The 57345-nt window shown below is 47.5% G+C and carries 60 protein-coding genes, 1 tRNA gene and 2 pseudogenes (1 of these 63 only partly in view); 40 read left to right on the top strand and 23 right to left on the bottom strand.

Going from position 1 to position 57345, the window contains the following annotated elements:
* From ACRPK8_RS12500 to ACRPK8_RS12420, 17 genes and pseudogenes are all read left to right on the top strand, one after another.
* Positions 1-83, top strand: the end of a protein-coding gene (locus tag ACRPK8_RS12500; protein WP_432238507.1) for a mannitol-1-phosphate 5-dehydrogenase. 1060 nt of this gene lie to the left of the window's left edge; only the last 83 of its 1143 coding nucleotides appear in the window; the start codon falls outside the window, past its left edge; its stop codon occupies positions 81-83.
* Between the two features lie 238 nt (positions 84-321).
* Positions 322-1119 carry a hypothetical protein gene (locus ACRPK8_RS12495; protein ID WP_432238506.1) on the top strand — a complete coding sequence of 266 codons (798 nt, stop codon included), beginning with the start codon at positions 322-324 and terminating at the stop codon, positions 1117-1119.
* Positions 1120-1188: 69 nt separating this feature from the next.
* Positions 1189-1713 carry a TraR/DksA C4-type zinc finger protein gene (locus ACRPK8_RS12490; protein WP_432238505.1) on the top strand — a complete coding sequence of 175 codons (525 nt, stop codon included), beginning with the start codon at positions 1189-1191 and terminating at the stop codon, positions 1711-1713.
* Positions 1714-2028: 315 nt separating this feature from the next.
* The gene (adh, locus tag ACRPK8_RS12485; protein ID WP_432238504.1) at positions 2029-3549 is read left to right on the top strand and encodes an aldehyde dehydrogenase; all 1521 of its coding nucleotides are present in this window, start codon (positions 2029-2031) and stop codon (positions 3547-3549) included.
* Between the two features lie 22 nt (positions 3550-3571).
* Entirely contained in the window at positions 3572-3934 is a 363-nt protein-coding gene (locus ACRPK8_RS12480) for a DUF779 domain-containing protein (RefSeq protein WP_023468555.1), read from the top strand.
* Positions 3935-4124: 190 nt separating this feature from the next.
* Positions 4125-5135, top strand: a complete 1011-nt coding sequence (locus ACRPK8_RS12475; RefSeq protein ID WP_432238503.1) for a S66 family peptidase — start codon at positions 4125-4127, stop codon at positions 5133-5135.
* Positions 5136-5150: 15 nt separating this feature from the next.
* Positions 5151-5492 (top strand): hypothetical protein, encoded by a 342-nt coding sequence (locus tag ACRPK8_RS12470; RefSeq protein ID WP_432238502.1) that lies wholly within the window; start codon positions 5151-5153, stop codon positions 5490-5492.
* Positions 5493-5510: 18 nt separating this feature from the next.
* The gene (locus ACRPK8_RS12465) at positions 5511-6443 is read left to right on the top strand and encodes an alpha/beta hydrolase (RefSeq protein ID WP_432238501.1); all 933 of its coding nucleotides are present in this window, start codon (positions 5511-5513) and stop codon (positions 6441-6443) included.
* Positions 6444-6485: 42 nt separating this feature from the next.
* Positions 6486-6569 (top strand) — tRNA-Leu (locus tag ACRPK8_RS12460).
* Between the two features lie 200 nt (positions 6570-6769).
* Complete coding sequence (locus tag ACRPK8_RS12455) at positions 6770-7534, top strand: transporter substrate-binding domain-containing protein (protein WP_432238500.1); 765 nt, start codon at positions 6770-6772, stop codon at positions 7532-7534.
* A gap of 30 nt (positions 7535-7564) precedes the next feature.
* Positions 7565-8209: an amino acid ABC transporter permease gene (locus ACRPK8_RS12450; protein WP_432238499.1), complete on the top strand. Its 645-nt coding sequence runs from the start codon at positions 7565-7567 to the stop codon at positions 8207-8209.
* Entirely contained in the window at positions 8206-8934 is a 729-nt protein-coding gene (locus tag ACRPK8_RS12445) for an amino acid ABC transporter ATP-binding protein (protein ID WP_432238498.1), read from the top strand. The genes ACRPK8_RS12450 and ACRPK8_RS12445 overlap by 4 nt, the downstream gene beginning before the upstream one ends.
* 472 nt (positions 8935-9406) lie before the next feature.
* Positions 9407-9987: pseudogene (locus tag ACRPK8_RS12440) on the top strand (transposase); the annotation flags it as partial.
* Between the two features lie 290 nt (positions 9988-10277).
* Positions 10278-13118 (top strand): 2-oxoglutarate dehydrogenase E1 component, encoded by a 2841-nt coding sequence (locus ACRPK8_RS12435; protein ID WP_432238497.1) that lies wholly within the window; start codon positions 10278-10280, stop codon positions 13116-13118.
* 35 nt (positions 13119-13153) lie between these two features.
* Positions 13154-14407 (top strand): 2-oxoglutarate dehydrogenase complex dihydrolipoyllysine-residue succinyltransferase, encoded by a 1254-nt coding sequence (gene odhB, locus ACRPK8_RS12430; protein WP_432238496.1) that lies wholly within the window; start codon positions 13154-13156, stop codon positions 14405-14407.
* A 158-nt stretch (positions 14408-14565) separates the two neighbouring features.
* The gene (locus tag ACRPK8_RS12425) at positions 14566-15465 is read left to right on the top strand and encodes a glycerophosphodiester phosphodiesterase (protein ID WP_432238495.1); all 900 of its coding nucleotides are present in this window, start codon (positions 14566-14568) and stop codon (positions 15463-15465) included.
* A 216-nt stretch (positions 15466-15681) separates the two neighbouring features.
* Entirely contained in the window at positions 15682-16125 is a 444-nt protein-coding gene (locus tag ACRPK8_RS12420; RefSeq protein ID WP_432238494.1) for an Rrf2 family transcriptional regulator, read from the top strand.
* A gap of 47 nt (positions 16126-16172) precedes the next feature.
* On the opposite strand, the gene mnhG is transcribed toward ACRPK8_RS12420, so the two are convergent.
* From mnhG to ACRPK8_RS12385, 7 genes are read right to left on the bottom strand one after another with little or no spacing between them, the layout of a single operon-like run.
* The gene (gene mnhG, locus ACRPK8_RS12415) at positions 16173-16559 is read right to left on the bottom strand and encodes a monovalent cation/H(+) antiporter subunit G (protein ID WP_432238493.1); all 387 of its coding nucleotides are present in this window, start codon (positions 16557-16559) and stop codon (positions 16173-16175) included.
* Positions 16543-16779 carry a Na(+)/H(+) antiporter subunit F1 gene (locus tag ACRPK8_RS12410; RefSeq protein WP_432238535.1) on the bottom strand — a complete coding sequence of 79 codons (237 nt, stop codon included), beginning with the start codon at positions 16777-16779 and terminating at the stop codon, positions 16543-16545. Before ACRPK8_RS12410 ends, mnhG begins: the two co-directional genes overlap by 17 nt.
* 47 nt (positions 16780-16826) lie before the next feature.
* The gene (locus ACRPK8_RS12405; protein ID WP_432238492.1) at positions 16827-17303 is read right to left on the bottom strand and encodes a Na+/H+ antiporter subunit E; all 477 of its coding nucleotides are present in this window, start codon (positions 17301-17303) and stop codon (positions 16827-16829) included.
* Between the two features lie 3 nt (positions 17304-17306).
* Entirely contained in the window at positions 17307-18794 is a 1488-nt protein-coding gene (locus ACRPK8_RS12400) for a Na+/H+ antiporter subunit D (RefSeq protein ID WP_432238491.1), read from the bottom strand.
* Positions 18787-19128, bottom strand: coding sequence for a Na(+)/H(+) antiporter subunit C (locus ACRPK8_RS12395; RefSeq protein ID WP_432238490.1), 342 nt, complete (start codon positions 19126-19128; stop codon positions 18787-18789). The genes ACRPK8_RS12400 and ACRPK8_RS12395 overlap by 8 nt, the downstream gene beginning before the upstream one ends.
* Position 19129: 1 nt before the next feature.
* Positions 19130-19570 (bottom strand): Na(+)/H(+) antiporter subunit B, encoded by a 441-nt coding sequence (locus ACRPK8_RS12390; RefSeq protein ID WP_432238489.1) that lies wholly within the window; start codon positions 19568-19570, stop codon positions 19130-19132.
* Positions 19567-21972 carry a Na+/H+ antiporter subunit A gene (locus tag ACRPK8_RS12385; RefSeq protein WP_432238488.1) on the bottom strand — a complete coding sequence of 802 codons (2406 nt, stop codon included), beginning with the start codon at positions 21970-21972 and terminating at the stop codon, positions 19567-19569. Before ACRPK8_RS12385 ends, ACRPK8_RS12390 begins: the two co-directional genes overlap by 4 nt.
* Positions 21973-22329: 357 nt before the next feature.
* Between ACRPK8_RS12385 and ACRPK8_RS12380 the strand changes: the two genes are divergently transcribed.
* Positions 22330-22584 carry a hypothetical protein gene (locus ACRPK8_RS12380; protein WP_432238487.1) on the top strand — a complete coding sequence of 85 codons (255 nt, stop codon included), beginning with the start codon at positions 22330-22332 and terminating at the stop codon, positions 22582-22584.
* A gap of 259 nt (positions 22585-22843) precedes the next feature.
* On the opposite strand, the gene ACRPK8_RS12375 is transcribed toward ACRPK8_RS12380, so the two are convergent.
* Positions 22844-23137: a hypothetical protein gene (locus tag ACRPK8_RS12375; RefSeq protein ID WP_432238486.1), complete on the bottom strand. Its 294-nt coding sequence runs from the start codon at positions 23135-23137 to the stop codon at positions 22844-22846.
* 243 nt (positions 23138-23380) lie between these two features.
* Positions 23381-24094: a YebC/PmpR family DNA-binding transcriptional regulator gene (locus ACRPK8_RS12370; RefSeq protein WP_432238485.1), complete on the bottom strand. Its 714-nt coding sequence runs from the start codon at positions 24092-24094 to the stop codon at positions 23381-23383.
* Between the two features lie 193 nt (positions 24095-24287).
* On the opposite strand from ACRPK8_RS12370, the gene ACRPK8_RS12365 reads away from it, so the two are divergent.
* Positions 24288-26063, top strand: coding sequence for a glycoside hydrolase family 13 protein (locus ACRPK8_RS12365; protein WP_432238484.1), 1776 nt, complete (start codon positions 24288-24290; stop codon positions 26061-26063).
* Positions 26064-26136: 73 nt separating this feature from the next.
* On the opposite strand, the gene ACRPK8_RS12360 is transcribed toward ACRPK8_RS12365, so the two are convergent.
* From ACRPK8_RS12360 to ACRPK8_RS12335, 6 genes are all read right to left on the bottom strand, one after another.
* Positions 26137-27339, bottom strand: coding sequence for a DUF1015 domain-containing protein (locus tag ACRPK8_RS12360; RefSeq protein ID WP_432238483.1), 1203 nt, complete (start codon positions 27337-27339; stop codon positions 26137-26139).
* A gap of 14 nt (positions 27340-27353) precedes the next feature.
* Positions 27354-28511 carry a phosphoglycerate dehydrogenase gene (locus ACRPK8_RS12355; protein WP_432238482.1) on the bottom strand — a complete coding sequence of 386 codons (1158 nt, stop codon included), beginning with the start codon at positions 28509-28511 and terminating at the stop codon, positions 27354-27356.
* Positions 28512-29576, bottom strand: a complete 1065-nt coding sequence (gene serC, locus ACRPK8_RS12350; RefSeq protein WP_432238481.1) for a 3-phosphoserine/phosphohydroxythreonine transaminase — start codon at positions 29574-29576, stop codon at positions 28512-28514.
* A 126-nt stretch (positions 29577-29702) separates the two neighbouring features.
* Entirely contained in the window at positions 29703-30068 is a 366-nt protein-coding gene (locus ACRPK8_RS12345; protein WP_432238480.1) for a DUF4440 domain-containing protein, read from the bottom strand.
* A gap of 84 nt (positions 30069-30152) precedes the next feature.
* Positions 30153-30353, bottom strand: coding sequence for a cold-shock protein (locus ACRPK8_RS12340; protein WP_023468529.1), 201 nt, complete (start codon positions 30351-30353; stop codon positions 30153-30155).
* 242 nt (positions 30354-30595) lie between these two features.
* Positions 30596-30844 (bottom strand): hypothetical protein, encoded by a 249-nt coding sequence (locus ACRPK8_RS12335; protein ID WP_432238479.1) that lies wholly within the window; start codon positions 30842-30844, stop codon positions 30596-30598.
* A gap of 153 nt (positions 30845-30997) precedes the next feature.
* Between ACRPK8_RS12335 and ACRPK8_RS12330 the strand changes: the two genes are divergently transcribed.
* From ACRPK8_RS12330 to egtD, 5 genes are all read left to right on the top strand, one after another.
* Complete coding sequence (locus ACRPK8_RS12330; RefSeq protein WP_432238478.1) at positions 30998-31555, top strand: GNAT family N-acetyltransferase; 558 nt, start codon at positions 30998-31000, stop codon at positions 31553-31555.
* Positions 31542-32048 (top strand): NUDIX domain-containing protein, encoded by a 507-nt coding sequence (locus tag ACRPK8_RS12325; RefSeq protein WP_432238477.1) that lies wholly within the window; start codon positions 31542-31544, stop codon positions 32046-32048. The genes ACRPK8_RS12330 and ACRPK8_RS12325 overlap by 14 nt, the downstream gene beginning before the upstream one ends.
* A gap of 159 nt (positions 32049-32207) precedes the next feature.
* Positions 32208-33191: a GMP reductase gene (gene guaC / locus ACRPK8_RS12320; RefSeq protein WP_432238476.1), complete on the top strand. Its 984-nt coding sequence runs from the start codon at positions 32208-32210 to the stop codon at positions 33189-33191.
* Positions 33192-33313: 122 nt separating this feature from the next.
* Entirely contained in the window at positions 33314-34591 is a 1278-nt protein-coding gene (gene egtB / locus ACRPK8_RS12315) for an ergothioneine biosynthesis protein EgtB (RefSeq protein WP_432238475.1), read from the top strand.
* The gene (gene egtD, locus ACRPK8_RS12310) at positions 34591-35547 is read left to right on the top strand and encodes an L-histidine N(alpha)-methyltransferase (RefSeq protein WP_432238474.1); all 957 of its coding nucleotides are present in this window, start codon (positions 34591-34593) and stop codon (positions 35545-35547) included. The genes egtB and egtD overlap by 1 nt, the downstream gene beginning before the upstream one ends.
* 92 nt (positions 35548-35639) lie before the next feature.
* Here egtD and ACRPK8_RS12305 read toward each other — a convergent pair whose 3' ends face one another.
* Positions 35640-35969: a hypothetical protein gene (locus tag ACRPK8_RS12305; protein WP_432238473.1), complete on the bottom strand. Its 330-nt coding sequence runs from the start codon at positions 35967-35969 to the stop codon at positions 35640-35642.
* 28 nt (positions 35970-35997) lie between these two features.
* Positions 35998-37116: an NAD(P)/FAD-dependent oxidoreductase gene (locus tag ACRPK8_RS12300; RefSeq protein WP_432238472.1), complete on the bottom strand. Its 1119-nt coding sequence runs from the start codon at positions 37114-37116 to the stop codon at positions 35998-36000.
* A 284-nt stretch (positions 37117-37400) separates the two neighbouring features.
* Between ACRPK8_RS12300 and ACRPK8_RS12295 the strand changes: the two genes are divergently transcribed.
* The 3 genes and pseudogenes from ACRPK8_RS12295 to ACRPK8_RS12285 all read left to right on the top strand — a co-directional run bounded on the left by ACRPK8_RS12295 (position 37401) and on the right by ACRPK8_RS12285 (position 39324).
* A complete protein-coding gene (locus ACRPK8_RS12295; RefSeq protein WP_432238471.1) occupies positions 37401-37949 on the top strand; it encodes a hypothetical protein in 549 nt (182 codons plus the stop codon).
* A gap of 277 nt (positions 37950-38226) precedes the next feature.
* Positions 38227-38403: pseudogene (locus ACRPK8_RS12290) on the top strand (CorA family divalent cation transporter); the annotation flags it as partial.
* Between the two features lie 12 nt (positions 38404-38415).
* Positions 38416-39324, top strand: coding sequence for a LysR family transcriptional regulator (locus tag ACRPK8_RS12285; RefSeq protein WP_432238470.1), 909 nt, complete (start codon positions 38416-38418; stop codon positions 39322-39324).
* A gap of 277 nt (positions 39325-39601) precedes the next feature.
* On the opposite strand, the gene ACRPK8_RS12280 is transcribed toward ACRPK8_RS12285, so the two are convergent.
* Positions 39602-43192 (bottom strand): dynamin family protein, encoded by a 3591-nt coding sequence (locus ACRPK8_RS12280; protein WP_432238469.1) that lies wholly within the window; start codon positions 43190-43192, stop codon positions 39602-39604.
* 119 nt (positions 43193-43311) lie between these two features.
* Positions 43312-44736 carry an NAD(P)H-binding protein gene (locus tag ACRPK8_RS12275; protein WP_432238468.1) on the bottom strand — a complete coding sequence of 475 codons (1425 nt, stop codon included), beginning with the start codon at positions 44734-44736 and terminating at the stop codon, positions 43312-43314.
* A 160-nt stretch (positions 44737-44896) separates the two neighbouring features.
* Between ACRPK8_RS12275 and ACRPK8_RS12270 the strand changes: the two genes are divergently transcribed.
* Both ACRPK8_RS12270 and ACRPK8_RS12265 read left to right on the top strand, forming a co-directional pair.
* Complete coding sequence (locus ACRPK8_RS12270) at positions 44897-45283, top strand: hypothetical protein (RefSeq protein ID WP_432238467.1); 387 nt, start codon at positions 44897-44899, stop codon at positions 45281-45283.
* A gap of 264 nt (positions 45284-45547) precedes the next feature.
* Positions 45548-46897, top strand: coding sequence for a phenylacetate--CoA ligase family protein (locus ACRPK8_RS12265; RefSeq protein ID WP_432238466.1), 1350 nt, complete (start codon positions 45548-45550; stop codon positions 46895-46897).
* A gap of 59 nt (positions 46898-46956) precedes the next feature.
* On the opposite strand, the gene ACRPK8_RS12260 is transcribed toward ACRPK8_RS12265, so the two are convergent.
* Complete coding sequence (locus ACRPK8_RS12260) at positions 46957-47811, bottom strand: effector binding domain-containing protein (protein WP_432238465.1); 855 nt, start codon at positions 47809-47811, stop codon at positions 46957-46959.
* A 172-nt stretch (positions 47812-47983) separates the two neighbouring features.
* Here ACRPK8_RS12260 and ACRPK8_RS12255 point away from each other — a divergent pair, with 172 nt between their 5' ends.
* The 3 genes from ACRPK8_RS12255 to ACRPK8_RS12245 all read left to right on the top strand — a co-directional run bounded on the left by ACRPK8_RS12255 (position 47984) and on the right by ACRPK8_RS12245 (position 50774).
* A complete protein-coding gene (locus tag ACRPK8_RS12255) occupies positions 47984-49336 on the top strand; it encodes a phenylacetate--CoA ligase family protein (protein WP_432238464.1) in 1353 nt (450 codons plus the stop codon).
* A 109-nt stretch (positions 49337-49445) separates the two neighbouring features.
* Positions 49446-50177, top strand: a complete 732-nt coding sequence (locus tag ACRPK8_RS12250) for a DUF5694 domain-containing protein (RefSeq protein WP_432238463.1) — start codon at positions 49446-49448, stop codon at positions 50175-50177.
* A complete protein-coding gene (locus tag ACRPK8_RS12245) occupies positions 50178-50774 on the top strand; it encodes a hypothetical protein (RefSeq protein WP_432238462.1) in 597 nt (198 codons plus the stop codon).
* Here ACRPK8_RS12245 and ACRPK8_RS12240 read toward each other — a convergent pair.
* Positions 50756-51679 (bottom strand): zinc-dependent alcohol dehydrogenase, encoded by a 924-nt coding sequence (locus ACRPK8_RS12240; protein WP_432238461.1) that lies wholly within the window; start codon positions 51677-51679, stop codon positions 50756-50758. The two genes, ACRPK8_RS12245 and ACRPK8_RS12240, sit on opposite strands and share 19 nt — an antisense overlap.
* Before the next feature lie 125 nt (positions 51680-51804).
* On the opposite strand from ACRPK8_RS12240, the gene ACRPK8_RS12235 reads away from it, so the two are divergent.
* Genes ACRPK8_RS12235 through ACRPK8_RS12220 form a run of 4 tightly spaced genes read left to right on the top strand, consistent with a single transcriptional unit; the run spans position 51805 to position 53540 of the window.
* Positions 51805-51972 (top strand): hypothetical protein, encoded by a 168-nt coding sequence (locus ACRPK8_RS12235; RefSeq protein ID WP_432238460.1) that lies wholly within the window; start codon positions 51805-51807, stop codon positions 51970-51972.
* Between the two features lie 12 nt (positions 51973-51984).
* Positions 51985-52395: an RDD family protein gene (locus tag ACRPK8_RS12230; RefSeq protein ID WP_432238459.1), complete on the top strand. Its 411-nt coding sequence runs from the start codon at positions 51985-51987 to the stop codon at positions 52393-52395.
* Complete coding sequence (locus ACRPK8_RS12225; protein WP_432238458.1) at positions 52385-53110, top strand: alpha/beta fold hydrolase; 726 nt, start codon at positions 52385-52387, stop codon at positions 53108-53110. The genes ACRPK8_RS12230 and ACRPK8_RS12225 overlap by 11 nt, the downstream gene beginning before the upstream one ends.
* Entirely contained in the window at positions 53082-53540 is a 459-nt protein-coding gene (locus ACRPK8_RS12220) for an NUDIX hydrolase (protein ID WP_432238457.1), read from the top strand. Before ACRPK8_RS12225 ends, ACRPK8_RS12220 begins: the two co-directional genes overlap by 29 nt.
* A 54-nt stretch (positions 53541-53594) precedes the next feature.
* Here ACRPK8_RS12220 and ACRPK8_RS12215 read toward each other — a convergent pair whose 3' ends face one another.
* Complete coding sequence (locus ACRPK8_RS12215) at positions 53595-54344, bottom strand: SDR family oxidoreductase (protein ID WP_432238534.1); 750 nt, start codon at positions 54342-54344, stop codon at positions 53595-53597.
* A gap of 123 nt (positions 54345-54467) precedes the next feature.
* On the opposite strand from ACRPK8_RS12215, the gene ACRPK8_RS12210 reads away from it, so the two are divergent.
* Both ACRPK8_RS12210 and ACRPK8_RS12205 read left to right on the top strand, forming a co-directional pair.
* A complete protein-coding gene (locus tag ACRPK8_RS12210) occupies positions 54468-54857 on the top strand; it encodes a thiol-disulfide oxidoreductase DCC family protein (protein ID WP_432238456.1) in 390 nt (129 codons plus the stop codon).
* Between the two features lie 321 nt (positions 54858-55178).
* On the top strand, positions 55179-55592 hold the full coding sequence (locus ACRPK8_RS12205) for an RrF2 family transcriptional regulator (RefSeq protein ID WP_432238455.1): 414 nt from the start codon (positions 55179-55181) through the stop codon (positions 55590-55592).
* Positions 55593-55660: 68 nt separating this feature from the next.
* On the opposite strand, the gene ACRPK8_RS12200 is transcribed toward ACRPK8_RS12205, so the two are convergent.
* Complete coding sequence (locus ACRPK8_RS12200; RefSeq protein ID WP_432238454.1) at positions 55661-56044, bottom strand: VOC family protein; 384 nt, start codon at positions 56042-56044, stop codon at positions 55661-55663.
* A 138-nt stretch (positions 56045-56182) separates the two neighbouring features.
* On the opposite strand from ACRPK8_RS12200, the gene ACRPK8_RS12195 reads away from it, so the two are divergent.
* On the top strand, positions 56183-56995 hold the full coding sequence (locus ACRPK8_RS12195; protein WP_432238453.1) for an MBL fold metallo-hydrolase: 813 nt from the start codon (positions 56183-56185) through the stop codon (positions 56993-56995).
* Positions 56992-57345, top strand: a 354-nt coding sequence (locus tag ACRPK8_RS12190) for an AAA family ATPase (RefSeq protein ID WP_432238452.1), incomplete at its 3' end; no start/stop codon positions are given. The genes ACRPK8_RS12195 and ACRPK8_RS12190, both read left to right, overlap by 4 nt.

Here is a 57345-nt window from a genome sequence, read left to right as displayed (position 1 = left end):
AGTTATCCGCAAAGGATGCATTAGGTTCGCGCATAATCGAGCATTACGAAGCAATGCAAAATCCAGTCAACTCGATTGCCTGACTAACGATACTTTTGATGGTGTCTTTCGTGATAAGCGGAAGACACTTTTTTGTTGTTTGTAACATAGCTTTTAAAGAAAATAAATCGATTTTAAAAAATCTATTATCACAATTTGATTACAATTTGTATATTAAATATGGAATATTCGGAAACGAATATTTCGTATTGAAAATAAATTGTACGCTATAGAAACGGAACCTCTTTATTCCGATTTTTCAGGTAAGAGAAGGTGAATGATATGTTGAATTACAAAGTAAATGTATATAGATTAAACGGAGCTCGACCAAAAACGTCGAAAGGAGCGAGCCCGAAACACCTGATTTATTCAAGTCAGTTCTTATCGCGTACGCCGGTTCATTTATTGCATCAACTCATTTTGAACCGGTTGCTGGTCGAACAGGAAAAGAATCCCGGTTTGACGTATACGATTGAAGTCAACACGGTTCTCGATCAATTTGTGGTTGACGTTCGGGTCTTCTCGACAGACCAAGTCAGTATCCAAGTCGAGCGGGACCTAATCGAAATCATTGAGCAAGAGGAAGTCCGACATATTCCAGCGCTTGAGATTGGAAAACCAGATTTCGCCGAGTTCGCACATCTCGTTTTAAAAGTAAAAGACTCGGGTTCTCGTCTGTCTCAAGAAGATACACAACGGATCTTTAACGAATCTGGCGTCCGAGGTCGTATTATTTTGCACAAGGAACGAATTGACAGCCACGAACCGTCGCATTCGATTCAATTACTGATCGGCGGTGCTGAGAAATGTCTGTACAGCTTGTCACAGTATCAACTGGATCCGCTTTTTCGTAAACATGGGTTGGCAATCCAATCACTGAACCTGTTGCCGTTTGACTTATTCTTGATCCGTGACAAAGTCGCCATGCTGTCTTCTGCAGATGCGTCCCGCCTTTGGATTGATGATATCTCGACATCCAAAAATGGTCGGTCCCATCAAATCTGCTTTAACGACGGGAACGAATGCATGACGGTCGTCTGTGATTTACATGGTTCGATTCGTTCTTACAAATGCTCGTAAGGGTTTAACTCTTTGCTGATTAGGATACATTCTTTACAGAGGTTCTAATCGAGAAGGAGTCGATCAATCATGTTATCGAAACAACAAACCGAAGAGTTTAAACAGCGTCTGCTAAAAGAAAAAGAACAAACGACAACAAACATCGAACAACGGGAAACGGATTACGATGAAGGTGAATTGTCGAGTTATGATAATCATCCAGCAGATTCTGGGGATGAACTATTCCTTAGAGAACGCGATCAGGCGATCACAGACATGCAGGAAGATATGTTATCGGATGTAGACCGTGCACTCCAAGCAATTGAAAACGGAACGTATGGTGTTTGTGAAGTGTGCGGAAAAGATATTGAAATCGAACGGCTCGACATCATACCGGAGACATTACTCTGTGCAGAACATGCGCAGGAGGAATCGGAACAGCAGGAAAATGATCCGAATGCGCGCCCGAGTGAGGAGGATGTCCTCGACCCTTCCGTGACAGCACGTGGAAAAGACATCGATGGTGATACGGATGGGTTCTCAAAAGTCAGCGACTTCGGAAGTTCGGATACGCCTTCCGACCAAGAAGACGGTATTGATCCGACTCGTACATGATGAAAACAGCTCCTAAGGGATAGAGACGTTGAACGGATGACAAAATGCAAGTTTTCTCTTATTAGGGAAACTTGCATTTTTTATTCGTCATGAATCATGTTCCTTAAGAAGCAATTGCGAGTATATACGAGACGCCTCGTTTGTTTTAAATCGTGCTAGGAAAAAAATGAAACAAATTAAACGGAATTTTTTGACTTTTCATATAATTTTGATACGATGGTATCGAGAGGGCTGTTTTAGCCTATTTTAAAATGTAAGCGCATACAAGCAACCGTCTCACTGCTTGACCATTTTAGTTGAGGGAGGAAATAACGTATGATTTATGACATTCCGAACAAGCAAGGGTCAAAAGTACAGTACAAGGAACGGTATGAAAATTACATCAATGGAAAGTGGACTGCGCCGGTCGGGGGAGAATATTTTGATAATGTAACACCTGTCACCGGTAAAGTATTATGCCAAGTCGCTCGTTCAGGTAAGGAAGACATCGAACTCGCTCTTGACGCAGCACATGCGGCAAAAGAGGCATGGGGGAAAACGTCTGTAACGGAACGCTCCAACATTTTAAATAAAATCGCAAATCGGATGGAAGAAAACCTCGAGATGCTCGCTTATGCGGAAACGCTTGAGAACGGAAAAGCGGTCCGGGAGACACTCAATGCGGATTTACCGCTTGCGATCGATCACTTCCGTTATTTTGCCGGCGTCATCCGTGCCCAAGAAGGTTCGGTCGGTGAACTCGATCAAGACACGGTCGCGTATCACTTCCACGAACCGCTCGGTGTCGTCGGTCAAATCATTCCGTGGAACTTCCCACTCCTGATGGCGGTCTGGAAACTGGCGCCAGCGCTCGCAGCAGGGAACTGTGTCGTCTTGAAACCAGCAGAACAAACACCAGCGAGTATCATGGTCCTGATGGAACTTGTGGAGGATCTATTACCGCCTGGTGTCGTCAATATCGTCAACGGCTTCGGTCTTGAGGCAGGAAAACCACTCGCCTCAAGCAAACGGATTGCAAAGATCGCCTTTACGGGTGAGACGACGACAGGACGCTTGATCATGCAGTATGCTTCGCAAAACTTGATTCCGGTCACACTCGAACTTGGCGGGAAATCGCCGAACATCTTCTTTGAGGACATCATGCAGGCAGACGACGCCTTCTTCGATAAAGCAATCGAAGGATTATTGATGTTTGCGCTGAATCAAGGAGAAGTCTGCACATGTCCGTCACGTGCGTTGATTCAAGAATCGATTTACGAGCCGTTCATGGAACGGGTTCTTGAGCGCGTCAAAGCCATCAAGGTCGGTAACCCGCTTGATGCCGACGTCATGATGGGAGCGCAAGCTTCGAACGAACAGATGGAGAAAATTCTTTCGTATCTCGAAATCGGTAAGTCCGAAGGTGCAGAATGTCTCGTCGGCGGAGAACGCAACATGCTCGAAGGAGATCTTGCAGAAGGTTATTATATCCAACCAACGATCTTCAAAGGTCACAATAAAATGCGAATCTTCCAAGAGGAAATTTTCGGACCGGTCCTATCGGTCACGACATTCAAGACGGAAGAGGAAGCGCTCGAAATCGCGAACGACACCCTGTACGGTCTTGGAGCAGGAGTCTGGACACGCGATATGAACCGAGCGTATCGTTTTGGTCGGGCAATCGAAGCAGGGCGCGTCTGGACGAACTGTTATCACCAATACCCAGCCCACGCAGCGTTTGGCGGATACAAAATGTCCGGTATCGGTCGAGAAAACCATAAGATGATGCTGAATCATTATCAACGGACGAAAAACCTGCTCGTAAGCTACAACCCGAATAAACTCGGTTTCTTCTAAGTCAGAAAGGACGTGGATGCAAATGGTGGAACGCGTTCAGGCGACGGCAGCGTGTCTTGAATTAATTGATCAGTTGAGAGAAAAACATGGACCGTTGATGTTTCATCAATCCGGCGGCTGCTGTGATGGGAGTTCTCCGATGTGTTTTGCCCAAGGCGATCTTTTTTTAGGCGATCAGGATAAAAAACTCGGAGAAATCGGCGGTTGTCCATTTTATATTCATGAAGACCAATATGAATACTGGAAACATACGCAACTCATCATCGATGTCGTCGATGGGCGTGGTGGGATGTTTTCCTTAGAAGGCGTCGAAGGAAAACGTTTTTTGACACGGTCCCGTGCGTTCACGCAAGAGGAATATGCAGAGCTGTCAGCGTCAAGCTGATCAATGACTAAAAAAACACGATTTCGTCAATGCGGCATGGTATCTCATGACGCTAGTACGCAATCGTGTTTTTTGTTCGTATCGCAACGGATTAACGGGATAAAAGTTGGTAATGTGATACAAGAACGGTATAATGAACACATATTTTGACGAGAAGAAACGTAAATCATACGACTTTAAGGAGGTCACCATGAAATATCCATTTTTAGGTTGGACGGGTCAAACGATCGGAGTGACGGCGCCCTCCTCCGGACTACGCGAACAGCAACAGGAATGGGTCGAACGAGCAGTTGAACAGGTACAAGCACGACAAATGAACGTTCGTTCAGGAGAAACGATTTGGTCGCATCAACACGCTGAAAGTGTACCGGCTAAACAACGTGCTGAAGAATTGAATCGTATGATGACCGACGAGACGATTGATGCCGTCATACCGCCATTCGGTGGCGAACGTGCGATTGATCTTTTACCTGAGTTGACACCAGCTGCTTATCAAACGAAGTGGCTGCTTGGCTATTCGGATATTAGTACGTTATTGCTCAGTCTGACGCTTCAGACAGGAATCGCGACAGCACACGGTCCGAATTTCGTAGAACTCCGAAGTAAAGTATGGGATGAGACGACAAGTGCGTGGCGACGGGTGCTCGCAACGGCACCAGGTGGAACCGTTACGCAATGGGCTTCCGATCGGTATCAAACAGAATGGACAGACGAAGAACGTTTAGACGGTTCTTTATTTCAGTTGACGGAACCAACGGAATGGAAGGCTCTTGATGAGCGCACAGAAGTGACAGGACGCTTACTGGGTGGTTGTCTAGAGACGATTCGTCATTTAATCGGAACGCCTTATGGGGATGTAGTTCGCTTCCAGCGAGACGAAGTAAACGGGGAACCGATTCTCTGGTACTTTGAGGTGTCAGAAGCGAGTTCTGCAGAGGTACACCGCACATTAAGACAAATGGCATACGCTGGTTGGTTCAATCATGCCTCTGGTTTTTTATTCGGTCGAACATCTGCGCGGATTACCGAAGACCTGACATGGCTAGATATATATCAAAATTTAGCAGAGGAAACGGGTTTACCGGTCTTATATGATCTCGATATCGGACATCAACCACCGCAATTAACCTTAGTCAATGGGGCGACAGGTACAGTACGCATTCAAGGAAAAGATTCACGCATTGATATTACGTTTAATTAAAAAGGAGAGCACGCAATGGCACGTCGTAAGTTTCAAGCACTAGGCGTTTATAAACGGGTCCATATTAATCCGGAGACACGGCGAATGACGTTACCGGAACCTTTTTACGATGCACTACGATTAGAAGATGAGTTGTTGATCGCACAAGTCGGAGATGTTCTTGTCATGCGACGTCCCGGTGAGGTCGTCGAGACAGAGACCGAACTGTTGAATGAACTCGTGGAAGATGGATTTACGGGAACAGAGCTCGTACAAGAGTTTGCTTACCGGCGCCAACAACAGGAACAACGATTACGTCAACAAGTCTTGCAGGATGAAGAAGACGACCATGCTGCTCAACTGAAGATCGAGTTATAACGAAAAGGAGTGGGGCAGATGCGTCGCAGCACCAAAATTGGAATCGGAGTCATCGGATCTGGACTGATTGCAGCCAGCTATTATTTTTATGAGATGGCGATTGCAACCAACCCAAAACCGTTTTTGTCAAACAATCGTGATTTAAGTGATGAGATGGTGCGACTGATGCAACCGGGGCAAACCTGGATCAAAGAACAGCCATTAGAACGAATCGAGATTCAAGCAAAAGATGGATTGACGTTACGTGGTCATTTTCTTGCTTCACCGGTACCGTCGGATCGAGTCGTTATCCTTGTCCATGGGTATGGTGGTGTCGGGACGGACCTCGCTGGTTTCGCATACCTTTATCATCAAGCTGGATTCCATGTCATGATGCCGGACAACCGTGGTCACGGAATGAGTGAGGGTCACTATATTGGCTTTGGTTGGCATGATCGGGAAGATTGTTTAAGTTGGTCAAACTATCTCATTCAACGGATCGGTCAAGATGCCAATCTATTTCTGCATGGTGTCTCGATGGGAGGAGCGACGGTCTTGATGACGAGCGGGGAACAGTTGCCTCCTCAAATTAAAGGCATCATTTCGGATTGTGCCTATACATCGGTCAATGCAGTGCTGGCGTATCAAATGAAACGGATGTATCGTTTGCCTCACTTTCCGTTTTTAGGTATGACCAGTGTGTTGACGAAGCTAAAAGCAGGTTATACGTTCCGGGAAGCTTCAGCGCTCAAGCAGGTGAAGAAAGCAACCGTTCCAATCCTATTCATTCACGGTGGTGCGGATACGTTCGTCCCGACTGAAATGGTCTATGAGTTATACGCAGCATGTCCAACGAAAAAAGAACTCGTCGTCATTCCAAATGCCGCCCATGCGATGGCATATTTCGAGGATCCGGATGTATATGATGAAGTCGTCGAAAAATTCGTCCGCAACATCCTGCGAAATGATTGACAATCGAGTCTTTCATCCGCTATATTAATATCATAAATCCACGTCGTCGTGGCGGAATCGGTAGACGCGCTAGACTCAGAATCTAGTGGTGGCAACACCGTGGAGGTTCAAGTCCTCTCGACGGCATAACTGGTTGAAGTAGGCAATCCCATCAGGGGTTGCCTACTTTTTTTTACTGAATAGAAAACGATTACAACGAATAAAAATTCAGAAATATTTATTTTTTTAGAATTTTTCTGGTAAAATACGTTTTGAAGAGGGTACTCTTCAGGGAAAGTACTAAGTGGAGTCAACAATCTTTAACACATAGGAAAGGGGAAAAAACAATGAAAAAAGGAAGTATCTTATTAGCGCTCTTGATGAGCTGCGTACTCGTTCTCGGGGCATGTAGCATCGGGTCGAAAGAAGAGTCGACGGAGGGAAAAACGTACAAAGTAGGGATTGACGTCACGTATCCACCGTTCGAGTATAAAGACGGGGACACGTATAAAGGGATTGATATCGATTTGATGAAAGCGATCGCTAAAGATCAGGACTTCAAAATTCAGTTCGAAGCAATGGATTTCAGCGGCATCATCCCAGCTCTGCAGGCTAACCAGTTAGATGTCGCGATTGCCGGCATGAGTATCACACCAGAGCGTAAAAAAGTCGTCACGTTCTCCGATCCATATTTCAAAGCTGGTCTTATTTTAGTCGTCAAGGAAGATGAGAATGGTATCAAGTCAGTCGATGATTTAAAAGGGAAAAAAGTAGCCGTCAAAAAAGGGACGACGGGTGCGAAGTATGCAACAGATAATGCAGATAAACTCGGATTCACGGTCACGCAGTTCAATGATAGCCCGGCTATGTTCCAAGAAGTGAAGAATGGTAACGCTGCTGCTTTGATTGAAGATTATCCTGTCATTTCCTATGCGAACAAACAACAGAATCTCGGATTAAAACTTGTAGGAGACCGTCTCAACGGGGACAACTACGGCATCGCTGTCTTAAAAGGTGAAAACGAAGAGTTGATGAAAAAAATCAACAAAGGACTTGCGAACCTAAAAGAAAATGGTGAATACGACAAAATCGTCGACACGTATCTAAAATAAGTCGCAAGGCGATAAAGGAGTGGGATACCAATGGAAGTGGTCAAAACCGCATTTCCATTTTTCTTGGAAGGGCTTCAAGTCACACTGTATATTTTTGTGATTGCCGTTGTCGTCGGCTTTCTGATTGGATTAGTCGTCGCGTTGATGCGGTTATCACCGCTAAAAATTCTGAACGGGATTGCCATCGTCTACATTGATGTCATTCGCGGAACACCGTTCATCGTTCAGTTATTCTTCATCTATTTCGGATTGAACTCGTTAGAATGGTTGTCGATGGACCGGATGTATGCAGGGATACTGACGGTCGCAATCAATGCCGGCGCTTACTTTGCTGAAATCATCCGTGCAGGTATTCAGTCGATTGATAAAGGACAGACCGAAGCGGCGCGTTCGCTCGGGATGACTGGTCGGCAAACGATGGTACAGATCATCTTGCCTCAAGCATTCCGGCGGATGCTTCCGACGATCACGAATCAATCAATCATCAGTCTAAAGGATACGTCGCTGTTGTCGATCATCGGAATTGCGGATTTGACGCAACAAGGTCAAGTTCAACAGGCAACGACGTTTGAACCATTCATCGTCTGGTCCGTCGTCGGTCTGATGTACTTCGTCATCATTTATCTGTTGTCATGGATTGCGAAGTTCTTGGAACGGAGGTTTACGTTACGATGAGTATGATTGAAGTGAAAAACTTAAAAAAATCGTTTGGTTCGAACGAAGTACTAAAGGATATCAACGTCTCGATTGCTGAAAAAGAGGTCGTTTGCGTCATCGGTCCTTCGGGTTCTGGGAAAAGCACATTCTTACGTTGCTTGAACCGCTTGGAAGAGATTACGGGTGGGACGGTCATTGTTGATAACCATGATATCACGGATAAAAAAGTCGATATCAATAAAGTACGAGAAGAAGTCGGGATGGTCTTTCAGCATTTCAATCTTTTTCCGCATAAAACCGTGCTCGAGAACGTGATGCTTGCTCCCGTGAAAGTCCGAAAGACGGACAAGGAGCAAGCGAAAAAACGAGCACTCGAACTTCTTGATAAAGTCGGGTTAGCTGAGAAGGCTGAGAATTACCCGGGAGAACTATCGGGTGGTCAAAAACAGCGGGTCGCGATTGCCCGTGCGCTGGCAATGAATCCTAAAATCATGCTGTTTGATGAACCGACATCTGCTCTTGACCCGGAAATGGTCGGCGATGTACTCGCCGTCATGAAACAATTGGCACTCGAGGGGATGACGATGGTCGTCGTGACGCATGAGATGGGCTTTGCTCGTGAAGTCGGGGACCGCGTCCTATTCATGGATGGTGGATATGTCGTCGAGGAAAATGTTCCGGAAGCATTGTTCGACTCACCTCAGCATGAGCGGACACAATCGTTCTTAAGTAAAGTATTATGACGAAACGGGGCTGACTCAAAAGTCAGTTTCTACAAAGATAAGGGTGGCAGAATGATGATCTGCCACCCTTATCTCGTAAAAAAGATGACGCATTACACGCCACTCCTACAGGAAAAGCGCATCTTTGCGCTGTCAGAGACAAACAAGACCCGCTTTCCTGCTTGAACGAAGCAGGAAAACTGGCTTGTGTCTCGCCTGAGGAAAGGGCGTGAAAAGACGCGTCATTCTTTTTTGAGTCACCCCGTTCAGACTGAAGACAAAGCGTAATTTTTCTCTTAACGAGAAAGATTGCGTTTTTTGTTCCTCTCGAATCGTTTTCCTGGGACAAGCATCGCGCCGCTTCACTTCGTTGCAGGGTCGCTCCTGCTTGTTTTCCCTAGGAAGCGATTTCGAGTGAACAAAATGCTTCTCTCCTCTTTCTTCCGGGTATAAAAAAGTAGAAACGAAGAAGAATAAAGAAGGAGGGCTTTCTATGATGGGTAAGAGAGATCACCATCATCGATCAGAACATGTCACCATCACGTTGGAACAACTGGTCCCGCAGGACCATCTTGTCCGCAAACTCGATGCAGTCATCGATGTCGACTTCATCTATCGTGCCGTCGAGAAATTGTATAGCGAAAATAACGGCAGACCAAGTATCGACCCGTCCTGTTAATCAAGATGGTACTTCTCCAATATGTATTCGGTATTCCTTCCATGCGACGTACCATCAAAGAGATCGAGACTAACGTGGCGTACCGTTGGTTCTTAGGTCTTGGGTTGGATGAGAAGGTACCCCATTTCTCTACGTTCGGGAAGAACTACGTCCGTCGCTTTCAGGGTACGGACGTCGTTGAAAGTATTTTTTATCGCGTCCTCAACCAAGGAATCGAAGCCGGGTTCGTGGACCCTTTGGTCCTCTTTATCGACTCCATCCACATCAAGGCGAACGCAAATAAACGGAAGTACAAGAAGAAGCTCGCTCGACGCGCTGCCCAGCAGTACAAAGACGAACTGGATCAAGAAGTCAACGAGGATCGGATCTTACATGGAAAAAGCCCTTCACCCCCAAGACGTCTGTGTTATATAAACTACATTTGAAGTGGTCATAAGAAAAACTTATACATTTAAGCGCAAGAATTTGGGAATTCGAAATGCACGCGTAGGAAAGAAGTAGTAATATAGTAACGAAGGCACTTTCATGGAAGATGGGCGCGATACTTCGCGCGTCATTCCTTCTCATGACGTTAGGCGCATCATAGACACCAGATCTTTTGAAAGCGCTAACAGGTAGAGGGCTGGAATGCACCTGTAGCATACAAGGTGCAAGGGGAGAAATATAGAAACGGGGGGAACCGTACATGGCAGGCCACGAACAAGATCAACAAGCATTTTATGGACCAAACCTTGGCTATATCATTGAATTGTACGAGCGTTTTTTAGAAGACAAGACATCCGTTGATGAAGAGACACGTGCTTACTTCGAAGAGCATGGTGCTCCTGTCACGGAATCTGTCGCACCGATGCAGGTCGACACAGGGGATTTCGAGAAATATCTTGCGGCGAATCGTTTAGCGGAACAAATTCGTGCAAAAGGACATCTTGCGGCGGATATCTATCCGCTGAAGGACCATCCGCGAGAAACTGGACTCTTCGAATTAAACCAATACGGTTTAACAGAAGATGATCTCCGGAAGATGCCGGTTTCACTCGTCTGTCCGGAACCCGTTTCGGGCGTTCAGGACGCTTATGAGGCAATCGAACATTTGAAAGCCCAGTATACGGGAGCAGCGGCCGTCGAATTTCAACATGTCGATGACTTAGAAGAAAAGAAATGGCTCCGTCAGAAAATCGAGCAAGGTGCTTTGACAGCGACGCTAGATGCTGAACAAAAGAAACAGTTGTTCAAACGCTTAGCTGAAACGGATCTCTTCGAAAAATACTTGCATAAAACATATGTCGGTCAAAAACGCTTTTCGATTGAAGGACTTGACGCGATGGTGCCATTGCTCGACACGATCGTCGGACACCTCATCTCGAACGGGTCGGAGACGATCAATATCGGAATGGCACACCGTGGACGATTGAACGTTTTGGCGCATGTACTCGGGAAGCCATATGAAATGATCTTTGCTGAGTTCCAACATGCACCGAACCACGACCTCGTACCATCTGAAGGCTCGATTGGGATTACGTACGGTTGGACGGGCGACGTGAAGTATCACCTCGGTTTGAACCGAAAACTCGAGCAAGAGACACGTAACGTGCGGATGACGCTTGCGAACAATCCGTCGCACCTTGAGTTCGTCGATCCAGTCGTCGAAGGCTTCACACGTGCTGCACAAGATGATCGCTCACAAAAAGGTGCACCACGCCAAGAGCAAGCGGCGGCTGCTGCAATCCTGATCCACGGTGATGCAGCGTTCCCAGGTCAAGGAATCGTGGCTGAAACATTAAATTTAGCGAATCTCAAAGGATATAACACCGGCGGAACGATTCACATCATCGCGAACAACACGATCGGCTTCACGACGGAGCCGACGGACTCCCGTTCGACGCGTTATTCGAGTGACCTGGCAAAAGGATATGAAATTCCTGTCTTCCACGTCAATGCCGATGAACCGGAAAGCTGTCTTGCGGTCGCGTTGCTCGCGAGCGAATACCGAGCGACGTTCAAGAAGGATGTCATGATCGATTTGATCGGATATCGTCGTTTTGGTCATAACGAGATGGATGAACCGATGAACACGAACCCGGTCTTATATGATTTGATTCACAAGCATGATCCAATTCGTGTTTTGTACGGGAAAACGCTTGTCGCGAACGGGGATGCGACGGCTGATGAAATTCAATCAATCGAGACATCGATCAATGATCAGATGAAAGCGGCTCGTGAAAAAGTTCCGAATGCAGAAAAAGAGTATGGTGGGGTCATGCCGGACGTCGTCTTTAAAGGCGTTCCGACCATCGAAACAGGCGTTGAAATCGAGACACTGACGTCCTATAACGAGGAATTATTGCAATGGCCGGACGGCTTCCAAGTGTTCCATAAACTTGAGAAGGTCCTGAAGCGCCGGACGGATGCGTTCTCGACGAAGAACGGAATTGACTGGGGACATGCCGAAACGTTGGCGTTCGCTTCGATCCTCTCAGATGGAACACCCATCCGCTTGAGCGGTCAAGATTCTGAACGGGGAACGTTCGCACAACGTAATATTAATCTGCATGATGTCAAGACGGGAGAAGGCTTCTCGCCACTCCATGCCTTATCGACAGCGAAGGCATCATTCTCTGTCTATAACAGTCCGTTATCAGAAGCGGGCGTACTCGGATTCGAGTATGGCTACAATGTCTTTGCACCAGAAACCCTCGTATTATGGGAAGCACAATACGGAGACTTCGCGAACTCGGGTCAAGTCATCTTCGACCAGTTCATCTCAGCTAGCCGCGCGAAATGGGGACAAACGTCAGGTCTCGTCATGTTGCTTCCGCATGGTTATGAGGGGCAAGGACCAGAACACTCGAGTGGTCGTTTAGAACGTTTCTTAACGTTATCGGGTGAGAAAAACTGGACGGTCGCGAACGTATCGAGCGCAGCACAATATTTCCACCTGTTACGCCGTCAAGCTGCGATTCTTGGAAAAGAAGAAGTCCGTCCGCTCGTCGTCATGACACCGAAGAGTCTCTTGCGTCATCCGCTTGCGACATCCGACGTATCTGAATTGACGGAAGGTAGTTTCCGTCGTGTCATCGAACAAGCAGGGCTCGGGGAGACACCAGAGCGAGTCAAGCGTCTTGTCTTCTGTTCAGGTAAGATGGCCATTGATTTAGCTGAAGCGGTATCGAAATCGGAAAACGATTTGGATTGGCTTCAAATCGTTCGGATAGAAGAGCTCTATCCTTTCCCGGCATCAGCTTTAAAAGAGGTCATCGCGCGTTACGAAGCAGTCGAAGAGATCGTTTGGGTTCAGGAAGAACCAAAAAATATGGGCGCCTGGTCATTCATGGAACCACGTCTTGAGACCGTCGCACCGAACGGCATCCAGACAGTCCGCTACATCGGTCGTCGTCGTCGTTCGAGTACAGCAGAAGGTGACCCGTCAGGTCATAAAGTAGAGCAGGCACGTATCATTAATGATGCACTCACAGCGACTACTTCTACTCCAACAGCACCATCACACGTATCAAATCACACATCATAACTTAAGATAGAATCGAGTCATAGGGGGAGAATACGATGGAAATCAAAGTACCAGAACTTGCCGAATCAATTACTGAAGGAACGGTTGCCTCATGGTTAAAGCAACCGGGCGATCTTGTAGAAAAAGGGGAAGCGATCGTTGAGCTCGAGACAGATAAAGTCAATATCGAGGTACCATCAGATGAAGCAGGTACATTGACGGAAGTGATGGCAGCTGAAGGGGATACGGTCCGCGTCGGGGAAACGATTGCTGTCATCTCTGCAGGCGGTGAAGCACCAAAACCGGTACAGGCTGAAGCTACGAAAGCAGCCCCACAAGAAGCACCAAAGGCAGCAGAAAAAGCTGAACCACCAGCAGCTAAAGAAGCAACAGAGAGTACATCGGTTGCCGATCGTCCAATTGCTTCTCCAGCAGCCCGTAAGCTCGCGCGTGAGAAAGGCATTGATTTGGCTCAAGTCGCAACACAAGACCCACTCGGTCGGATTCGTGTCCAGGATGTTGCGACATTTGAAGTGGCACCTCGTGAGCAAGCGAAGCCGGCTGCACCAAAAGCTACGCAAGCTCCGGCACCAGCGGCGACTCCTGGAAAACCAGAAGAGCGAATCAAGATGTCACGTCGCCGTAAGACGATTGCGAACCGTCTCGTCGAAGTCCAACAAACGGCAGCGATGCTGACGACATTCAACGAAATCGATATGTCTGCGGTCATGGCGCTCCGTAAACGTCGCCAAGAGAAATTCGTTAAGGAAAACGAAGTGAAGCTCGGTTTCATGTCGTTCTTCACAAAAGCAGCAGTCGCGGCTCTGAAAAAAATGCCATACTTGAACGCTGAGATTCAAGGCGATGAAATCGTCCTGAAGAAATTCTACGATATCGGGATCGCAGTGTCAGCGCCAGACGGTCTTGTCGTGCCGGTCGTTCGTGATGCCGACAAGAAGAACTTCGCTGAAATTGAGAAAGACATCATTCAGCTTGCAGTCAAAGCACGCGACAATAAGCTCGGTCTGTCAGATTTAACAGGCGGAACATTTACGATTACGAATGGTGGAACATTCGGTTCACTTATGTCGACGCCGATTTTAAACGGACCACAAGTCGCGATTCTCGGAATGCACGCCATCAATCTCCGTCCGGTCGCGATTGATGCAGAACGGATGGAAAATCGTCCGATGATGTATGTAGCACTCTCCTATGACCACCGGATCGTTGATGGAAAAGAAGCGGTTACGTTCTTAAAACACATCAAAGACTTGCTGGAAGATCCAGAGTCATTGATTTTTGAAGCATAAGCTCCTGCTCGCAAGACCCGTTTTCGAACGGGTCTTTTTTTCGTCATGACATTCGTTTGTCATTAAATCACGAAACGATGTTTACATCTGCTCTACACTAGCTTCATATCAAGTGTCTAGGATAAACATTGTAAGAATATTTCAAGGGGGATTTGATTATGTTAAAACAATTGGGATTAACCGTCGCGGCTGGTGCCGTCTTAAGCACAGGACTTTCGGTAGAAAATGCAAGTGCACATACGAAAGGAAAATCATTGCTTGATCCGAATCGAATCGTCAATGTGGCACACCGCGGTGCTTCAGGATATGCACCGGAGCATACGTTACCAGCCTATGAGATGGGTCACAAGAAGTTCAAGGCGGATTATATTGAAATCGATTTACAGATGACAAAAGATGGTCAATTGATCGCCATGCATGACGAAACCGTCGATCGTACGACAGATGGTACTGGTGCAGTCAAAGATAAAACGTTAGCCGAAATCAAACAACTGGATGCAGGTAGCTGGTTCAATGAAGCGAATCCGACGCTTGCTAAAAAGGAGTATGTCGGATTACAGGTACCGACATTAAAAGAGATCTTCTCGATTTACGGAAAACATGCGAACTACTATATTGAAACGAAGTCTCCTGAAGTCTATCCTGGCATGGAGCAAAAACTGTTGGATACGCTGAAGGAATATGGTCTTTCGAGTGATCGTGTCAAACCGGGACAAGTCCTGATCCAATCGTTCAGTGAAGCGAGTTTGCAAAAGGTCAAGGCGCTTGATCCGAACGTACCCCTCATTCAATTGATGGAAGCAAGCGAAGTCAAGACGCTGACCGACGACCGGTTGAAGGCAATCCGTTCTTATGCAGTAGGTGTCGGTCCTTCGTTTAAAGCATTGACACGAGAGAATGTAGCGTCGATTCGTCAACATGATCTGCTGCTGCATCCGTATACGGTCAATGAGAAAGCGGATATGGAGCGTATGCTCGACTACGGCGTGACAGGCGTCTTTACGAATTACGCGGACCGTTTCAATGCTGTCGTAAAAGAATTCCAAAAGAAACACTAAGGAAAAATGGCTTCCGAATCTCAATCACGAGATTCGGAAGTTTTTTTGCGGAAAATCCGGTATCATACATCCAATATTTCGTTCAATACGTATCCTATACAAGGATTGTTCATGGTCGTTGTACTTAAGTCGAATCTGAGTCAAAACAATGCCGTCCATTGAATGTTTCATGTTACGATAACAGTGCAGTTTTGGGAAGGAATGGAGTGACGAATCGTGAGAATTACACAGTATACGGATTATGGATTACGCGTGTTGATCTATCTTGGGGTACATCAGGATGTCATCACACCGATGCCGCAGATCGCGAAACATTACGGCATCTCATCCAATCACTTAATGAAAGTAACGCAACAATTGACGAAACTAGGATACGTCGAATCGACAAGAGGTCGATCCGGTGGTCTTCGTTTAATTCGAGATCCACGCGAAATCAACATCGGGAAGGTAGTGCGCGAGATGGAACCGATGGACATCGTGGAATGTTTTGGCAGCACTGGTCATTGTGTCATTGAACCGGGCTGTCGACTTAAAGGCGTCCTCGGACGGGCGCTCCGTGCGTTCATCCGGGAACTCGAACAACATACACTTGAAGAGTTGCTCGACAATCGCGATGAATTAGCTCTATTGTTTGCTTCGGCAGAAATACAGCGTTCATGACAAATCCCTCGTTTCCGATGAAAATGGAAGCGAGGGATTTTTAATAGTTAATGAGAGGATGACTCGTCCTCATGTCGTTTTTTCGGCTCAACGTGCTCTTTGTTCAAGGATAGGTCGTCACGGACGGATGATTTCCATAACGGGACGTTACCGTAATAGGCAGCACGGGCGATCAGATGACCACCGATAGGAGCCGTGATCAGGACGAACAGTATCCCGAGAACGACGCGTGATGAGAAGAATCCTTCTTCGGTAACGAAATAGAGGATGACGCCTACTAAAATCGACATGACGCCGAGTGTCGAGCTTTTAGAAGCCGCGTGTGCTCGTGTATAGACATCTGGTAAGCGGATCAGACCAAGTGCGGTGACGAGACTAAATCCCATCCCGAGCAGGGCGAATACCGCGACGATCAGTTCATTGATTGCGATCACGTTCGATGATCTCTCCTTTCTCGATGTATTTCGAAAAGGCGACGGTACCGATGAAGGCTAGAATCCCGATCAAAAGGATGACTTCTAGATAGTCACTCGTCCGTAACAGAATCGAAACGAGACCGACAATCGAGATGAGACTGATACCGATCGAATCGAGCGCGATGACACGATCGGCGACGCTTGGTCCTTTGATGACACGGTAGAAAAGACCGAGCATGGAGAGAAACACTCCTCCAAGCGCGACATAAATTAAGATATCAAACATCAGCGACTCACCTCCAGAATGGCTTTTTCGAAACTGTCACGAATCGATGCGACAGCTTCATCGACTTCTGGCATATGAAGCGCATGGATATACAGTGTTTTGTTATCGTCTGAGATATCGACGACCAGTGTACCTGGAGTCAGAGTGATCAGCATCGACAAAAGTGTGATTTGCCACGGTTGATCAAGTTCTGTCTCATAAGCGAAGATGCCGGGCTGAATATCAAGTTTCGGCTTCAGGATAATCTTCAGCACATCGATGTTCGCAACAACGAGTTCGTAAAGAAACCGGAAAAACAAGAACACGAAGGCGATGATAGGGCCGAGATAGAATCTCCCTTTGAAACCGCGACGAAAGGCGAGCATTGCAATCAGTCCAAGCATATAACCGATGACAAAACCGGAGGCCGAGAAGTTGTTCGACAAAAACATCCACAAGAAGGCGAGAAATAGATTAAGCAGTACCTGAAATGCCATGAATCAACGACCTCCTTTTAATACGGCATCGATATAAAGAGTTGGATTCGTTAACGGTTCGACGGCTTGTTGGATGAGTGGACGCATCGCTTCTGCACCCACACCATAGACGACACTTAGAAGGACCAAACATACCGTTGGTGCAAGCAGTCGGGTCACAAGTGACTGTTTCTCACCGGAGTACGTTCTTGAGCTTCCCCAGAACGCGCGCATGAACAGCTGAATGACAGAATATAAGACGAGCAGACTCGATACTAAGACGATGATCGGTCCCGTCAGTTCACCCGCCTCGATTCCCCCGCGTACAATCAGAAACTTCCCGATGAATCCACTGAGTGGCGGAATACCCGCGAGCGATAACGCGGCAATGAAGAAGGTCCAACCGAGGACCGGATAGGTTTTGATCATCCCTCCCATATCCTTAAGCTTGCTCGAACCAGCAATCCCGACCATGATGCCAACAAGCAGGAATAACGCTGCCTTAATCACCATGTCATGTAGCAAGTAAAAAATAGCGCCCTCTAGTGCTTGAGGTGTCATCAACGAGACACCGTACAGGATGACACCGACTGCGACGATGATGTTATAGATGATGATCTGTTTCGCATCACGTGTCGCGAGAGCACCGATGACGCCGATGACGATCGTGCTGAGTGCAAGAACGCTCAAGATTTGATGGAGGATTCCCATCTCATTTGAGAAGAACAGACTATACGTGCGTAAAATGCCGTAGACACCGACTTTCGTCAACAAGGCACCAAAGAGGGCGAGGACCGGTGTAGGCGGTACTTGATACGAACCAGGTAACCAGAAATACAGCGGAAAAATGGCACCCTTTAGTCCGAAGACGACGAGGAACAACAGCGCAATGACATTTAGGATCGGGGGTTGACCGATTTCTGAAATTTTCTGACTGATATCTGCCATGCTGAGTGATCCAATCACGCCATACAGGAACGCGACCGTCATGACGAATAAAGCAGAAGAAATGACGTTGATCAATAAATACTTCAGGGATTCCCGCAGCTGTGCAGGTTTTCCGCCGAGAACGATCAATACATAAGACGAAATCAGGAAAACTTCGAAAAAGACGAACATATTAAAAATATCGCCTGTCGTAAAGGCACCGTTGACCCCGACAAGGAGGAATTGAACGGCGATGAAATAGTAGTAACGCTGATAGGCATCACTCAGATAGACGATGGCATACCAAATGATGCACAGGACGAGTATACTCGTCGTCGTCACGAGAAGTGCCGACAGCATATCTGAGACGAGCGTAATACCAAAGGGTGCCGGCCAACTTCCGAGTGTGACCGTCAAGATGCCGTTCGACCGAACGGTCAGAACGAGATAGACGGAGGCACAGACGGTCGCAATCGTCGAAAGGATGGACACGATCCGTTGTCCTTTGAGATGCCGCGGGAAAAACATCAAGATGACACCGGTCAACAAGGGAATGATGATCGGTAAAAGCGGTAAGTTAATCATTCGAATCGGTTCCTTTCATTTCTTCGATATTATCGGTACCGAGTTCTTGGTAGGCACGGTAAGCAAGCACCAAGAAAAAGGCGGTGACGCCAAAGCTGATGACGATGGCGGTCAGGACAAGTGCTTGCGGTAGTGGATCCGTATAGGATGTCACATCGTCCTTCAGCACGGGTGCTGCCCCTCGTTTTAATCCGCCCATCGTCATGACGAGAAGGTGGGCAGCATGACTAAGCAATCCTGTTCCGATGATGATGCGCAAAATACTTTTAGAAAGAATGAGATAAATGGCACACATCGTCAGAATGCCGGCGGCGATCGCCATGATGATTTCCATATTAATCACTCTCCCCAATCGTTTGGATAATGGTCATCGTCACACCGACGACGACAAGATAGACACCAAGGTCGAATAACATCGCCGTATGAAGAGATGTTTTTCCGAACAACGGCAGATTGAAATAAGCATGGGCGTGGGTGAAGAACGGTACGTTGAATAACAGTGACCCTGATGCCGTCAATACGGCGATCAACATGCCGAGTGCCGTGATCCATTTGTAATCAAACGGTAGGATCCGGCGTAAGGTCTTGATATCGTAAGCAAGTAAGATCAAGACGAGCGCAGATGCCGTGACGAGACCGCCGATGAATCCGCCGCCGGGCGTATAGTGCCCGGCGAAGAATAGATAGACCGCGAACAAAAAGATGACGAACGTAATAAAAGAGGTCGCCGACTCTAAGATGACATCATTCGTATTTTTTTTGGCCGGCTTTTTCATTTATCAATCCCTCCTGAACGTCTGAATTTAATCATCGTATAGATTCCGATTCCTGCAAGTGAGAGGACCGCAATCTCGAATAACGTATCAAAGCCCCGGAAGTCGACGAGGATGACGTTGACCATGTTTCCACCTGCGGCAAGATCTGCGACGTTATCGATATAATACTGCGCAATCGATTTAAACGACCGCTGACTAAGAGACGCAAGGGCTACAAGTGTCACGGTTAATCCGACGAGCGCAGAAATCAAGGCGTTCCCAAGCTTGAACGGAATCCGTTCTTCCTTGCGACTGATTTCCGGCAGTCGATAAAAGACGAGCAGGAATAAAGCGACAGATACCGTCTCGATGACGAGTTGTGTCAAGGCGAGGTCTGGAGCCCGGAACAGAACGAAGAACAGAGCGACCGTATATCCCGTCACACCGAGTAAAATGATCGATGTCAGACGTGAACGGGCGAACGTGATCGAAAGTGCACTCGAGACAAGCACGAGGACTAAGATGATTTCGTATACATGGACCGAACTGATAGGGTCGACGGCGAATCGGAACGCATCGAATCCATATAATGCCGTTAAAATCAGAATCACGATGAATCCGAAGATATAGACGAGATAGGACCGCATATAACCCGTCATGACGGCATCGTGAATTTGCATCGATGTCCGCTCTCCTCGACGTAACAGAGCATCGTATTGATGATTGAGCGATACAGCCTGCGGCATCCGGTTATATAACGATTGCCAGCGCGGCAGGGTCTTATACAAGACAAGTCCCGCTGTGATGATGAGCACAGTCAGATAAAATTCGGTATTGAACCCGTGCCACATCGAAATGTGTACATCAATCGCTCCACCTGCTGCGACGACCTGCGGTAAAATCGATTCGACGGCAGGACGAATCAACGTCTCCGACAACAGATTCGGGAAAAGCCCGATGAGGATGACGAGTGAGACGAGAACGAGCGGAGGAATCAACATCCCGATCGGTGCCTCATGTGGTGTTTGCGGAAGCTGATCGTCTTTACGTTTACCAAAGAAGGTCCGGCGAACGATCATGATGCTGTAGATGAACGTAAAGATACTTCCGACGACAGCAAGAACCGGGATGATCCACCCGTACGTCGGTAAGTGCAGCAAGTCTGCACCAGATACTTCAAGAACGCCCGTCAAGAACATTTCTTTACTTAAGAAACCGTTGAACGGTGGGATACCCGCCATCGAGAGTGTGCCAATCATCGCAATCGTCATCGAAATCGGCATCAGTTGTGCGAGACCACCAAGTTTTCGGATATCGCGTGTTCCGGTCTCATGATCAACGATACCTGCCATCATGAACAAGCTACCTTTGAATGTTGCGTGATTTATCAAATGGAAGATGGCGGCGACGGTTGCAATCGTATAGAGCTCATCGTCTAACGCATCAACGTATAGAGCGGCAGCACCGAGTCCAAGAAGCGACATGATGAGTCCGAGTTGGGAAATCGTCGAATAGGCGAGAATCCCTTTTAAATCGGTTTGTTTAATCGCATTCAGTGACCCCCAGAATAAGGTGAATATTCCGACAGATGAGACGAGATAAAACCAGAGAGATTGATCGGCAAAAATCGGACTGAACCGTGCCACGAGATAAAGTCCCGCTTTAACCATCGTCGCCGAGTGTAAGTAAGCACTGACGGGTGTCGGTGCTTCCATCGCATCCGGCAACCAGATATGAAACGGGAACTGAGCCGATTTCGTGAATGCCGCAAGCAAGAACATGACGAGCGCCACATGGAAGAACGGTTCGCCTTGAATGGTTTCAAGTGAAGCATAGGTATCACGAATACTGAACGATCCACTCAGGGTCGAAAGAATCGCAATTCCGCCAAGCATCGACAGTCCGCCGAAGACGGTGATGAGCATCGATTTCTGTGCCCCATATCGAGAGCGTTCACGTTCATACCAGTACGCAATCAATAGGAAGGACGAAATCGATGTCAGTTCCCAGAACAAGTAGAGGACGACCATGTTATCCGATAGAACGACGCCAAGCATGGCTGTCATGAACATCAACAGATAGACATAAAACGTACCAAGCGATTCCTTCTTTGCATCCAAGTAGAAAATCGAATACAGGACGACTAAGGAACCGATACCTGTAATCAGTAGGGCAAACAGTAGACCGAGTCCGTCGAGATACGTGACGAAATCGATTCCGAGTGATGGAATCCATGGCATACGTGCTGTGAATATCTCTCCCGACATCGTTCCCGATAGAAACTGACTGAAGTACGAAACAAGAAGTACAGGTACGATGAGTACGAACCAACCGGTATGAATGCGCGGAAGGCGTTTCGCGAGAAGCGGAATAAAAAGACTAATGAATATGGGCAGTAAGATTGCCCCGTGCATCACGGACACGAAATTCCCTCCTTTAAACTAGCGATGAACAAAAATGAAAAAGGGACGCGAACTCAAGCCGATAAAGCCTGGAACTGTCCAGTAAAAGACACGAATCATTTTGTTCATCGAAGGTGTTTCTGAATCAAGTATAGCGTATCTCCCTCTTTCTTGCATGACGTGAAGCGTTGAAGAATAAGGGATGAGGCGATTTTGGACTGTGATTATTAAATATGTAGGAACACGGTGGAATCAAGAGGAAAATTTTTTTAGGTTTTTTCAAGAACGGACCGTTTTTTCGGGTCGAGGATTCAAAATCGTGTAAGGCGGGTACATGATTCAAGAGTCCATTACAGGAACTTCAGAGGGGGAATTTTCATGCGTGCAACATTTAAGACAGGTGTTATTTTAGGGGGATTGGCCGTCGTCGGAACCATCGCTTATCAGCAATACCAACAACGAAAAACAGAAGCGGAGGATCTCGCACATCGACCGAGTGTGGATGCCAAACAGGATCCGCAGGAAGTCGGACTGACACAACTCGACTCAATCCAGCGAGCGGATTGGCAGGCAAACGGATTTCCGCAGACCCATGCAGAATTGGAACGATTAGAACAAGAAGAAGACCAATAAAAATAACGGGGCTGACTGAAAAAAGAATGACTCGTCTTTTCACGCCCTTTCCTCAGGCGAGACACAAGCCAGTTTTCCTGCTTCGTTCAAGCAGGAAAGCGGGTCTTGTTTGTCTCTGACAGCGCAAAAATGCGCTTTTTCCTGTAGGAGTGGCGTGTAATGAGTCATTCTTTTTTACGAGATAAGGGTGGCAGATCATCATTCTGCCACCCTTATCTGTGTAGAAACTGACTCTTAAGTCAGCCCCGTTTAAGTTTATTTAAGCACTTGTCGTGACAAGGGCATGTGTCCGTTCACTGTGTGCCGTATAGGAAGAAAGATGTTCAAACTGATAAAGCGTTAATGTCGTCGTCCGGCGTTGCCCAGTGCTTGATTCAAGTACAAGATACGCCTCATTGAAATCTGTTCCTCCACCATCGTAACGGATATGGGCTGTAATCGTACGACCGTCCGCGGATTGCATAAAAATATCATAACCACCGAAATCAACGCGCTTGAACCGTGTCGCCTCGCTGACGATGTGTTTAAATGTTTCGATTAAAGAATATGTCATCGTTCATCCCTCCCTTTGTATCTTAAAACTAAAGTACTTATAATGAAGCACCGAATATTACTATTCCCATTAAATTGAAGAATCAAACATTCGAAATGAATCTTTTTTTGTGCTTGTTATGAAACGCGTTTCATATCGTATGCTAGTTACAGACGGTGCGTGACCTTTTGGGGCGTTAACCGATGCAGAATGAAAGACAAAAAGGGACGGATGGTCGTAACCATCCGTCCCTTTTGTAGTTGTTTATAATTCAACGTTGTGATAAACCTGCTGTACATCTTCCAAGTCTTCAAGCGCGTCAATCATCTTCTCGAATTGCGCGACGTCGTCCTCAGACAATGCCACTTCGTTCTGTGCCAGCATGACGAGCTCAGCAAGCGAAAATTCCGTAATACCGGCAGCTTTTAACGCTTCTTGCACAGCATGGAACTGTTCCGGTTCGGCATAAATGATGACGGACTCGTCTTCTTCGAGGATGTCACGGACATCGAGATCAGCCTCCATCATCAACTCGAGGACGTCATCTGCTGATTTGCCCTCGAAAGCAAAGATAGCCGTCGCATCGAACATATAAGCGACGGATCCACTAACGCCCATGTTCCCACCGTTTTTACCGAACGCAGCCCGGACGTCAGAAGCTGTCCGGTTGACGTTGTTCGTTAACGTCTCGACGATGACCATCGAACCGCTCGGTCCGAATCCTTCATAACGCAGCACATCATAGTTTTCTTCTGCGCCACCTTTCGCTTTTTCAATCGCACGATCGACGATCGCACGGGGAACGTTATATGTTTTAGCCCGTTCTAACACGACCTTCAGTGCTTGGTTCGATTCCGGATCCGGTTCACCTTGTTTTGCCGCTACATAAATCTCACGACCGAACTTCGCATAAATCCGGCTCGTGTTCTTGTCTTTCGATGCCTTTTTTTCCTTGATGTTATTCCATTTACGACCCATTTCGTATCCACTCTCTTTCCGTAATGTCAGAAATTCATGATTTCCTATGCGTTATCAGTATACCTTAAACTACCTGACAGACTGAACTAAAAAGTCGAGGAACTGGTGATTTTCGGTCGAAACGTTTAAGGGAAGAAAAAGAGAGGAACCTTACGGAATAGATATACAACAATCTAAGGGAGAGTGAAACGATTTGAATAAGGCAGGTGCGGTTCATCGAGCGTTATCGCCATTCGTATATGCATACGATGCAGAAACCGTCCACGTCCGTCTTATGACGGCCAAAGACGATATTAAAGAAGTTGAATTGATTCATGGGGATCCTTACGAATGGGAAGCAGAAAAGGAAGAGGACCGTGACTGGAATTTTGATCCGGATAAAGAGAAATCGTGGAAGGTACGGCGGACGCCGATGCATCATAACGGAAGTGATGCTACCTATGATTACTGGTTCGTCGCGATTCAACCCGAGCGAAAACGGGTCCGGTATGGGTTTGAGGTCCATGGGGACTCAACAGCCGTTTTAACCGAACGTGGCTGGTATGACGAAGCCCCACTCGATCACCCGGGATACTACTTTTCAGTACCGTACGTCCATGCGACGGATGTCTTCGATACACCGGACTGGGTAAAGGATACGGTCTGGTATCAAATTTTCCCGGAACGTTTTGCCAATGGCGACCCGACGAACGATCCTGCAGGAACGAAGGCGTGGGGGAGTGAAGCGCCGGCTTTTCAGAACTTCTTTGGTGGGGATTTTCAAGGAGTCATTAATCATGTCGATTATCTGAAACGACTGGGCGTCACAGGTGTCTATTTTTGTCCGGTCTTCGATGCTCCGTCGAATCACAAGTATGATACCCTGGATTATTTAAAACTAGATCCGGCTTTTGGTGATGAAAAGACGTTTCGGAGAATGATTGAAGTGCTTCATCAAAATGGAATACGTCTCCTGCTCGATGCCGTGTTCAATCACATCAGTGAAGATCATCCCGCTTTTCAGGATGTCTTAGAAAAGGGACAGGATTCGCAGTATGCAGACTGGTTCACGATTGATTCCTTCCCGGTTGATCCGTCGGTCCCAAATTATGAAGTATTTGCGTTCGAACGGAACATGCCGAAATTAAATACCGCTCATCCGGACGTGAAAAAGTACTTGCTGCATGTCGGTCGTTACTGGGTTGAGGAATTCGGAATCGATGGCTGGCGACTTGATGTCGCAAGTGAAGTCGATCATGCGTTTTGGCGAGAGTTTCGAAAGGAAGTGCGTGCCGCAAACGGTACATGTTATATCGTCGGCGAATGCTGGACGGATTCACAACCGTGGTTACTCGGCGATCAATTCGACGCCGTCATGAACTATGGTCTGACAGAAAGTTTCCTGACCTGTTTTGCAACAGGCGAGACGTCGGTCCGTGATTTCTCGAACGCGGTCAGCCGGAATCTGAACTGGCATTCTCAAAATGTCAATGAAGTGATGTTTAATTTAATCGGCTCTCACGATACGCCGCGTGCTTTGACACGAGCGAAAGGGAATACCGATCGGATGAAGTTGCTCTTCTTTACGTTGTTGACGTTCCCGGGAACACCCGTCATTTACTATGGTGATGAGATCGGGATGACCGGAGGACAAGACCCTGCCAACCGTGCTTGTATGGAGTGGGATGAGACGAAGCAGGATCGTGAACTGTTTGATTATGTTGCCCGTTTGATCTCACTTCGAAAAGAGCATCCGGGTTTAGCAAATGACGGAACGTATCATGTTCAGTTGGCGGATGAAACGAAACAACTCCTAGTCGTCGAGCGACGTCAGGGCGATCGAGTCTATCTACTCGCAGTCAATGTAAGTGACGGAACACAATCGTTGTCATTAGAAGGTGGTTTCGAGAATCTTTTAGGCGATGAAGAAACATTATCGGGAACTGTTCGCATACCGTCTTTGTCGACTGTTCTATTAAAACGGGTATAAGAAAACCTCACTACAAACAGACAAGTCGTGAACATGCTCTCGTCCACGACTTGTCTGTTTGTTACATATGGCTTTAGGTATGAAACGGATGGATCAATAACCCGCTTCGAAGTTTCGGTTCGAACCAAGTCGATTTGGGCGGCATCACTTCACCAGCATCCGCAACCGCCATCAAGTCTTCGATCGATGTCGGGTGCAAGTGGAAGGCGACAGCGGCGTGTCCTGCGTCGACGATTTGTTCGAGACCGGCATGTCCCTTATGACCACCGACGAACTGGATGCGGGCGTCCGTCCGAGGATCTTCAATACCGAGTAACGGCGTCAGTAGCTCTTCCTGAAGAATCGAGACGTCTAGGTTTGCCTTCGTTCCTGTTCGTTCAGAAACAAAGGTCAGCGTATACCACTGTCGATTGAGATACATCTCGATTTGATGCTTCTCTGTCTGCTCGGCACGTCCTTTCGTAATCGTAAACCGATGCGCTAGGCGTTCGAGGAAATCAACGACGGATTGACCATATAGGTCTTCGACGACACGATGGTATCCGAGGATACGTAATTCGTCCTGCGGGAACGAGACACCGAGAAAACGTTGTGCCTCTTCCTGATCCGTCCGACTGGCAGCGATGGCTGCAGCTGCGGCGCGATGGTGACCATCGGCGATATAAAGGGCGTCGTGACGTGCGAACTGGCTCCCGATCGTCAGCAGATGTTGGCGATCGACGACTTTGAAAATGCGGTGCGTGATTCCATCGACAGTAAAATCATACAGAGGATCACCGGCAGTTATCACCGTCACGGTTTCTTGCAGCTGGGCATCCGTTTGATGGGCAAGTAAAATCGGTCCGGTGTGAGCTTCTAACTGTTCGACATGACGGATGCGATCACGCTCTTTGTCAGGGCGGGTGAATTCATGTTTCCGGATATGGTTCATCTCGTAATCACTGACGGCAACACAACCAACGAAACCGGATTGCGTATGTGTCCCATCTGACAATTGATAGATGTAATACGTCTCGTCCGTATCCAGCTGTAGGATACCGTTTGCCTGGCTCTCTTCAAAAGCAAGTTTCGCTTGTTGATAGACGCGTGCGTCATCATCGGCGATCAAAGAAGGGAGTGTTGCTTCCGCCTTGTCAATGCGCAAAAAAGACAGCGGGTGCCGCCGGATTTCGGTGCGTGCTTCTTCACGAGAATAGACATCATAAGGTAAGGCGGAAAAGTCTGCTGCATATTTTGGTTCTGGACGTAACGCCGCGAAGGGCTCGAACGTTGGCATGGGGTTCACTCCTTTTAAAGTAGGCGTGTTTTTAAGACACCGGGAATCTGATTCAGTCGATCCAGTGAAATGGTCTCATCCGCGTGATTGTCGATATCGATGATCGTGTAGGCGATTGCATCTTTACTTCCGTTGATCATGTTTGCGATATTGATTGACTCTTGCGCTAACACGGAAGCGATTTGCCCGACCATGTTCGGAATGTTATGGTGGGCAATCGTAATCCGCCGTTTTCCAGTGAAGGGTAACTCGACTGCCGGGAAATTGACGGCATTGCGGATGTTTCCTGTTTCAAGGAACAGACGTAATTGATCGACAGCCATGATGGCGCAGTTTTCCTCAGCTTCACTCGTCGAAGCACCGATGTGTGGTAACGGGATGACCCGTGGAAGTGACAAGATGAACGCATTCGGAAAATCCGTTACGTAATTAGCAAGGCGACCCGAACGTAGGACATCGGCAAGTGCCTGTTCATCGACGAGCTCTCCGCGTGAGAAGTTCAAAAGCGTCGCACCGTGTTTCATCTTCGAGAGGAGCGCAGCATCCAGCAAACCGGTCGTCGCGTCGACGAGCGGCAGGTGTAATGTAATATAGTCACTTGTCGCGAGCAATTCTTCGAGTTGTGTCGCCCGGTGAATCTGATTCGAGACGCGCCATGCCGATTCGACGGACATGTGCGGGTCGTACCCTGTAACGGTCATTCCGAGTTCGTGAAGGGTATTGGCTAAGCTTGCACCGATTGCCCCAAGCCCGACGATACCGATCCGTTTTCCAAGCAATTCGGTACCGACGAACTGTTTTTTATTCGCTTCGATTCGTTCGGGGATATCCGGACCGCGTAAATTACTCGTCCAAAGCAGACTTGGAACAAGCTTGCGCGCCGTCAGGAATAAGCTCCCGATGACCAGTTCCTTGACGGCGTTGGCGTTGGCACCGGGCGTCGAAAAGACCGGAATGCCACGGTTGGCGAGTTGATCGAGTGGAATCGTATTGACACCGACACCAGCGCGGGCGACAGCTTTGAGACTGTCCGGAAAACGCATATCGTGTAAATCCTTGCTGCGGACGAGAAAAGCATCTGGATGATCTGCCTCGCGCTGAACGTGATAGTCTTCCGTAAATCGTTTTAATCCTTTATCTGATAAGTCGTTCCATAATTGGACTTGATACATTTAACGTTCCCCCTGTTCAAAACGGTGCAGGATGTCGATCAGTGCTTCGACCCCTTCAGTCGGCATGGCGTTATAGAGACTCGCACGCATCCCGCCAATTGAGCGGTGTCCGGCAAGGTTAATGAGGTCGTGACGTTCGGCGAATGCTAAGAAGACGGTGTCTTCCGCCTCAGATCCTGTCGAGAACGGGATATTCATCCGACTCCGATCTCGGACGGCGACGGCGTTATGAAAAACAGTCGATTGATCGATTGCTTCATATAATAAGGTGGCTTGTGCCGCATTTCGTTTCGTGATCGTTTCAAGACCCGTCTGTTCGATCCATTCAAGGACCAGTTTCGTCATATAAAGACTGAAGGTTGGCGGTGTATTATACAGCGACCGGTGTTTCGCATGGATGTCATACCGTAAGTATGCACCGATCGTATCAGGTACACGATCAAGCAGATCATTCTTGATGATGACGACTGTCATACCGGCGACGCCGAGATTTTTTTGCGCACCTGCATACAACACGTCAAAATCTTCAACAGTCATCGGTTCCGACAGGATTGAAGAAGAAATGTCGGCGACGAGTGGTACCCCGACACGTGGTACGGTAGGGAATGTCGTACCCTCCAACGTATTGTTCCATGTGATGTGCAAATAATCAGCAGATGATGAAAAGGGACCGTCCGGAATGAAGCGATAGCCTTGATCGGCGGAAGAGGCAAGGACGTCGACCGTCGCATACTGTTTCGCATCAGCGACGGCTTTCTTCGACCAGCCGCCGGTATCGATAAAATCAACCCGTCCCGTCTGCGTCGCTAGATTCTGAGGTAACATCGAGAACTGCAGACTTGCGCCTCCTTGGAGAAAGAGTACCGAGTAGCTATCTGGAATCGACATTAATCTTCGAATGGATTGCTCAGCGGCGTCACGAATCGACTCAAAGATCGGCGAACGATGACTCATTTCGAGGACAGACTGTCCGGAGTCTTCGTATGCCAGTAGTTCAGATTGAGCTTTCAGCAAGACCGAGGCGGGAAGGACTGCCGGACCGGCTGAAAAGTTATAGACCGTCATGATGAACACTCCTTCTTGAATTTTCAGAAAATATGTACCCATTCAGTGTAACGGAATGAAAAAAGAGAAGCAATTCCAACTGTTGATGAATGGAAAAATGAAAAATAAAAAACATCCCTGAATCCGTTATGACGGATCAAGAGATGTCAATTGACCAAAGTGCCATTTCCAGCCAGCGCTAGTCGAACGATAGACCGATATGACACGGAAACGACCGACGTACTGCGTCGTACCATATTCAAAGCGATCCTCTGTCAAACTGTACTGAATCGCTGTACCTTCGAAGTGGTCGATGTATGAGAAGTCATCGGTGCGTGATAACCAACGGATATTTTCTGGATCGACGTAATGATCGAGGTACGTCTCGGCGTCAAACGACCGACCCAAGGCGTCGATGAATGTGAATTCCGGTGACAAGAAAGTGGCGACTCGTGTCAACTCCCCTTGTAGTATGGCCTCTTGAAGCTGGTGCATCGTTTCTTCGAGTGTCATTTCAAAACTCCTTTCTTCATGAATCGTCAGTGTAGCATATTTGGACATAAAAAAAGACCCTGCCGGAGCAGGGTCTAAACGAAATTAAAGTTTTACAACGTTAGTTGCTTGTGGTCCGCGTTGACCTTCTTCAACTTCGAAAGAAACCTCTTGACCTTCGTCAAGTGATTTGAAACCTTCAGATTGGATTGCTGAGAAGTGTACGAATACGTCGTCTCCGCTTTCGCGCTCGATGAAGCCGAATCCTTTTTCTGCGTTAAACCATTTTACTTTACCTTGTTCCATGTGTATTGCCTCCTGCGTGTGACTGGCACACTGATTATTACTACCGTGATCAATTTCATCGAATATAAAGTGAAACACTTCGTATCTCCACCGAACAACAATAATTACTTAATAATATAGCATGCCCGGATTGAAAAAGAAAGGACAAAACAAAAAAAGAACAAACGAAGCTGTTCTCCTTTGAATGTTTTAACTTGGAAGAGGGATGAACAGGCAGGTGTCGAAAGGAATAGTTGGACGATTTACCTTGTTGGGACTCGTTCTTTATGTTGCATCAACTGACGCACTGCCTGCAGGATGAAACCTTGAAAATTCGGATGAAGTGCCGGCTGCTCCCAAACGGTCCGAAACAACTGGGTTAAAGCGGATTGAACGAGGGCTTCCGAAGCCTGCGTCCGACGGAATAATAAAAAGAGTGTCTTTTCGTATCGATCATATAAACGTTCCAATGCTTGCGGATCGCGCAATTTGATTTGATCAAGTAAATCCATGTCTGAGTACATAGGTCACTCCTTTTCAACAGCATTTTTCTGTAATCTGCTGTCACTGTATTGTAATAAACTACTATATTGTTTCCCGCTAAAAAGATAATGAAACACACAAACTTCTTGAAATAAAGATTTAGAGAGTTGGAGGACGATGAAATGAGCTCAGTTTACATTCGACCCTACACGTTAGACGATGCCGAAGCGATTCTTGATGTCAACCGCCGTAATCGCGAATTATTTGAGTACTGGATGCCGATCAAACCGGCGCCGGAGCAATATACAATAGAAGGTCAACAAGACAGGATCCGGCGGCACCTTGCATTGATGCAAAACGATGCGTATTATGTCTACGGTGTTTTTTTATCAGAGACCGATCAGTTGATCGGAGACGTTTCGGCGATGTTTGTTCATCGTGGACCAGCCGAGACATGTATGATCGGTTATCAGTTAGATGCCGCTTATGGTGGAAAAGGGTATATGGCCGAAGCGGTCGGGTTGTTCGTTGACCATCTATTTGATGTTCAACAGTTCCATCGTATCCGTGCAGAAGTCATGCCGGCGAACATCGGATCGATCCGTGTTCTTGAAAAAGTCGGCTTTCGTCAAGAAGGGATTGCGAAAGAAAATCTTTTCATCAATGGTGCCTGGGAAGATTTTATTTTGTTTGCCCTATTAAAAGAAGACAGAAAGGTGTCACGTCATGCCAATCTCTGATTATTATGCCAATCTGCGTCGAGCAGTCGGGACGCAACGTCTCTTCACACCATGCGTCGCGGCAATCATTCGAAACGAAACGGGTCACATCCTCTTCCAAGATCCGGGGGGACCGTTTTGGAGTTTACCAGCCGGGGCGATTGAACTAGGAGAATCTCCTGCGCAAGCGGTCATTCGCGAAGTGTATGAAGAAACGGGCCTCTTCGTCCGACCAATCCGCCTGATTGCGGTATTCGGTGGAGAGGCGTTTCGTTTGACCTATCCCGACGGAAACGAAGTTGAATACGCGGCGACGTTATTTGAATGTGAGGTAGTCGGGGGAACGCTCGAAGCGATTGATGGGGAATCGAAACAACTGGCTTATTTTCCGAAACAGAATCGTCCGCCTCTCGCCCTCCCTTATCCCGATCAAGTGTTCGAGGAATCAGAGGCAACGAGCTATTTCGAATGGGAAGAGCATTGGTTAACTGATTTGAAACAACAAAATCAGTAAAAACCGAACATTATTTTATCTTGAACTATAAAAGTGCGTGAAAAACCTTGGAAATACGAAAATTTCTTTGACAGCGTAAATGCAGTTCGTTATAGTAGTCAAGGGGCGAATGATTATCGCTATTATATTTAAAAATATTCGTAATTAGAGGTGTTATTCATGGATGTAGTATTCGATTATGAAGATATTCAATTAATTCCGGCAAAATCAATTGTCGGTAGCCGATCAGAATGCGATACGTCGGTTGAATTCGGAGGGCGTCGTTTTAAACTTCCAGTCGTACCGGCGAACATGCAAACGATCATTGATGAATCGATTGCGTTGTTCTTAGCAGAAAACGATTATTTCTATATCATGCATCGATTTGAACCAGCACGTCGTCTGGCGTTCGTGCGCAAGATGCAAGAACGTCAACTGTTCGCTTCAATCAGTGTCGGCGTCAAGGAAGAAGAATATCAGCTGATCGAACAGTTCGCGGCAGAGGGGCTGACTCCGGAATACATCACGATTGATATCGCACACGGTCATTCGGAAGCCGTCATTCAGATGATCCGTCACATCAAGTCACTTTTACCAGCAAGTTTCGTCATCGCGGGGAACGTCGGGACACCGGAAGCGGTGCGTGAACTCGAAAACGCGGGAGCAGATGCAACGAAGGTTGGTATCGGACCGGGGAAAGTGTGTATCACGAAGATTAAGACAGGATTCGGTACGGGTGGTTGGCAACTCGCAGCACTGCGCTGGTGTGCGAAAGCGGCGAGCAAACCGATCATTGCTGACGGCGGGATTCGGACGCACGGAGATATTGCGAAGTCCGTCCGTTTCGGTGCTTCGATGGTCATGATCGGTTCACTCTTCGCAGGACATGAGGAATCTCCTGGTGAGACACATGAAGTGGATGGGGTGCTCGTCAAGGAATATTTCGGCTCGGCATCTGAGTTCCAAAAAGGGGAACGCAAGAACGTCGAAGGCAAGAAGATGTTCGTCGAACATAAAGGAAGTCTTACTGATACGTTGATCGAGATGGAGCAGGATTTACAGTCTGCCATCTCCTATGCGGGTGGAAACAAACTTCAGGCGATTCGGACGGTCGACTACGTCGTCGTCAAGAACTCGATCTTTAACGGTGATAAAGTATTTTAAAACAGTCGGGTCCGCTCTTAACGGAGCGGATTTTTTTATTTCATCAGCATAATTCTTCCATCAAAAGGGTAGATACCTTATGGACCAAAAATTCGGAATATTTTGGATAGGGAGTGATTGACATGCTATTTGAAACGACATCGTACTTAATCGAAAAATTCGCCACCGTTCGGAATCAAACAATTGCCTTGATTGAACCGCTCGAAGCAGAGGATTTTGTCATTCAAGCCAGTTCGGACGTGAGTCCACCCAAATGGCACATCGCCCATACGACCTGGTTTTTTGAACGGATGATTTTACAAGAATATCATGAGGGCTATCAAGTCTTCCATCCGAAATACAATTACCTATTCAATTCTTACTACAACTCGATCGGTCCCTATCAACCCCGGCAGCAACGGGGTATGTTATCACGGCCGACGGTCGAGGATATCATTGCGTACCGGGCATATGTCGATGGACAAATGGTCGAGTTCTTGAAAGCAGAACGGAATCCGGAAGACCAGCGGAAAGTGGAAGCGTTAGTTGAAATGGGACTTCAACATGAGCAACAGCATCAGGAATTGATCTTGATGGACGTAAAATATAACTTTTTTACGAACCCGCTCTTACCTGCTTATCAATCTAAGGCGACGGCAACGTCATCGGAACAAGCGATGAAAGAACCATCCTTTATCCAGTTCGAGGAAGGGCTCGTCGAGATTGGGCATACGGGCGCCGGTTTTGCGTTTGATAACGAAAGTCCACGACACAAAACATGGCTTCATCCATTTGAACTAGCGACGCGTCCTGTCACGAACGGGGAATATTTGGCGTTCATTGAAGCAGGGGGCTATGAAAAATCGGAGTATTGGTTGTCGGATGGCTACGCGACTGTCCAAAAGGAAGGCTGGAAAGCGCCATTATATTGGATGAAGGATGACGCGGGGGAGTGGACGATCTTTACGATGAATGGTGTCGAACCCCTTCGACTGGACGAACCGGTCTGTCATGTCAGCTTTTATGAGGCGGATGCGTATAGTCGTTACAAAGGAAAACGATTGCCGACAGAAGCGGAATGGGAATGGGCTTCTCGCCAAGTCGATTCCGTAACGAAGCGAAATATGATGGGAAGCGGTACGTTCCATCCTGTTGCAGTCGAAGCATCGGAGACGACGCTTGCAAGTATGTTCGGAAACGTCTGGGAATGGACGTCTAGTCCGTATAGTTCGTACCCCGGTAGTAAACCGCTTGAGGGGGCACTCGGCGAATACAACGCGAAGTTCATGTGTAATCAGATGGTGTTACGTGGCGGTGCTTGCGTGACGCCGGACGATCATATTCGCGAGACGTATCGGAACTTCTTCCCACCTGATAAACGCTGGTTATTCGGCGGCTTCCGATTGGCAGGTGACATGTGATGCGTGAGACAGTGATCGGTTACGATTTATATACGCCGCAACAAAACATGCGCTTAGAGGTCATCGACGGTCTGATGCAAGAGCAGAAAGTCTTACCGGCGAAATATTTTTATGATCACATCGGATCCCAGTTGTTCGAACAGATCACGCAACAACCGGAATACTATCCGACGCGGACGGAACTCGCCATTTTGGAAAATCACCGGGCTGAAATTGCCCGCAGTATTGGCGATGTGCATACGCTAATCGAATATGGTAGCGGGAGCAGCCGTAAAATCCAGATGTTGCTTGAGACGTTCACACATCTAGATACCTATATGCCAATCGATATTTCGAAAGACTTTTTAATGGAGTCCGCGCGCCAACTCTCTGAACGGTATCCGGCGCTCCATATCAAAGCGGTTTGTGGGGATTACTCGCAATCGATTTCTTTACCGGTCGAAGAAGCGCAAAAACGGGTCATCTTTTTCCCGGGTTCGACGATCGGGAACTTTGAACCGGAGGAAGCGATGCGTTTCTTACGTCATTCTTCGCGGATTCTAGAGACCGGCGACGGGTTTTTGATTGGCGTCGATCTGAAAAAGTCGACCGATGTCCTTGAACGTGCCTATAACGATGCAGCAGGTGTCACGGCAGCGTTCAACTTGAATATGTTGACGCATCTGAACCAGATGCTCGATGGAACGTTCGATATCACCCGTTTTGAACACGATGCGTTTTATAATGAGGAAAAAGGACGCATTGAGATGCATCTTCGGAGTCAGTTGGATCAGCTCGTCCAAGTGGGCGACGTGACTGTTCCATTTAAACAAGGAGAAACGATTCATACGGAAAACTCCTATAAATATAGTAAAGAAGAGTTTGAGACACTTGCCCGTCAAAGTGGGTTCCATCCGGTCAACTGCTGGATGGATGCCGATGAACGATTTAGCGTACACTATCTAGAAAAAATGTAATAGGCGGATGCTTTGCTAAGCAAAACACTCCCGTATGTAAGCTTCCATTTAGAAGTGGCATACGGGAGTGTTTTTTATAAATAAGATTGATATTACTCGACACGAGCCCCTTCCGGAATCGGGTGTTCCGGTACGGCGAGAATCGGCATCCATTGTTCTGCTCGCCCGATCTCAAGCAACCGACCGGATTCTTCAGGGATACGACCGGGTATATTTAACACGGCGATTGCTTGTTTTCCAAGCAATTCATGGACATCTGGGCGAAGAGAGTCCCACATGAGTGAAAAATGACGCGTGAATCCATCGAATTGAAGTTCAAACTGAACCGTTCCGTCTGCGAAGTCTGTGATGGAAAGGATCGTACCGACACGTAAATCTAAAGCGTTGAATAAATCAAGAGAAACGACAGGTTTCTTAGACAATGGTGTACTTCCTTTCAACGAAATGTAGTCAGGATTCGAGTGATACGTAAGTCGGTTCATACGTCGTCCATTCAATATCAGGCGTTTGGTGACACGCAAGTTTCGCTAGTTGGCTACCGAGATACGGTCCGATCGTCAAACCGGATGCACCGAGTCCGTTCGCTAAAAACACGTTTGGATGATCCCGAAGAGGACCGATCACAGGTAACGAATTTTTCGTATAGGGACGTAAGCCGATACGCAGTTCATCAATCGTCGTCTCTTCGAGACTTGGTAAGACAGGCAGGGCTCGGTTCAATAAGGCATGCATGCCCTTGACGGTCGGTTTCAAATCATAGTCGGTCTGTTTTTCATGCGTTGAACCGACGATCAGTTTCCCTTCATGGATCGAGACCAGGTACAACCCGCGCTGACCCATGATGACGGGCCAGTCCGTTGACGTTGAATCGGTCAAGTCGAGTTGAAGGATTTGTCCCTTCTCCGGATGCAAATCAATTTTAAGATTAAGCGGACGAAGGAGGTCGTTCAACCAGACGCCCGCCGTTAAAATGAAGTGTTCTGCCGAATACGATTCATCATCGATCGTAATTCCGGTGACGGTTCCTTTGTCTAGGAGAAGAGAAGCATCTCCTTCCAGTACGGTCGCACCATGTTCGACAGCCCCACGGATCATAGCGGCACATAAGGCACGTCCATCGACACGGGCACCGCCAGAAACGAATAAAGCATCTTCGATCTGTTCGACGAGCGGGAAGAGCGATTTGACGCGCTCTTGATCGAGCCGCTCGATGCGTTCGATGGCAGGAGCTTTCGGGAACCGATTATGCGCAATCGTCTCCATCTTCTCGATTTTGGATGTTTCGTGTAAGGCGATCGTTCCGACCTGTTGATAGCCTGTACTTGTTTCACCGAGTGCTTCCAGTTCAGGAATCAATGTCTTATAGTAATGCGCGCCGTTATTCGCTAATTTGTACCATGCCTGATTGCGTCGTTGTGTCATCCATGGACAGATGATGCCCGCTGCCGCATGTGAAGCGCGACCGGGTTCTTTTCGGTCGACGAGTAAGACACGTTCACCAGCCTTCGATAAATGATAGGCTGTCGAGGCACCAAGGATTCCGGCACCGATGATGATATGGGTGTACATGAAAAATTCAACTCGATTCTGTTCAATTGGAATATCTTATATTGTAGCAGTAGAAGGTCCGGGCGACTAGCAAGAGCAGGTTCGAAGAAGGGGGCACATCGAATGATGGGAAATGATGGGGAAAGCGAACCATTCAACGGATCGTGACGTATACTAAATATACAGTTTCTATAAACTGTGATTTAGATGATTAGAAACAGTTGAATTCGGAAACATACCCTTATAGGCATCATGTCCTGTCATCATCGACTTTGAAACGGTCCATCATGAAGGAGGGGAAGGCAATGAATATGAGTCAAGCCATCGTACGCAAACGCTACACGGATCATACTTTATTTTATTCCGCCATCCTAATCTGGAAATTGCTATTCTTCCTGCCACTGTTCATGTTCGTTAACAGCGGCACGGACCATGTGTTTCAAATGTATTTCGTACCATACTTCACGATTATCTTCCTGTTTCGCGTGATGACGTACTTTGCGACCTATAAAGCATCTTTCATGGAGATGACGGAAATGGGTCTCTCGTTATCCCTGCTCATCGCAGATGTCTATTTGATTGCCCTGTTCGATATTCCACTTCCGTTTGCCTTGATCATCCTAGCGCTCGCCTTACTCCATTTTAGTGCAGCATTTAGTCGTTTTCGTTGGTTCCGCCGTCGCCTGTGGCTGAATCGTCATCTCGAGATTCTGAACTATCTGACGGATCATGGGGAAGTGCCGGTTAAAATCGCTGTCATGGCAGAAGATGAGATGCTTGTGACGACGAAAAGCGGTAAAGAGTTTACGTATCGTCAAGTTTACTGGAGCGGTTTTTATATTGAACATGGTTGATACGCTATAAGAAAAAGGATTTCGTTTCTGGAATCCTTTTTTTGTTGCATTCGAAATAATGTAGTACGCTTACATAGAAAAAGGGGAAGAGAAAGTTGATTCGTTGTATATTGATTGACGCGAACGATGCGATCATTTTGACCAATGATATAGTTCGAACACAGGAGTCGGGCATCAAATGGTTCTTCGTTGATTTTAATCAACCGACAGACGCAGAGAAGCAAAAATTGATTGAGGTTTTTGATTTCCATCCGCTGGCGGTTGAAGATTGTTTCCACTATTTACGACGATTTTCATGCCCTTGACGTTCATTGCTGCAATATACGGCATGAACTTCGCACATATGCCAGAACTAACGACCCGGTATGGTTATTTCGTGACGTTAGGAGCAATGGCACTGCTCGCACTAGGAATGGTTTTGTTTTTCAAAAAAAATCGCTGGTTTGATGAGTAAGGAGAAATGTAGATGGATATTCGACAGTTACTCTTTTTTACGACGATCGTCGAGCAAGGATACAATTTAACGCGTGCCTCAAAACAGTTATCAATCTCCCAACCGGCGCTTAGCCAAATGATTCGGGATTTCGAACAGATCGAACAAGTGGAACTGTTCATTCGTAAAAATGGACGGTTAACAGGATTATCGGAAACCGGTCGACAATTGTATGAGGACGCGAAAGATGTCTTATCCCGACATCACGAATTGATGGGGCATCTCCGCGAACGATCGAGCGTCGTCCGAGGAAAAGTCCGACTTGGGATCCCACCGGTCATCTTACCAGTTTTATTTTCGCAACTCATTCCGAAGTTCATGGCGGAACATCCCGGAATCGAGCTAGAAATCATCGAAGAAGGGGCATTTGAGCTGAAACGGCGACTGTTACTCGAAGAGTTGGACTTGGCGATATTGATTGAACCCGGCGAATCTTACGGGATTGAACGCTTTCGCCTGATTGAAGACGAGGTCGTCGTCGCGGTCCGTCCCAATCATCCCTTTCAAGCAAAAGAGGCATTGTCCTATCGTGATATCGGTGATGAACCACTCGTCATCCTGAACGATCGTTTCATGTTGCATCATCAGATCCTGTCGGAGTTTCGTAAGGTGCAGCAAGAACCGAATATTTTCTTTATGTCGGGGGCTTGGGACTTATTGATCGGGATGGTGCAGGAACTTGACGTCATCTCGATCTTACCGGAACCGATTCTCCGGTTTCACCATGCCGATGATATCAAGATTATCCCGTTCGATCCGCCGATGTTATGGGATGTATCCTTGAACCGGCTAGCAGGGACCGAAATAAGGCCAGTCGTCCGGCATGTGCACCACTACATCGTCCACTATTTTCAATCGTACTGGCCGACTCCCGCTCGGTGATGAAAAATACAGCATAAAGAGGCTGACTTAAAAAAGAATGACGCGTCTTTTCACGCCCTTTCCTCAGGCGAGACACAAGCCCGCTTTCCTGATTCGTTGAAGCAGGAAAGCGGGTCTTGTTCGTCTCTGACAGCGCATAAATGCGCTTGTTCCTGTAGGAGTGGCGTGTGACGCGTCATTCTTTTTGTTACGAGATAAGGATGGCAGATCATCATTCTGCCACCCTCATCTTTGTAGAGACTGACTTTTGAGTCAGCCCCTTTATTGATTAGATCATTTAAGATGATGTGACGTGCTGTGTCAGACGACGGATTTGATTGGCTGCTTGTTTATAAGGCGTCAGCGTCTCTTGTTCCTGTAACGTCGCACGTTCACTCTCGAGTTGTTCAAGTGCTTGGCGTAACAGATTCTCTGAAAGAGACGTCAAGGAAACATTTAGATGTGCCGTTGCGACTGCAAGCAATCGTTCTTCTTGAACGGCGGTATATGTGAGTGCATCCTGTTTCGTTAACGTCGCAAGTTCTTCTTTCAACTGTTCCTTCTCGTTTTTCTCGAAAAAGGCTTTTGCATTCCGGAAGTGGCGTTTTACGCTGACGTAAGGTGTCGCATCCTGGAAGGGACCATCGAAGGTCATCTCGTCCAATCGAGATACCGTAACAGGTGCGAGCTGGAACGACTCGTTCCATTGTTCAAGGAGTTGTTGCTCTTCTTGCTGTCGACGGATCAACGCTGCTTCAAGCCATTGATCAACACGGAAATGTGTGACCCGTAGTTCCTGCTCAAAATCGAACCGAAGGAACGTCAACAGTTCTGTCAACGCATCTTGCAGTGCTGATGCTTTGGCTGATTGAGCAAAGCGGACGGGATTGTAAGCTTCTTTAAAGAAATCAGGGAAACGGTAGTAAATGCGCTGTACGACATGGTGTAACAGTTCATGGATTTCCGCTTTCAGTGCAGGTTCAATCAAAGCGGCGCGATTCTCTTGGAATCGGTCCGTCACTTGTTGTTCTAAGGCAGACAGTTCGGTCAAACGTTCTTCTTTTCGTAAGAGGTTCGCTTCAGTTGCAACAATGAACCGTTCGAGTCGCTGGACGGTCTTTTCCGTCTGCTCCGATAAGGAAACTTTAGCGAGTCCGGTCAAGTCCTCTGCTAAGAAGTGATGGAATGCTTCCTCGAATACAGGTAAACCGGATGTCGCTTCGGTTAGTCCTTGTTGTTTTTCAGCGAGCCCTTGTAGACTTGAGACTCCGTAAAGGCGTGGTGAGTGAATCCCGAAGCGTTGCAATTCCGTTGCGACATAGTTCAGGACATCTTGACGTTCGCTATCAGAGGCAGCGAGATCAATCGCGTTAACGAGGAAGAACATCTTATCGAGTTCGAACGCGTCTTTAACACGACCGAGTTGAATCAAAAATTCACGATCCGCCCGAGCAAAGGCGTGATTGAAGTAGGTGACGAACAAAATCGCATCGGCATTTTTGATGTAATCAAAAGCAACATCCGTATGACGGGCATTGATTGAATCGGCTCCTGGTGTATCGACGAGCGTGACCCCGAGGCGTGTTAACGGACTATCATAGTAGAAATCGATGACATCGACGAAACAGCTTCGCTCTTCTTTTGCGACATAGGCTCTAAAGGCTTCCTCGTCAACGGTCTGGACGGTTCCGATGAACGCTTGGACGTCAGGGAATCCCTTCAAGAATGCGCGAAGGAATGGATCCGTCAACGTAGTAGCACGTGGCAACAGTATTTCGTATGCCTGTTCGGTTGACTCAAACGTCACCGTGTTCATCATCGCTTCATTTAAATCCTCTACCATTGCAACTTCCGACTTGAACGTGACCTCTGCCGTGCCATGAGCGTGGTTGTCATCAACGGGATGAATTCGGTTGATGGACGCCGTCGTCGGATTCGGAGAGACTGGAAGTACCTTATCTCCGAGCAAGGCATTACAAAATGAAGATTTTCCAGCGCTGAAGGCACCGAATAAGGCAATCGTGAATGACTGATGTGTCAGTCGATCTAGTTTGTCATTTAAATAAGCAACGGCTTCTTCAAATCCTTGTAGCCCATTCAAGAGGTGACGAATTTGAGCTACGTCTTCTGGTGCATAACGGACGGATTGGTGCTCCGTCATCGTCGGCGCAACTTCATAGGCAGCTGTCTCTGTCACCGACTTAAAACCTGTAAAGGAAACGATCGCTGCTTCCTGTTGCACCAATTGTTCTTTCCAAACGGTAACTTGAGTCCGTGCTTGTTCGAGTTGCGTTTCAGACGGATTGACGACACTACTCTCATAGCGTACGAGAGCAGCGGTAGCCTGTTGCCAGGTCTGAACACTATCCCACTTTTGCTGCAGGAGCGTTTGCTGTTGCAACAGTTCGGCTTGTTCTTTCGGGAAAGCCACCGTTAACTCTTGACGAACGCGTTCCCGCCATGCGTTCGTCTCTTTGACGAACCAAGCCTGCGTTTGTTCAGCGACACGATTCGTAAACTGGAGCACCGATTCGCCGGTGATCGTTATACCGCTCGGAAGGGCACTTTCAAGTACGGAAAGCGGCGGGTCGAGTGAAAGCTGATCAATTGTCACGATATGTGTATCCTGCAAAAGACCCAAATCCCGTAACGACTGTTTCATCAAGTTACGTAAATGGAGCGAAATCTCAGACGCCGTGACCGTCTGATAGGCACGCATGACGTCTTGTGCAATCTCTGCTTGAGCCGCTTCCGTCTTTTTTGTGCTACGGAATAATCCAACCTTGAAATCACGCTGCCGGGATTCAAGGAAACGACGCATTTTCTCGCGCAGCTCAAACGGCATCAACGTTGCATTCTTCAAGAGCTGGTCCCGGTGAAGCGAAAACGTCTGCACCCACCGATCCGGTTGACGCGCTTCCAACTGATGCGAGACGTGGGTCAATTCAGTCTCAATCGTAGCCGGCTCATGTCGTTCCGCGTCACTCAGTTGCTCCGTCATCGTCTCGAAGGCTTCTGAAACAAGGCGGTCCAGATATGTGGTATGCTCCTGGTGCAACGTTTCGAGCGTTAAAGCGGCGGAAGCCAGCAGTTTAGGCTGTGCGTCGCGGATACTTTGTTTCACCAATTGCTCGACTTCTTGGAAGTCGTTTCCCGGATGAGCGGGATCACGCAAACTCGTAAAGAAGATGCCTTTTGGCACAACACCGTGCTCCGCGAAGGACGCATGGACCGAGCGGCGGAACGCCTCAAAGGATAGTTCATCATCACGATGTTTATCGATTTGGTTGACGATCAGATACAACTCCGGAACTGCTGCTTGCAGTTCGTCCGTCACCATGAAATTCAATTCGGATTGGACATGATTATAGTCCATGACATAGAACAGGATGTCCGCCAAATGAAGCGCTGACTCTGTTGACACCCGGTGGGCATCGTCGACCGAGTCGACACCAGGTGTATCCATCAAGACGAGGCCTGGCGGAAGCTGAGAAGCGGCATGCGTCAAGTCGATTTGCCGGACATCACCACTTTTCCCAAGCGTCTGAAGGTGCTCGTCTTGTTCTTTTGCTGTCAGCCGGACGGAGGGCTGTTCATGAAAATGGACGATGGCTGTATCCGTGTCACCTTGCTGAAGCGTCACGATGTTTGCGCTCGTCGGAATCGGGCTCGTCGGTAAGACGGATTCTCCTGTCAAAGCATTGATCATACTGGATTTACCGGCAGAAAAATGACCGGCGAACGCAATCGTGAACTCCCGTTTCAGGAGTTTCATGGCGAATTTATCGAGTTTATCTAAACGGAGTTGATCCGTTGAAGGTTGAATGAGTGTGGCGAGTGAAGCGGTCGCCTCAAGCTGGTTCGTTAATCGTTCCTCAAATGAGCGCATGCAATGAAACCCCTTTCTTTCAGTCATCGTTCAGTGTATCACGATTTTTTCCGTTTCGTCATCCTTCTGAAAGCGACAAAAAACGATCCGCCCGGCAAGGAGAGGATCGCTCATGTTGATTAAGTCGACGGAACGATTTCGTCCGCGCGTGTTGATTCTTGTTCTGTCGAGTGAACCCGACGCAACAAGTGTAATTTAAAGAGGTACATGACGAGTAGGTGGACATTTGCCTGAGTCGCTTTATAGAGTACCCATGGCAACGCAGGAACGAACTCATGAATGGCGATGATACATTCCTGTGTCCCCGGAATCTGGCGAAATTCAATCCGGCCCCGGCTGTCTTGCTCGACTTTCGCAAACAATCCGCCAGTAATCCGGTACGTCGCCATCTGACGATCATGAACCGGCTCCTTCGTCAGTTCAAGAAGCGGTTGATCGTAAAACGGGATGTGGATTCCGACGACCTGACCCTTCACGGATGATGATAGGAAGGGGCGCGCAAATGATGACAACCAGTCCATATAATCATCTGCTGCCCAGTCGGCATCCCGGTCCTTCGGTAGTAAGACACGCTGTACCGAGCGGACATCGAGGACTTCTTTAGCAGAAGTCGATGAGGAAGAAGATCCGGATGAATTCTCTTCTTCTTTTAATGCATCTCGGACCGATTGTTCAAAGGTAATGCGACCGTCACTAATGCCGGGAACCATTTTTTCGGGATCCGCGACCATCTCATGCACCATGCTTTCGACTAGTGGATAAACGGTTTCCTTCGGCTCACCAGATACGAGTGTGACCCATAGACGAGACAATTTAACAGTAAGCAAAGGGATGTCGATCGTCGGTTGACGTTTTCCCATGATGTCTGCCGTTTTAAGAATCATCTCTTTATAGGTCATCGCTTCCGGTCCACCGATATCGATTGCCTGCCCTTTGACGTCATCACGGTCGACACTTTCACCGAGCGCTTGAATGACGTCGGGTAAAGCAACAGGATGCGTCTTATTGCGCGTCCAACGTGGCAATGCCATGATCGGAAGTCGTTTAACAAGTTTTGATAAGATTGGGAATGAAGAACCTTTTGGACCAACGATCAACGCTGCCCGAATCGTCGTTACTGGAGTTCCGTATGCACCGAGGACACGTTCGACCTCAAGTCGGCTTTTTAAGTGGCGCGATAAATTTGCTGTTTCCTCGGGGATAATGCCACTCAAATAGATGATTTGGCGGATGCCGTTCTCTTTTGCGGCGCGGGCGAAATTATCGGCTAACAGTAAGTCCATATTTTCAAACGATCCTTGAGTCAGTTTGGCAGACGGCATCATCGAGTGAACGAGGTAGACAGCGATGTCCGCTCCTTTCATTCCCTCGATCGTATCGTCAAGGGAAAAGAGATCACACGATCGCCACTCGACGCGTTCCTCATTGTCCTTATCGTCACCATTTCGTGAAAGGGCGATGACGTCATATTTTTTCTTTAATTCATTCAGTAGATTGTGACCGATGTAACCAGTGGCACCGGCTAAGGCTAAACGCGTTGGCATGGATGTAAACTCCTCTCCTATATCTGTTGTAATGTACCCCCAATCGAGTCGCTTCAATCGCAGGACTCTTTTGATAAGACGATTCAGTTGACCGAAACAGGGAATAGAAAACTATGGAAATGAAACAACCGGGAAGATGAACACAAAGGAGGCTTCAACCATGCAGACGATACAATTCATGCAAGAGGGACATGAGAGACGATTCGATCTGTTGTGGCGACGTTTAAAACCGAAACAACGAGAGGATGCTGCAATGGTCTCCGTGTTGTATCTTGCAACAGGACAGCCACTCGTACTGGAACGTTTTTCAGACTATTTCTTTCCGGACAGCGGGGAGTTTTTTGATCGTGAGTTTCTAGCAGAACCGAGTCCGAGTCCGGCGGTCGAAGCAATCATCCACTTCATCGTCCAGTTGTACAATGGACGAACGACGATTACGATCATCGAGCTGATTGAACGTTTGGATGAACAACAGATGTCGCTCGTGCTTGAAGCCATCAAGTTACGTACCTATGGGTGTCGTTTACTTGAAAAGACGCTGACTTGAATTTGATTCAATCGTCTATCAGACACAGAGAAAAGACGGAAGGCACTTTGTGTCTTTCGTCTTTTTGATGGGTTCGATTGATCGGTTCACATTGTGATTTCAGAATCGCAGAAGAATATTTTAGTGAAATGAATCTCACGAAAGTGAATCGCCATGAAAAGAAAAGCTAAGTTTATTCACGAAGAACTAATTGAGGTGGGCGACGGCTGGAAATAAGATGAAAGTATCAGTAAAAGGTGGTTCAACTATGGAAGGAGTGACATCATGCAGCTCAAAGAATCGATCTACTTTCACTCACCGATTTTCATCCAAAACATGTTGACGACGTTACAAGGACGTCGCCTGTTCCACGAACGATACGGTGTAGCTTACCAGCAACGATTACAGGAACTGAAACAGAAATTGGGACAGCCGAATGACGTGCGAGCAGAACAGTTGCAGCGGTTGAACGACTTCCTTCGTTTCTGTCAAACGCATAGTCCGTATTACGAGGCATTGTTCTCCTCGATTGCATTAGTCCTTCCCTTACGATCGATGGATGAACTAAAACAAATTCCCCCTCTGACGAAGGAAACACTACGACAACAAAATGAAGCTGTCCATGCGCGCGTCCATGCGCCGATTCTCGGGAAAACGGGCGGGACGACCGGTAAATCGATTCAGGTCCATTACACGAAAGAGGACATGCAAATCCGGATGGCACATCTTGACTTCTTCAAATGGACGCACGGCGTCGACCAAGGGATGCGCCGTGCCAGTTTTACGGGTCAAGTCCTCGCCTCACCACAACAAAAGGCACCGGTCTACTGGCGGATGAACAAAGTCATCAATCAGATGCTGTTCTCGATCAAGAACATCAATCCGAAAACGGCTGCTGCATACATCGAACAACTCAATCGGTTTCAGCCAGAATCGATTGACGGATTACCTTCAGGAATGATTGAAGTGGCACGATATGCGAAGAAGTATGGGATGACCTGTACGTTCCGACCAAAAGCGATTTTTCCAACGGCAGAGATGATGACGGCAGAAGAACGAGCGCTCGTCGAGGAAGTCTTTCACGCCCCCATCTATGATCAGTATGCTTCTTCCGAAGGAGCACCGATCGTCGCGGAATGTCCGTATGGAAAAAAACATCTCCATTATGAGATGGGGATCATTGAACGCGATGAGGATGGCGAAATTCTCGTCACCAGTTTTGATACGCATGGAACGCCACTTGTCCGGTATCGCGTCGGCGATCGTATGACCATGAGTCAAGAAACGTGTCCGTGCGGTCATCAAGGACCCATCATTGCTTCAATCGATGGACGCGGGCGAAGCTTCATTCAGTTACGAAACGGACATCGTGTTTTTGAAGGCGAACTGGCGGGAATCGTTCGGGCTTTTCCGAACTGTATCGAACGCGTGCAATATATTCAAGAGACGCAGGATGAGGTTATTCTTCTCTACGTACCGGATGAGCGATGTTTTGAAGTCGATCACGAGAAAAAACTGTTCTTCGTCCTCGATCGGCTGTTCGACGGACAATTGAATGTCGTCATGCGCGCCGTACCGGAAATTCCGAAAGAAATCAGCGGCAAGACGTTATTGATCAAACAGCAATATGCCTGACGACTAACGAAGAAAAGACGAGATCACCGAAGATCTCGTCTTTTAGTGTTGAAAAGAACTTAGTCTCGCGGACGCACCGGAATCCAGATGGCGGATTGATAGTCAGATGCAGACGGGTCGCCAGCCGAATAGACTTCGAGTTCGGCATGAGGTAACGGCTCATACCCATGTGATGGAAGCCATTCTTGATAGATCCGATGCCACATCTCTTGAATGGCATGCGGCATTGGACCGACGACAGGGAACGTTGCCCAAAGACTCGCCGGAATCGTCATCGTTTCCTGACCGGGCAGGACTTCCGTTGTTGTCGTCGCGATCCAATAATCCATCGATGTTTCGGTGAAATTGGAGCAGACACCAATCACACCTTCAATCTGACCGTCATTTTGTTTGAACAAAGTAGCATCTTGACCAGAATGATTTACATCATTCCAAAACAACGGAATCAGCTGTTTTTGGGCACCATCTTGCGTCGGAAAGTTTTTCCGCCAGCCGGCAAGCTGTAAAGCCGGTCGTTCGATGAGTTGGTAATCCATTTGCTCCATTCCTTTCAAGGTCACCTGAATACTCAGGCGGTTATAGGCGTGAATCGGACGTCGCTCGCTTCGCATCAACGTCGGCGAACAGCCATGTTGTCGTTTAAAGGCTTTCGAGAAAGCTTCCGGCGTCTCATAACCAAACCGTAAGGCGAGATCGATGATTTTTTCGTCCGTTTGGATCAACCGTTGGGCAGCAAGCGTCAGCCGTCGTCCCCGGATATATTCCGGTAACGTCATCATCGCAAGCAACGAAAATGTCCGTTGTAAGGGATAAGCCTGCATGTGAGCGACTTTCGTCAACACGTTGAGATCAAGCGGATCCTCTAAATGATTTTCGATATGATCAATGACACGTTGAATCGATTCGAGCCACATCTTGTCACCTCCTTGACTTCAGTATAGTAGTGCGAGCTGCAATTAATCTGTCCGGGACGATTTCGATTTGTCAGGTTGAACGTTTCCTTCTTTTTGTCATCTTCTTGTCAGGTACATCGGCTATCGTAGAGTCATCGTAACCGTTACTTCCCTTGCGAAAGGACGTGATGACATGGGTATCAAAGAGCAGATCTATAATCGCTCTCCTCTCTTTCTCCAACACCTCTTCACAACCCTCTATGGGTATCAATTGCATCGCGAACGTTATGGACCGGTCTATCAAGAACGACTTCAGACGCTCCTCAAGCGAGAGCAGATGACGATTGACGTCGAAGCAGAGCAACTTGATCGTTTGAATGACTTCCTTCACTTCTGTGCCGAACACAGCCCTTATTACCAACACCTCTTCCTTTCGAATGACATTCACTTACCATTAAAGGATTTATCAGAACTCAAAAATATCCCTGTGTTATCAAAAGAAATATTACGAACGCGGATGGAGGAAATTCGAACGGACGTCCCTGCACCGATTATCGGAAAAACGGGTGGAACAACCGGCACGTCACTGCAAGTACGCTATACCATACCGGATATGCAAATTCGGATGGCACATCTCGATTACTTCAAGGCGACGCATGGAGTGCGACGCGGGATGCGTCGTGTGAGTTTTACAGCGCAAGATTTAGTACCGGAACGGCAACAGACGGATGTGTACTGGCGGATGAATCGAGCATCGAATCAACTTTTATTTACGGTAAAACGTTTGTCTCCACGGACGATGGCAGCGTATCTAGAAGCGATTGAGCGTTTTCAACCGGAAACAATGGATGGACTTCCATCTGCGATGATTGAACTTGCTCGATTTGCGAAACGAGAGGGAATTCGCTTAACCTGTCAACCGATTGCGATTTTTCCGACGGCTGAACGAATCGAGACGGATGAGCGTCACGTCATCGAAGAAGTGTTTCACGGACCCGTGTTTGATCAGTATGCATCGTCTGAAGGCGCACCAATCGTTTCGGAGTGTCGGTTTGGGCAAAAACATCTGCATCATGAAATGGGAATCATCGAACTAGATGCAGACGGGGAGATTCTCGTGACGAGTTTTGATACGCATGGTACACCACTCATCCGTTACCGGGTCGGAGATCGGATGACGCTCAGTCAGCGTACCTGCTCCTGCGGTCACCCGGGACCAATCATCGATTCGATTGATGGAAGGGGACGCGCCTTCATTCAAAAACCGGATGGGCAAAAGATTTTTGAGGCGCAACTGTCGAGTCTCGTTAAACATTTACCCAATAGCATTGAACGGATTCAGTACGTGCAGGAGACACCGGACAGTGTATCCATCTACTATGTGCCTGACGCGGAACGGTTCAATGATGCAGACGAACAACTTCTGATGGAGCGACTGTATTTGCTGTTCGGACGTGAAATTAGACTCGATGTTAGAGCGGTCTCTTTTATCGATGCTGAAGAAAGCGGAAAAATATTGTTGGTCAAATCTAGCTTAACAGGATGACAGAAAGTGGGCAGATGGCATTATCTGTCCACTTTTCCTTGTTAGTCACTGCAGAAAGGTCGCTTCCTTTACCAAAGATAAGGTAAAATCAGGAAAAGGAGGAATGCAGATGAAGCCTCAGATTTTACTGATAGGTCTATTTCATCTTGATCGGCCAGCAAATGGAGATATGATTCGTCCGACGATTTTTGATGTCACGTCAGAGAGACGGCAACGTGAAATCAAACAAGTCGTTGCCCGATTGAACACATTTCGACCAACAGGCGTTGCGATTGAGACGTCACCTGAACGCATGAGCGACCTGCAACATACATATGACACCTATCAACACGAGAGTGATTTAACCACTAATGAACGGCAACAAATCGGTTTTCGCCTAGCCCGAATGGCAGGATTAGCAGATCTCCATGGGGTCGATTGGAACGAAACCGTACCCGACGTACCGGATTTAGGAATAGTCCGTTCACATCATCCGGAAGCTTTCGAGACGATCGTCGCTGATGAGATGCAGCGGACTGAACAGTTACAGTACGCGATGGAGCAGTTACCGTTTTCCGAATGGCTCGATCGATTGCACGCTGAAGAGACGATTACAGCATCCGCTATGGTCTACGATCAAATCGAACGACTCGAGAGCGGACAGATCTGGGTCGAACGCTACTGGCATGTTCGTAATCAAAAGATTGCCGAGCGACTACTGCATCTCGCCCAAACGACTGAACGGATCGTCTGCTTGTACGGTGCAGCACATCTTCCGTTATTACGACAGTACTTAATCGAATCGAACCAAGTTGAGGTGATGACATGGAACAATTGGAACAACGAAAAGGAGTGTAGATAAATGCTATTTCACTACCATATTTGGACACCACATTTGGAGGAAACAGAAGCCTGGTACACGGCACGCGGGTTTCACGTTTCCCAGCGCATCGGGAAAAAAGATGGAGAATTTTCTTCGTTTAATCCACCTCTGTCATGGGATGATTTTCGAACCGATAAGATTTTATTCCGAATCATCGAAATGAAGCGGGGTGCGGTCAATGTGACGATCGGGTTCGGAAAGACGGTTCGTTTTGACCATATCGGGTTTTTGATTCAGTCAGATGACGTGCAAGCGATTCTCGACCGTGCCGCAACCGCGTCGTTTTCGGTTCAAGCCAATGAGCGACGAACGTTCTTGCAGACACCGTACGGATTGCGGATCGAACTGCAAACGCACGAAGATGCGATTGCAGATGCTGGCGGAACGGAACTCGTGCGACTCGTCCTAGCAACACCGCGCGAAGGTTTAGAGGCGGACTTAGCAAAATTGTTTGATCAACCGGTTCCACAAATTCAAACCGTCCACGGGGAGAAGACCGTCTTACAAGAAGCCGTCTTCTCTTACGCGTCGCTCGTCGGAACGGACCCGAACGGTGTTCAGCTCGTCTGCTCGTAATCGACGAACACTTTGATCGGTAGTTCCGTTGATTGCATCAAGGAAGTAAAACAATTTGCGAGATTGCTAAATGTTGTCTCCTGTTCGAATAAATCGGGTAAGGTTGTGTGACGTTCGTCTGCAAAGAGCCAGTCCGCATGCTGACGGTAATCCCAGCCGTCACTTGAAGCAACAATCTGCAGTTCTTTTGCGTGAAAAGCAGGGGTCAACGTCAAGGCTTCCCGGTTGCCGTCCGATAAGACACAAATCGTACCATGAGGACGGACAGCGGATTGAAGTGCGGCAAAGGCTGCTTGGCGTCCGGAACATTCGATGGCAACGTCATACGTATCTGAATCCGGCATGACGATTTGTGCCCCTAATGGACGTGCGAATTCCGCGCGGGACGCAAGTGGCTCGATGATATCAATCTGACGAACGTTAACGTAATGCCGTAAGTAATGAACCGTCAACAAACCGAGCGTACCCATTCCGGAAACTAAGACGCTAGAATTGGACGTCAATGTCAGCTTTCGGACGCCTTTTGCCGCGTCACAGGACAGAATCGACAGTAAGGCTTCGCGCGGTGAAATGTGAGCAGGGACAGGGATGACCTTTGACTCAGGTACGATCGCTTGATCCTGATGACCATAAAAGCTGACGATCCGATCACCGGGTTTGACGATTTGGACCGCGTCACCAATAGCTAGCACTTCGCCGTAACTCTCATATCCGGTCTCAAGCGGATAGTGATAATCGGTTGCGGTCATGTCTTGTTCAAGCCATTGCGGAAGTTCGGCACCGATACTGATGGCACCTGCGATCGTTCGGACATGGACGTCATGACTGCCGAGTGACGGGAGTTCCCGGGTGACATGACCGGGTGTTTTCGGTTCAACGAGACAACAAATAGCTGCAGTATTCAATATTCATACCTCATTTCGATGTAGGATCATTTATGTATGGACTAAGCATATACTAGTTTACTTGTAAAATATAACAATTCGAAACTGGATATGAGGTAGAATAAGAAGGAAAAGGGGAGAATCGAGTGGCACCATTACTGATTTTAGCATTACTCGTGTTCGCATTCTTGACGTTTCGGTATAGTAAAATTCTCGTTCGAAAGGATATCTCTGCCGCAAACAAACGACTCGCAATCGTCTTTTATTTGATTGCTGTCAGTGCACTCGGCGCTGTCGTCTATTTCAACGTATAAGGAGGATCACTCATGCATTCAACGACCAAACGACGGATCGGTGCGTACCTCATCAACCAAGCCGTTTATGCAGGACTTTCCGTCATCATGGAAAAGACAGTGTTGCGCCGCGTGAAATCAGAAGTCGTCCACGCTGTCGTCACGCAACCAACCGTCAGTTTCTTGGCGGAAATCGCACAATTAAAACTGTTGAACGGAAAATCAATCGGTGGACAGATCTGTGGTATTCAGGTCGAAAGCGAGCACGGATTACCGTTGACGACGAAACAAGTTGTCCGGCGAACGGTTTATCGGGATACGGTCTCACTATTTAAAGTCCGTCCGTACTGGAAATCTTTCCTCGAAGATGGTCAACGATTACCGGAAGATGACTTCGCGCAGACGATCGTCCGCTTGAAAAAGGAGAAAAGAAATGAAGCGTGATTTTCATGTTCATATCGTTCGGGCTTCTCAACCAACGGGAGCGATCCTGCTTTATCATGGCTGGGGTGGAACGGCCGTCTCTTATGTAACGTTTGCCGAGCAGTTGGCGGAAGAAGGGTTTGATGTCTTCATTCCAGAACTCCTTCGACATGATCATCGTGATCCGTTTGATGACCCTTACGATAAAGAAGTAACGACTACCTATTTTTGGTCGGTTGTTGAGCAATCGATAACGGAAGCAAAAGAAATCATTATGCAGTCAGGTTGGAGTGTCTCAGATGTGATCGTCATCGGTGTGTCGATGGGTGGCTTTATTGCGCATGGAATCTTGGCACGTTTCCCGATCAAAGCCCTCGCTGCGATCAATGGTGGCGGCGCTTATCTTGAAGCCGAACGTCAATTCCGTGCGCGGGACGGACGACCAGCAATCGATGATACAGCGCTACCGTGGACGCTTGATCCGGTTCATGTAATGGATGCACGTCCACGGTTGCTTCTACACGGCGATGCCGATGACATCATTCCGCTATCCATTCAACAGACCTATCTTGAGTCAGCCATTCAAGCTGGTTTTCATCAAACGACCGCACTCCGCGTTTTTCCGAGTGTCAACCATACGGTGACGGATGTGATGATCGAACAATTGATTGACTGGCTAAAACAATTCAAACAGCTGGAGGCGACAGATGGACTACATTCGTTTTCTCCGCAATAAAGTGGGTTCGGAAAAAGTAATGTTGAACTTTGCCGGTGGGATCGTCTTAGATGATGAAGGACGCATTCTCCTGCAAAAACGACGTGAACAGAAAGCGTGGGGATTTCCGGGTGGGGCACTTGACCTCGGAGAATCACTCGTAGAAGCGGCAAAGCGTGAGATTTTAGAAGAGACCGGGTTTCATATCACGATTGAACGGTTAAGTGGGGTCTACTCGAACTATGAAGAAGTTTATCCGAATGGAGACGTCGCTCAACCAATCGTTCACTTTTTCGTTTGTCGAATTAATGGCGGACAGTTGACGATTGATCCCGATGAATCACTCAACGTTGCTTTCTTTGAAAGGGAGCAGATGCCAGGACTCTATAGCGACTTGCATCAAACGGCTTGGAACGATTTTTTGACGGAAGTTGGACCGGTCTTTCGATAATGCAAAACATCCTTCTGATTTAGCGTCAGAGGGATGTTTTTAAATGCTATACCTTCAGCGTTCAAAGCCACCTTCGGAATGAATGACCTGTCCGGTCACCCAGCTGCCGTCTGGACTGACAAGAAATTGAATCAAGCGTGCGACATCTTCAGGAACACCAATTCGTCCGAATGGAAAACTAGGTTTAAGTGCTGTCCGTGTTGCCTCATCCATCCACGTCGAGTCAGTCGGACCCGGATTGACGGCATTTACGGTGATACCAAGCGGTGCCACGGCTGCGGCGTATGTTTTCGTAAAGGTCGATAAGGCACCTTTCGTCGTTGCGTAAGCAATCTCGTCTGGCATCGGACCGAGATCCTGACCGGACGTTAGTTGAACGATACGACCGGACGTCAGCTTTGCTTCGACGAATTGTTTCGTAAAATGTGTCGCGAGCAACAGTGGGGCACGGAGATTGACCGCGTAGTGTTGGTCGAGGCTTTTCGCGTCAAGCTCCTGCCAATCCGTCATCGTTGAATGCGCGGCATTATTGACGAGAATGCTCGGCGTTCCGAAATCCTCTAATTTCGCGAATAATTCGTCAGCAGCATCTGCTTGACTTAAATCGAGCTCAAGCGCAAGGGTGCGGGCACCGAGGTCCTGAAGTTCGGTCGTAAAACTAGTTGCCCAATCGGCTGTTGCTTTAAAATAAGTATAGACCAGGTCATGACCAGTCGCAGCGAGCTGACGGCAAATGGCAGCGCCAATGTCACGCGTCTGACTCGCACCGGTCACGATGGCAATCGGTCGTGTCGTCATATGTATTCTCCTTTAAGTAAATGAATTCATAAAAACCAAATGTGTACAGAACTAGTATAACGGAACGAATACAGAAAGTGGAAGTTCACGGAATCATGCGTTTAATAGGTAAGGAAGGGTGAATCACTTATGAAAGCAATCGTCTTATTCGACGGAGAATGTAATCTCTGTGACGCGAGTGTCCAGTTCATCTTAAAGCGAGACAAGGGATACCATGATTTTGCTTCGCTACAAGGGGCAACGGGTCAAGAACTCGTTCGGCGTCATCATCTGCCGGAAACGATCGAGAGTGTCGTCGTGATTGACCAGGGTGTACCCTATATCAAATCGGACGCAGCGTTACGGATTGCCGGTCATTTAAGAGGTGGATGGCGTCTGTTGAGTCTGCTCCGGATTGTTCCGCGTCCATGCCGCGACCGTGCTTATGATTTTATTGCGAACAATCGCCATCGCTGGTTCGGGCAAAAACAGCAGTGTGCGCTTCCTTCTCCGGAGACGCGTGGTCGATTTCATGATTAAAGATGAAAAACCGCGACGAATTTATCACGGTTTAGTGTGTTCATTATGAAAGACGAGCTATAAAAATAGCGCTAAATCAAAGTAGGCTAATTGCAACAGAGCTTTAAATAGGAGTAGTTCAGCATATAGATTCGGATAATTAAAATAACAATTCTACCTGTTTCCGAAAAAATCCGTGGAATTCTATACTCCGTATCCTGTAAGATAGTCGATAAATATGTGCAAATGCACTTCGTGGTTCAAGTGAAGCTTATTAAAAAGAAGTGCAAAGAATGAGCTCGTAAACGTTGTTATGAAGGATTGGAAAAGAAGGTGAATTGAATGAAGATGACTCGCTCTACGGACTATGCCATTCGTGTACTTATTTTTGCAGCGTCGCACCCGACTCGGCTCGTACAAATTCAAGAAGTGGCAACGCATTATGATATTTCTAAGAATCATTTGATGAAGATCGTCCATGCACTGAGCAAGTTTGGTCTCATACTTTCCATGCAAGGTCGTAATGGTGGCTTTAGATTAGCAAAATCACCGGATACGATTACACTAGGAGAAATCGTTCACTTATTTGAAGAAGTATCTTATCTGGAGAGCGTGTCAGTAACACATGAGGATCGCAGTTTACAAAATACGCGTCGTGCATTCGATCAGGCCTTTTCATCCTTTAAAGAAGCACTAAGTGCTTACACGCTGAATGATTTAATGGCACCAACACGGGTTGATGGAAATACTACCTGAAAGCTGTCGAATCGTCATAAGGAAACAAAGCAGGTCATGCCACATCAGTGGTTCGACCTGCTTTTGTCTTATCCTGTACAGAGCATCAAAACATTACCATCAGGATCAGCAAACGTAAAATAAGCAAAATCATCGAAACGTTCGATGTCACGAATGATTGAAGTCTGTAACGACAACACAAACTGATAGGATGCATCGATGTCTGTTGTGTAAAAATTAAATAAAGCATGTGGTGAAGGTTGATGTTGATACAATGGATCGTTTGTATGATCATCGAGTGTCAGACTGGTTGGACCTTGAAGTGGAACATTATAGACAGGTGACGTGATGAGTGACGAATCAAATGGAAGCTGCAGTAACTGATGATACCAGGCAGCTGACCGTTTTAAGTCCTGTACATGTAAAAAGACTGCGTTCAGTCGGGGAGCAATCAGATGAGTCGAAATTGACATGAAAATCTCCTCCTTCGATTCTTTAGTATAGAGTCTTTATTCGTTTCATTCAAAATGATTCCTGCATGATATTCCTATAAATGGAATATGTTATGATATATTAGGAAAATCACTTTTGAATTGGAAAGGAATGATGATATGGAAACCATCATCTGTACGACGTGTGGCGTCGAACAAATCAATCCAGAACGCGAAATATGTCCGATTTGTCTAGAGGAACGACAATACGTCAATCCGACAGGTCAAACATGGACGACACTTGTTGATATGCAAACTTCAGGGACGTATCAAAATGTGATTACGGACGACGGAGCAGGCGTCTATGCAATTCAGACGACACCAGCATTCGGTATTGGTCAGACGGCATATCTTGTTCAAGGAAAAACGTTCAACTTGTTATGGGACTGCATTACATATCTTGATTCAACAACTATAGAACAGATCAACGAATTAGGCGGGATGCACGCAATCGCATTATCGCATCCACATTACTACGCGACACAGGTCGAGTGGGCAGAAACCTTTGATGTACCAATCTATATTCATGAGGACGATGCGTCATTCGTGACGCGACCGAGTGAGCGCATCGTCTTCTGGAGCGGCGAACGCTTGGAACTGGCGGATGACCTGGCATTGCACCGCGTCGGTGGTCACTTTAAAGGAGCAGTCATCTGTGAACGGAAAGATGCGTCAGCAGGTCTACTGTTAACGGGGGACATCATTCGGATCGTTGCCGATCGTTCGTGGGTCAGTTTCATGTACAGCTATCCGAATGTGATTCCACTTCCGGCAAAGACGGTCGAACGGATAGCAGAGACGCTACGTCCGCTTGAATTTGAGAAATTATACGATGCCTTTCATCGGAAAATTGAAACGGGTGCGTCTGAAGTCGTCGCTCGCTCAGCAGAACGGTATATCGCTGCCTTGAACGGGGACTGGTTCACGACATGAAGTCGCGTTTGATCGTCATCCGCGGAAACTCAGGCAGTGGGAAAACGACGCTTGCGAAAGCGTTACAATTAACCTTACCGGATAGCATTTTGTTGTCGCAAGATGTCATCCGCAGGGAGATGTTGAGCGTAAAAGATGGACCAGGAAATCCGGCGATTCGCTGGATCGAAGAGTTGGTTTTACTTGCTGACGGACGTCACGCGACGATTTTGCTCGAAGGAATTCTCGCACAGGATTGGTACGGTGAGATGATTGACCGATTGGAACGACGCTTTACAGAATGTACGAGCGAGAAAGCCCACTCCTTTAGGGGTGGGATGATAGCGAGTTCGGGGACGGGGTGTCTTCAG

The sequence above is a fragment of the Exiguobacterium sp. TDN 0502 genome (assembly GCF_050846835.1).
Taxonomy (GTDB): Bacteria; Bacillota; Bacilli; order Exiguobacteriales; family Exiguobacteriaceae; genus Exiguobacterium_A.
Note: the sequence above shows the minus strand (reverse complement) of the source record. Positions and strands in the feature narration are given on the sequence as shown.

Bases quoted from the DNA above. Each gene is read 5' to 3' on its own strand.
- ACRPK8_RS12495 (WP_432238506.1), top strand. From the start codon at position 322: ATGTTGAATTACAAAGTAAATGTATATAGATTAAACGGAGCTCGACCA.
- ACRPK8_RS12490 (WP_432238505.1), top strand. From the start codon at position 1,189: ATGTTATCGAAACAACAAACCGAAGAGTTTAAACAGCGTCTGCTAAAA.
- adh (WP_432238504.1), top strand. From the start codon at position 2,029: ATGATTTATGACATTCCGAACAAGCAAGGGTCAAAAGTACAGTACAAG.
- ACRPK8_RS12480 (WP_023468555.1), top strand. From the start codon at position 3,572: ATGGTGGAACGCGTTCAGGCGACGGCAGCGTGTCTTGAATTAATTGAT.
- ACRPK8_RS12475 (WP_432238503.1), top strand. From the start codon at position 4,125: ATGAAATATCCATTTTTAGGTTGGACGGGTCAAACGATCGGAGTGACG.
- ACRPK8_RS12470 (WP_432238502.1), top strand. From the start codon at position 5,151: ATGGCACGTCGTAAGTTTCAAGCACTAGGCGTTTATAAACGGGTCCAT.
- ACRPK8_RS12465 (WP_432238501.1), top strand. From the start codon at position 5,511: ATGCGTCGCAGCACCAAAATTGGAATCGGAGTCATCGGATCTGGACTG.
- ACRPK8_RS12455 (WP_432238500.1), top strand. From the start codon at position 6,770: ATGAAAAAAGGAAGTATCTTATTAGCGCTCTTGATGAGCTGCGTACTC.
- ACRPK8_RS12450 (WP_432238499.1), top strand. From the start codon at position 7,565: ATGGAAGTGGTCAAAACCGCATTTCCATTTTTCTTGGAAGGGCTTCAA.
- ACRPK8_RS12445 (WP_432238498.1), top strand. From the start codon at position 8,206: ATGAGTATGATTGAAGTGAAAAACTTAAAAAAATCGTTTGGTTCGAAC.
- ACRPK8_RS12435 (WP_432238497.1), top strand. From the start codon at position 10,278: ATGGCAGGCCACGAACAAGATCAACAAGCATTTTATGGACCAAACCTT.
- odhB (WP_432238496.1), top strand. From the start codon at position 13,154: ATGGAAATCAAAGTACCAGAACTTGCCGAATCAATTACTGAAGGAACG.
- ACRPK8_RS12425 (WP_432238495.1), top strand. From the start codon at position 14,566: ATGTTAAAACAATTGGGATTAACCGTCGCGGCTGGTGCCGTCTTAAGC.
- ACRPK8_RS12410 (WP_432238535.1), bottom strand. From the start codon at position 16,779: ATGCTCGGTCTTTTCTACCGTGTCATCAAAGGACCAAGCGTCGCCGAT.
- ACRPK8_RS12405 (WP_432238492.1), bottom strand. From the start codon at position 17,303: ATGGCATTTCAGGTACTGCTTAATCTATTTCTCGCCTTCTTGTGGATG.
- ACRPK8_RS12400 (WP_432238491.1), bottom strand. From the start codon at position 18,794: ATGATTAACTTACCGCTTTTACCGATCATCATTCCCTTGTTGACCGGT.
- ACRPK8_RS12395 (WP_432238490.1), bottom strand. From the start codon at position 19,128: ATGGAAATCATCATGGCGATCGCCGCCGGCATTCTGACGATGTGTGCC.
- ACRPK8_RS12390 (WP_432238489.1), bottom strand. From the start codon at position 19,570: ATGAAAAAGCCGGCCAAAAAAAATACGAATGATGTCATCTTAGAGTCG.
- ACRPK8_RS12380 (WP_432238487.1), top strand. From the start codon at position 22,330: ATGCGTGCAACATTTAAGACAGGTGTTATTTTAGGGGGATTGGCCGTC.
- ACRPK8_RS12375 (WP_432238486.1), bottom strand. From the start codon at position 23,137: ATGACATATTCTTTAATCGAAACATTTAAACACATCGTCAGCGAGGCG.
- ACRPK8_RS12370 (WP_432238485.1), bottom strand. From the start codon at position 24,094: ATGGGTCGTAAATGGAATAACATCAAGGAAAAAAAGGCATCGAAAGAC.
- ACRPK8_RS12360 (WP_432238483.1), bottom strand. From the start codon at position 27,339: ATGCCAACGTTCGAGCCCTTCGCGGCGTTACGTCCAGAACCAAAATAT.
- ACRPK8_RS12355 (WP_432238482.1), bottom strand. From the start codon at position 28,511: ATGTATCAAGTCCAATTATGGAACGACTTATCAGATAAAGGATTAAAA.
- serC (WP_432238481.1), bottom strand. From the start codon at position 29,576: ATGACGGTCTATAACTTTTCAGCCGGTCCGGCAGTCCTTCCCGCCTCG.
- ACRPK8_RS12345 (WP_432238480.1), bottom strand. From the start codon at position 30,068: ATGACACTCGAAGAAACGATGCACCAGCTTCAAGAGGCCATACTACAA.
- ACRPK8_RS12340 (WP_023468529.1), bottom strand. From the start codon at position 30,353: ATGGAACAAGGTAAAGTAAAATGGTTTAACGCAGAAAAAGGATTCGGC.
- ACRPK8_RS12335 (WP_432238479.1), bottom strand. From the start codon at position 30,844: ATGGATTTACTTGATCAAATCAAATTGCGCGATCCGCAAGCATTGGAA.
- ACRPK8_RS12330 (WP_432238478.1), top strand. From the start codon at position 30,998: ATGAGCTCAGTTTACATTCGACCCTACACGTTAGACGATGCCGAAGCG.
- ACRPK8_RS12325 (WP_432238477.1), top strand. From the start codon at position 31,542: ATGCCAATCTCTGATTATTATGCCAATCTGCGTCGAGCAGTCGGGACG.
- guaC (WP_432238476.1), top strand. From the start codon at position 32,208: ATGGATGTAGTATTCGATTATGAAGATATTCAATTAATTCCGGCAAAA.
- egtB (WP_432238475.1), top strand. From the start codon at position 33,314: ATGCTATTTGAAACGACATCGTACTTAATCGAAAAATTCGCCACCGTT.
- egtD (WP_432238474.1), top strand. From the start codon at position 34,591: ATGCGTGAGACAGTGATCGGTTACGATTTATATACGCCGCAACAAAAC.
- ACRPK8_RS12300 (WP_432238472.1), bottom strand. From the start codon at position 37,116: ATGTACACCCATATCATCATCGGTGCCGGAATCCTTGGTGCCTCGACA.
- ACRPK8_RS12295 (WP_432238471.1), top strand. From the start codon at position 37,401: ATGAATATGAGTCAAGCCATCGTACGCAAACGCTACACGGATCATACT.
- ACRPK8_RS12285 (WP_432238470.1), top strand. From the start codon at position 38,416: ATGGATATTCGACAGTTACTCTTTTTTACGACGATCGTCGAGCAAGGA.
- ACRPK8_RS12280 (WP_432238469.1), bottom strand. From the start codon at position 43,192: ATGCGCTCATTTGAGGAACGATTAACGAACCAGCTTGAGGCGACCGCT.
- ACRPK8_RS12275 (WP_432238468.1), bottom strand. From the start codon at position 44,736: ATGCCAACGCGTTTAGCCTTAGCCGGTGCCACTGGTTACATCGGTCAC.
- ACRPK8_RS12270 (WP_432238467.1), top strand. From the start codon at position 44,897: ATGCAGACGATACAATTCATGCAAGAGGGACATGAGAGACGATTCGAT.
- ACRPK8_RS12265 (WP_432238466.1), top strand. From the start codon at position 45,548: ATGCAGCTCAAAGAATCGATCTACTTTCACTCACCGATTTTCATCCAA.
- ACRPK8_RS12260 (WP_432238465.1), bottom strand. From the start codon at position 47,811: ATGTGGCTCGAATCGATTCAACGTGTCATTGATCATATCGAAAATCAT.
- ACRPK8_RS12255 (WP_432238464.1), top strand. From the start codon at position 47,984: ATGGGTATCAAAGAGCAGATCTATAATCGCTCTCCTCTCTTTCTCCAA.
- ACRPK8_RS12250 (WP_432238463.1), top strand. From the start codon at position 49,446: ATGAAGCCTCAGATTTTACTGATAGGTCTATTTCATCTTGATCGGCCA.
- ACRPK8_RS12245 (WP_432238462.1), top strand. From the start codon at position 50,178: ATGCTATTTCACTACCATATTTGGACACCACATTTGGAGGAAACAGAA.
- ACRPK8_RS12230 (WP_432238459.1), top strand. From the start codon at position 51,985: ATGCATTCAACGACCAAACGACGGATCGGTGCGTACCTCATCAACCAA.
- ACRPK8_RS12225 (WP_432238458.1), top strand. From the start codon at position 52,385: ATGAAGCGTGATTTTCATGTTCATATCGTTCGGGCTTCTCAACCAACG.
- ACRPK8_RS12220 (WP_432238457.1), top strand. From the start codon at position 53,082: ATGGACTACATTCGTTTTCTCCGCAATAAAGTGGGTTCGGAAAAAGTA.
- ACRPK8_RS12210 (WP_432238456.1), top strand. From the start codon at position 54,468: ATGAAAGCAATCGTCTTATTCGACGGAGAATGTAATCTCTGTGACGCG.
- ACRPK8_RS12205 (WP_432238455.1), top strand. From the start codon at position 55,179: ATGAAGATGACTCGCTCTACGGACTATGCCATTCGTGTACTTATTTTT.
- ACRPK8_RS12200 (WP_432238454.1), bottom strand. From the start codon at position 56,044: ATGTCAATTTCGACTCATCTGATTGCTCCCCGACTGAACGCAGTCTTT.
- ACRPK8_RS12195 (WP_432238453.1), top strand. From the start codon at position 56,183: ATGGAAACCATCATCTGTACGACGTGTGGCGTCGAACAAATCAATCCA.